This is a genomic window from Rhizobium etli CFN 42, assembly GCF_000092045.1.
GTDB classification, from domain to species: domain Bacteria; phylum Pseudomonadota; class Alphaproteobacteria; order Rhizobiales; family Rhizobiaceae; genus Rhizobium; species Rhizobium etli.
This window is the reverse complement of the sequence record NC_007761.1, coordinates 2,720,824-2,776,867: the sequence shown is the minus strand read 5'-3', so window position 1 is coordinate 2,776,867 and position 56,044 is coordinate 2,720,824. Positions and strand designations below refer to the sequence as shown.

Here is a 56,044-nt window from a genome sequence, read left to right as displayed (position 1 = left end):
ATCGTTCTTGATGAGGTCGGTGCGTTCTATCGGCTGCTCCGCATGCGCCGCCGCCGCGCCGCCGAGGAGAAGGGCGAGCGCCATAGCCTGGATCATTTTCATCGTGTCATTCTTCCTGAATTGATCGTTTCCGGCTCGTTGGCCGTGTCGCCATTTCAGTCGATGATTGAACCAGGCATGTGTCGGGAAACCTGCCATTTTGTAAGCTTGTGTATCTGCAGACCGCCTAAGATTTCCTGCAAGCGAGGATTTTCTTACGCAAACCGCATCGCGGATCTCGCGCGCGCCTTCGCCGCTACTTCCTCGCGATCGCGCGGCGGTTGGGATGTCTCCAGTGAAACGAGCAATTCGCGGGCGCAAGCAGCAATCGAACTGACCGCGCGTTCGAACACGGCCTCATTGCGCTTTGACGGCTTGGTCGTTCCGCTGAGCTTGCGCACGAACTGGAGCGCGGCATCATGAATCTCCTCGTCCGTCGCCGGCGGATCGAAATTGAACAGAGGTTTTATGTTACGGCACATGGCTTGCTCCGGTCATTTCTTGTTGTCACCGACGGAAATTTACTCCCAGCAAAAAAAGTAATCGCGTAAACGGGAATTGCAACCGGGCCACGCGGAAGCGGTACGCCGATTAAAACTCGTTCGGGATAGCTCGGGGCGGCCAGCGTCTCGCGAAGAGGGCGGCTTATATAGGATTCGACGGCTACATGGCAGCACCTGTCAGGCAGGACAACTCGTCGCTCTTTTCTTAAGCCGCCGAACCTCTGACGCCCAGCCTCGCAATATCCGTCACGCCGCCGGATGATTCGAAGTCGAAGATCTTCTGCGTCACCAGCGCCGCCGCTCCCCGCGCCCAGGAGTTGTCTTCCCAGTCGGGGAGGAGGGGCGGGGCGGCGCGGAAGGTGCGGGCGGAGAGGGCTTCGCGGAGGGGGTTAAGGAACGGATCGCCAAGCGAGACGGCTTCGCCGCCGGCGACGACGACTTCGGGGTCGGTGATGTTGACGAGGTTGGCGAGGGCGGTGCCGATGCCGCGGCCTGATTCGGCGACGAGGGTGGTGGCGGTCGCGTCGCCTGATGAAAGCGCTTCGCGGAGTTCGGGGAGGCCGAGTTCGTCGCGGCCGGTCGTTTCGCGCCAGCGGCGCAGCATCGAGAGCTCGGAGTGATAAGCCATCAGGCAGCCGCGCTTGCCGCATTCGCAGAGGCGGCCGTTCTCCTCGAACAGCGTGTGGCCGAACTTGCCGGCCGCGCCATTGGCGCCGCGATATAGCTTGCCGTCGATGACCAGGGCGCAGCTAATGCCGACGCCGACAGCGAGAACCGCCATGTTGCGGTGCTGGCGCCCGAGGCCGAAGAGCTGCTGGGCGATGGCATAGGCGTTGGTATCGTCCTCCAGCCAAACCGGCACGTGGACGCGGCTTGCCACCAGCGAGGCCAGCGGAACATTATCCCATTTAAAGCGGTGACTGCGCACGCAGGCGGTCTGCTCGTGGTTGATGACGCCGGGCATGGAGATGCCAATGCCGGCGAGCTTGGCCTTCGGGCGGCCGGCGAGCTTGACCAGTTCGGGCACGGTGCCCGCCAGGAGATCGGCGACATAATCGGGATCATGGCCCTCCAGGCCGACGCGCATGGCGGCGACGGGGTTGGTGGCGAGGTCGGTCGCGACACACTCCACCGAATCCACCATCAGCTTGAAACCGACGGCGAGCGAGTGCTCGTAATTGATCTCGACCGGGATCGGGCGGCGGCCTGCAGGCCCCGGCACTGCCTTGCCTTCGGTGACGATGCCTTCCTCCAGCAGATCGGCGACGACGAAGGTGACGGCGGCTGGGCTCAAGCCAATCACCGTCGCGATATCGGCGCGGCTCCTCGGCCCCTCGCGGCGGAGAAGGTTGAGGATGAGGCGTCGGTTCATGGCTCTCGCCGTGGTCTGGTCGCCTTTCAGCTTCACGATGAATTCCTTAATTTTGTAAATTAATTATTGCGGGCTTGCACAATCTATGCATAAGTTCGGCCGCCGATCAACAGAGCCAGCGGGATTGTACGTTGGAGGTCAGGGCACCGGATCGGCGCGTTGAATGCCTGACCGAGCGCGCTCCAAGGAGGAGGCGGCTCGGGCCAGGCGGTGTTGATCGATCAACCGGGAGGAATTCAATGGTATTCTTAAAGCATTTTCCCTCAACCACCCGCAGAAGCTTCCTGAAAGGGGCGGGCGTGGTTTCGGCGGCAGTGGTCACGGGCAGCTTTCCGATGCCTGCGATCGCGCAGGCGCAGGAAGTCACCGTCATCTCGTCTGAGAATAACGGCGCGGCGCTCGATGCACTGAAGTCGATCGCGGCGGGCTTCGGCAAGGAAGCCGGTGTCAACGTCGTCATCAACAATATGGACCACGAGGCGCACAAGACGGCGATCCGCAACTATCTCGTTGCCGGCGCGCCCGACATCTGCTTCTGGTTTTCGGGCAACCGCATGCGCGCCTTCGTCAAGCGCGGCCTTTTCGACGATATTTCCGACCTCTTCGCGAAGGAGAAGTACAAGGACGTGCTGGGTGCCACGGCCGGCGCCGTCACCGATGACGGCAAGCAGTACGGCCTGCCCACCGGCGGCACGCTCTGGGGCATGTTCTATCGCAAGGACGTGTTCGATCAATACGGCCTGACCGTGCCGAAGACGGCCGACGAGTTCCTGGCCTATGGCGACAAGTGCAAGGCGGCCGGCATCACCCCGGTTGCGATCGGCACCAAGGAATTGTGGCCGGCGGCCGGCTGGTTCGATCAGATGAATCTGCGCATCAACGGGCTCGACAGGCACATGGCGCTGATGAACGGCGAGATGAGCTATCTCGATCCGGCGCTGACGCCGGTCTTCGACCACTGGGAGGCGATGATTTCGAAGGGCTTCTTCACCCCGAACCATACCTCTTTCGGCTGGCAGGAGGCCGCAGCACTTCTGGCCCAGAAGAAGGCCGGCATCATGAACCTCGGCGCCTTCCTGCGTTCGGCCTTCACCGAAGCGGACCTGCCGCAGCTCGCCTACGCAACCTTCCCGGTGCTCGATCCGAAGATCGGCCGTTTCGAGGAGTTCTCGGTCAATTCGGTTCATATCCCCGCCAAGGCGAAGAACAAGCAGGGCGCGCGCGATTTCCTCGCCTATTTCTACAAGCCGGAGAACCTGGCGGCCTATCTAGAACCGGGCGGCAACGTGCCGCCGCGCCACGACCTGCCGCCGAGTAAGGATCCGCTCGTCAATATCGCTGTCGAGACGATGAAGACGGTGCAGGGCACCTCGCAATATTACGACCGCGACAGCGACCCGGACATGGCCCAGGCCGGCCTCGTCGGCTTCCAGGAGTTCATGGCCAAGCCCGACCGGCGTAAGGCCATCCTGACGCGGCTCGAGGGGACGCGGAAGCGGATTTATAAGATTTGAAGGGTGGCGGATCGCTCCCGGCTTGTTGACGGCCGTACTCTTCACTCGACGTCATCCTCGGCCTTGTGCCGAGGATCTGCTGCCCTATCGAAGGGGGTAGATGCTCGGGACAAGCCCGAGCATGACGGAGGAGGGGTTGGCGGGCTTTGCCAGCGAACCGAGGGCGTCGCCCCGCGACGCCCGCCTCTCCCTCGACGTCATCCTCGGCCTTGTGCCGAGGATCTGCTGCCCTATCGGAGGGGGGCAGATGCTCGGGACAAGCCCGAGCATGACGAAGGAGGGAGTGGCCCGATCTTGTTAGCGGTGTTGGTGGGCATCAGCCCGCTCCCAAGGTAATTTGAGGCTCCAGAGATGCAGACATTATGGCGCCGCCAGCGTTGGTGGCTTACCCCGACTTTGCTCATCGCGCCTGCGATCGCGCTGTTTTTCACTGTCATCCTGTTGTCGGCGGTGCGCAGCGTCTGGATCAGCATTCACGAGTGGGATGGGTTCGGGCCGATGGTGTGGATCGGGCTCGGCAATTACATCGAGCTCTATAACGATCCGCAATTCTACGTGTCGTTGAAGAACAATCTGATCTGGCTCGTCATGTTCATGGCGGCACCGCCGATCGGGCTCGCCATCGCGCTCTTGGTCAACCAGAAAATCGCAGGCATGCGCTTCCTGAAATCACTGTTCTTCATTCCGCTGGTGCTGGCCTCGGTGACGGTGGGCGTCGTCTTCACCTGGGTCTATACGCCGGACTTCGGGCTGCTGGCGCTGATCTTCCGGGCCTTCGGGGCAGTGGCGCCGGCAGTGCTCTCCGATGAGCATTTCGTCACCTTCGCGATCGTCATCGCGGCGCTGTGGCCGCAGATCACCTTCTGTATGGTGCTCTATCTCGCCGGCCTCAACAATTTGAGCGAAGAGCTGATCGGGGCAGGGCGCGTCGATGGGGCGAGGGGCTGGAACATGCTGCGCCACATCGTGCTGCCGCAGCTGACGCAAGTCACCTTCATCGCCATTGCGGTGACTGTCGTCGGCGCGCTGCGCTCCTTCGACATGATCTCGGTGATGACCGCGGGCGGGCCGTTCGGCTCGTCTTCGGTGCTCGCCTACCAGATGTACGAGCAGTCGATCTTCTCCTACCGCTTCGGCTATGGCGCGGCGATTGCCTCGGTGCTCTTCGTGATCATGGCCGTCTTTATCGCCTGGTATCTCACCCACATCATCCGCAGCGAAGAGAGGGGAGGCTGATGTATCCTCGTCCCATTCCCGAAAGCGCGATCTGGCAGCGCCGGCTCTATGTCTCGGCCGTCGTCCTCGTGCTCATCCTCTGGCTCTGCCCGCTCTTTGCGATCATCCTCACTTCCTTCCGCTCGACGGCGGATGTTATGGGCGGCAATCTCTGGGGCTGGCCGACCGAGATCGGCCTCATCGACAATTACCGGGCCGTCTTCACCGACACGCCGATGGCGCGCTATTTCCTGAACAGCCTGATTATCACCATTCCCTCGGTCATCGGCGTGCTGACGCTCTCGACGCTCGCGGGCTTCGTCCTGTCGCGCTACCGCTTTCCCGGCAACATGCTGATCTTCGCGCTCTTCGTCGGCGGCAATTTCCTGCCGCACCAGATCATGATGATCCCGGTGCGCGACCTGATGGTGCGCCTCGACCTGATCGATACCACGGTGGCGCTGATCATCTTCCACGTCGCCTTCCAGACCGGGTTCGCGACGCTCTTCATGCGCAATTTCATCGCGGCATTGCCAGACGAGCTGTTCCAGGCGGCGCGGGCGGAAGGGGCTTCGCCCTTCCAGACGCTCATCCATGTGGTGATCCCGCTGGTGCGGCCGGCACTTGCCGCGCTCGCCATCCTGATCTTCACCTTCGTCTGGAATGACTATTTCTGGGCCGTGGTGCTGACCGTCAGCGACAGCGTCAAGCCGGTGACGGCGGGTCTTGCCAATCTTCGCGGCGAGTGGGTCTCAGCCTGGAACCTGGTTTCGGCAGGCACGATCGTCGTCGCCGTGCCGCCCGTCGTGATGTTCTTTCTGATGCAGCGGCATTTCATCGCCGGCCTCACCATGGGCGCGGTGAAGGGATGAGCGCGCGTCTTCCGTTTCAACAAGAGAGGGCCAGGACATGACCAGTCTCGAACTTCGAGAGATCAACAAGAATTACGGCGCCTATCATGCGCTGCGCGGCATCGATCTTTCGGTTGCGCAAGGCGAGTTCATCGTCATGGTCGGGCCATCCGGCTGCGGCAAGTCCACGCTCTTGAAGAGCATCGCCGGCCTGGAGGCGATCTCCTCAGGCCAGATCCTGATCAACGGCCGCGATGTGAGCCGGCAGGAACCGGGCGATCGTGGTATTGCCATGGTCTTCCAGTCCTATGCGCTCTATCCGCATATGACGGTGGCGGAGAATATGGGCTTTGGCCTGCGTATGGCCAAGCGCCCCAAAGCCGAAATCGAGGCGGCGGTCGCTCGCGCCGCCAAGATCCTGCGCATCGACGACCAGTTGGACAAGCGGCCGAAGCAGCTTTCCGGCGGCCAGCGGCAGCGCGTGGCGATCGGCCGGGCGATCACCCGTTCGCCCGAGGTTTTCCTATTTGACGAGCCGCTGTCGAACCTCGATGCGGCGCTGCGCACCCAGATGCGCGTCGAACTGAGCAGCCTGCATGCCGAGCTCGGCGCTACCATGGTCTATGTCACCCACGACCAGGTGGAGGCGATGACCATGGCAAGCCGCATCGTCGTGTTGAACAAGGGGATCATCGAGCAGCTCGGTTCGCCGCTGGAGCTTTACCGCAACCCCGACAATCTCTTCGTCGCCGGCTTCCTCGGCGCGCCCAGAATGAATTTCCTCGCCGTCACCCTCGACGACACATCCGGCCGCAGCGTGACGGTCTCCGCGCCCGGCCTTGCGGCCCTGACGGTGGAGCTTGCCCAGCCGACGGCGCTGGCGAAGGGAACCAGCCTGACGCTCGGCGTGCGGCCGGAGGCGATCTCGGTGGTCGCCGAAGGCAGCGAGGGCGGAGCCATCCATGGCGAAGTCCGCCTCGTCGAGCATCTCGGCCGCGAGACCATTCTCTATGTCGATGCCGGCAATCTCCGCACCATCGCGTCGGAAAGCGGCACCGGCAACATCACCGCGCAACTTTCCTACGTCGCGCCCTTCGCCGCTGGGCAGAAGGTGGCGTTGAAGCTCGATGCGAACGAGCTCTATCTCTTCTCTCCCGACGGCGGCCGCACGATCAGCGCCCGCAAGACCATCCTCGACAAATAAGGAAAGACCGCCCGTGCCCGACAAGACCCTCTCCGTATGGAACCCCGTCAAGACCGACCGCTTCCTCGTCGGCGCGCCGCATTATCCCGAGCATGTCGACGAGAGCTATTGGGAGCGCGACGCCGAGCGCATGGCGAAAGCCGGCTTCAATGTCGTGCGCATGGCCGAATTCGCCTGGCACATTCTGGAACCCAAGCTCGGCACCTATGATTTCGACCTGTTCGACCGCGCCATAGCAATCCTCGGGCGCCACGGCATCGACACCATCATGTGCACGCCGACCGCCACGCCGCCGCGCTGGCTGACCGCGGCCCATCCTGAGATTTTAAGGGTGGACGGCAAGGGCCGGCCGATGAGCCATGGCTCGCGCCAGCACTGCGACACGGCAAGCCCCGTCTTCCGCGAATACAGCAAGCGCATCACCCGCGCGATGGCCGAGCATTATCGCGGCAACCCCTTCGTCGTCGGCTGGCAGACTGATAACGAGCTCAACACCAGCATGCCGGAGAGCTTTTCCAAGGCGACGCTCACCGAATTCCAGACCTTTCTCGCTGATAAATATCGCGAGATTGCGAAGCTCAACGCCGCCTGGGGCGGCGATTTCTGGGCGACGGCCTATGACAGCTTCGACCAGGTGGTGCTGCCGATCGAATTCGGCCCGACCTTTCCGAGCCCCGGCCATCTGCAGGATTACCACCGCTTCCTCGCCTTCTCCACCGCGCGCTTCCAGCACGACCAGGTCGAGATCCTGCGCGCAGTCAAACCCTCCTGGTTCGTCTTCCACAACCTCGGCGGCTTGCGGGACATCGATTTCCGCGGCCAGTTCAGCAAGGATCTCGATTTCGTCGGCTATGACATCTACCCGATGCTCTATGACGAGTTCCAACGGCTCGGCAACCACGCCAAGGTGCAGGCGCTGCACCTCGATATCTGCCGCGGCTTCTCCGGCAATTACATCGTGCCCGAGCAGCAATCGGGCTTCGGCAGCCAGCCGGGCTTCTGCACGCTGACACCGGAGCCGGGCGAGCTGCGCCGCATGGCGCTCTCCTCGGTCGCCCACGGTGCCGACGGTCTGATGTTCTTCCGCTGGCGGCCCGCCCATTTCGGCGCCGAAATCTATTGGATGGGTATCATCGACCATGACGATATCGGCCGCCATCGCTATGAGGAGGCCAAGCGCTTTGCGAACGAAATGACGGCGCTGCAGCCCAAGATCCTCGGCACCTTTGTCCGCATGGATGTCGGCATCGCCGGCTCCGATTTCGACAATCAGGAAGCCCACAAGACCTATCCGATCGGCCTGCCGAGCCCGCAGGACGACGCGATCCTGCTGCATCAGCACTGCTACGATCGCGGCATCGCCTGCGGCTTCATCCACCCCGAGGACGATCTTTCCAGGCTGAAGCTCTTCTACGTCCCCCATTGGGTGATGTGGAAGGACGAATGGACAGACAAGCTCGAAGCCTTCGCTGTGTCAGGCGGCACCGTCATCATCGGCGCGCGCACCGGCACGCGCAACGAGGATAATCACGTCATCCGCGAAACCGCTCCCGGCACCGCGCTTTCGAAGCTGACGGGCGTGCGCGTCGAAGATTTCGGCCGTCTCGCCGCCCCCGGCGCCAACGGCCTCTTCGACGTGATGGAACGCTCCGGCGGCCTTGTCATCCCGCCGAACAAGCCCGCCGAAAGCAACCGCCGCCAACGCCGCTTCAAGATTGGCAACCGCGAAATGACCGCCGGCCATTTCTACGAAAACCTCACCATTGACCCCGACGTCGAGGTGATCGCCATCTGGTCCAACCGCTACGCCGAAGGCCAACCGATGGCGACCTCCCGCAAGATCGGCAAGGGGCAGGTGGTCTATCTCGGCACTTATCTCACGCCTGAGCTGACCGAGGCGCTGACCGAACGGCTGTTTGCACCGGCAGGCGTGGAGCCGCTGGTCGGCGGGTTGCCCGAGGGCGTGGAGGTGACGATGCGGATGAACGACGAGCGGCGGCTGCTGTTTGTGCAGAATTATATGGATCAGGCGGTGACGGTGGGCGGGGTGCCTGCCGGGCGGGATCTGCTGGATGGGGAGAAGAAGGTGACGGGCAGGCTGGAGCTTCAGGGGTATGGGTGTGCGATTGTGGAGTTGGAGGGGTGAGGCGATAGGGAAAGGCCTAGTGTGGCCCCTTGCATGTTCAATTCGCGCTGATTGTTGGATGATCGGTCCGCACTCCGGCGGATGGCCATCCGCCGGAGTGCGGACGGCCGGGACCGCAGGCCCCTTGGCTTGAACCGGGATGAGATTGGTCCGGCCGTCCTCGCGTTTGTCCCGAACAGATGATGGGGAGCAAGTCCCGCATGCAAGGCAAGGTTTCGTTCCAAGGAGACGCGATGCCGGTAGTTTCTGCCGGTGTGGACGTGAGTAAAGAGTGGCTGGATGTTCATCTGCATCCGCTGGGCGAAGGCCGGCGGATTAGCAATGACAAGGCCGGCATCGGCCAGCTGAAACGGCTGCTGGCCAGGCATCGTCCCAAAAGCATCGTGATGGAGGCAAGTTCCATCGACCTGCCCATCGCGCTTTGGCTCGATGGCTTTGCCGTCGCCGTGGTCGATCCGTTGCGCGCGCATGTCTGCCCGCGCCTGCGAGCAGGCTTCCTGGGACGATAGAGGGAACACAATGTCCCCCTAGTTGCCCCAGCCAATTTGAAATCGATCAAATCGAAGCTCGTTCAACGGCCTGTTGGAGTGGCCTAACCTCACCGAACGAAGAACGAGATGAAGCTCGGGGGAATAGTATTGTTCGAAAATAATCGGAGGCAATTCCGTCAGTTCCAGACGGCTGTTGATGGCCCAAACTTTGTAGGAACAAGATGCAATCGTTTCCTCTCCCAAGCCGTCGAACCTAATAAAAGTCGTGCCGGAAACGGATTTTTTGCCGTTGATGAAAAGCGTCGTGCCGGATTGCCAGTTCTTCTTCTCTGGTAAATTGTCTAACGCAATCGCATTCGCGTATTTCAGCTCATGCGTCCCGCTGGCACTAACTCTCTTTTCGACGAGCAAGGGGTGCAGATATACAGCCGACACCGGCTGCAGTGAACCATCGCGCTCCATCAGCCGTTGTTCGGTGAGGCCCGGGCCGTCCGGCTTGTAGAATACGGAATAGAAAGGCGCTTCTCTGGTCAGCAGCACGCCCCGTTTGGTTTCTTTAGCGGTTAAGCAATCGCCAAAGGCTGGTACCGAGAATGTTATTCCGGCCAGTAGCGACACGCTTTTTAGCAAGATCGACATCCCAGATTCCCCTCATCCAAGTCCGCTACCGTGCAGCTTGGGTGAAATTGCTCCCTCTTGGTCAAGCCGTCCCATCCACTCCGCAGTCTTCATCCAGATCATGAACCGGCCGATACGCATTCTTCTGCAATAATCCGCCAACTGCTACCGCCCACAACCGACACAATGTTTGACAATTCCCACCAGACCCAAAGCAAAAGATATCGTCAAAAAGGAAGCTTAACACCTGCGTGCCCAAGGCCGTGGGCGCGCTGGTTCCCTGTGAGGAGCACAGGGATGGGGAGTTGGGGCAACGTCCTCGCCCAGAAGTGGCATTCTCCAACATTCCTCATGCGGGGATGTGTGCAGCCCGAGAGGGCGGAGCCTGGAAGCATGCGCCGCAGCGCTGCTCCTTGCAAGCTGGCGGCATGCGAGGTGCGGTGCGAAATCTGGCCGCGGACGCAACGACGCCGGGCGTGGCGCATGGTTGCGGGCTTTCGTCGGCGCGTTGCGCCTTGCGGTCGACCGCTGGGCGGAAGAGCAGGGACGCAAGTCCCTCGCTGACTATGTGAGTGAGACCTTTGCCTATCTGAGAGCTGAGCTGGCGAATGCGTAATGGCCGATAAGGACGTGGCTGGAAATTGGCAAAAAAAGAGCATTTCCGGACGCAGAGAGAAACGGAAATGCTCTCGTAGTTCGGTGCGAAGCAATGTCGGCTGCGCACCTCTCACATCTCGCCAGGTGGCTATTCGTCTGACGTCGCCGACACGGCGTTCTCCAGCGAGGTGCGGATCTGATCAATCTTGCCGTCGGCATCGCCAACCCCGAGAATGGTCTTGGCTTCATCCAGGACCGCCGGGCTGACCTGACCGTTTTTCGTTGCGGAAGCCAACGCGTCCTCCAGCGCCTGATCGCCGAGCAGGGGATCGTCGGCCGCAGGCTCGATACCGTTGTCGATTTCATACTGGGCATAGGCCACGGCATAGGCCGATATGGCAGCCATGCGCGGGTCCGATGTGTGCATCAGCGCCCTGTAGTTGCGTTTCAAGGAATTCAGGCCCGCAAGCTGCGCCGACAGGTTCTTCTCTTTCGTGCTGATGGCTGCGGTGTCTGACTTGCCCGATTTGGACTTGCCCGGTGCCTCGGACGATTTGCCTCTCACGGCTGACGAGTTGGAGTTGCCATGGTTTGAACCGCTGTTGTCGCCGCCACCGTTTCCGTGGCCGCCGCCGTTGCCACTACCATTGCCGCCGCCGTTTCCGCCGTCCTTCGCCAGCGCGCTCAAGTCGAGCCCCGCAATCGTTGCCGGGCTTGCTGCAAGCGTCAGCGAAAGTACGGCCAGGGACGCTAAGGTTGCTATCCGCATTGTATTCCTCCGAATCAGAGCATCAGGTGCCGTGCAGCTGCACGACTAACCAGATGTGAAGAATAGATTGCGGTCGAGCGTTGCACATCGGACTGAGGTCCGGCGATAGGCCCCGGCTATGGTCCTAAGGAAACATCCGAGACGCGGCGTGCGGGCGGCGGCCTTGGTCGAAGCTCGCGAAGTCGCGAAACGGTTCAGGGAAGACTATCGCGAGCTTTCCAGGTGGCTCTCGCCACGCAGAAGGTTCAGCCAGGCCTGCGACACTTTCTCGGCGCCTGAGCCCCCGATATGGCAATCGTCGTAGCGGTCATCTCCGTCGAGTAACGCGTCAGAATTGACGCCCTCTCGGATACCGTGACCGCTTTTTGACAGGGCCAGTTGCGCCCGTACGATCGCATTGTCCGGAATATGCTCCTTGAAGCCGCCATTGCTCGGTTCCAGGCATTTCGATGCGATCGAAATGTAAACGGGTGCTTCGACGCCGTGCTGACGCAATGTGTCAACCATTGACATGAAATGTTTCTGGTAGGCCTCGGAAGTGGTGCCCATGACGAGGTCCGCCTCTCCCTGCACCCAGAGGACGCTCGTTATCCGATAACCGGAATCCTGAAGCTGTTTCATTGTGTCGACCAGCACAGGATTGAGGTCACCGCCTGCCGCCCATCGTGCGACCTCTGAACCGCCATATGCGAGAGGTGCGAGGATGACGCTGTCATTTTGTCCCGATCCGATCAATTTGTTCGCAAGAAGCGTCCAATACTCTCCCTTGGTATTAGTCGATCCAAGAAGTGGCGACGCCGCGATGAAGCACCGTTTGTCAAAGGCGTTTACAATGCGAGCGCCATAATCTGACCGGTGCCGTTGTCCACCGTAGTTGGCCGCGTTCGATTGGCCAAGAATGAGTAGGACAGCAGTTCGATCAGTTTGGGTCGGGCAGGTCACCGCGGTTTTTGATTCATCTGCGATGAGTCGTTCCTTGTCGTCGAAGGTATAACGGCTTGAAGCCGCCGCCTTCTCTGGGCTAATCATTTTCTTCAGCGCGGAAAGTTGTGGCCAGGGAAAGATCTCATGTCTCGCGCTCATGCCGCCGAGAACATAGAAGGCGATCAAGGCGGCCAGGCCGGCGGCCATTGTTTTGCGCATGTCGTTACCCTTTAAACATCATCCGACGACATGAAGCCCACGGACCGACCAAGGCTGCTCCAGCCATGACGGTTCCTCTATACCAGCCACATCTGCTTGCTCGGGCATGCTCTTCAAAAAGAGCTCGCCGCGAAGATCGAGCCCCAATCGACGACTATTTTCGATGGAGTTGCCGAAAACCTGCCCTAATCTATAGTCCGGACCGGTGATTGCAATCATCCGGATGGGTGAAAGATCGTGCTATGCGGCATGAATTCCATGGAGCAAATTCCCTATGCTCGTCCATGGAAAGGCGATCACAGATCGGCGCGGCGAGAACGTGGGAGCGGAGCACCGGTCGCCATCCGAGATGCGGCATGCGGGCCTGCCAAGTTTGGCGAGACGCCGACCCAATCTCCGGGGTCCTCGGGCTTGGCCCGAGGACCCATGCCGCGGCTCGGCTCAAGCCCGATTACGCCAGCCGCAATTCGAGCAGCGGGTGCAGCTTCTTCAGATTAGGGAGGGACTTTGCCTGCCACGGATGTTGATGGGTGCCTTTGACGATGAGCAGGAGGTCGCCCATCTTTCTAGCCTCGATCGTCAGCTTTGCCAGGAGGTTGATGCCCGAGGAATTCAGGAATTCGAGGCCCGTCAGGTCGAACGTCACCTGTTTGTGCCCTTCATGGAGAAGGCCTGTTATCAATGAATAGATCGGCGCATAGGCGTCCGGGCCAGCCAGGCGGAAGACGCCATCGAAATACACCTCGTTTTTTTCCGCCCATACGCGGAAGTTTTCGTCGCTGATTTCCATTCTTCGCTCACCGATTGGAGGAGGGGGGCATCGCCACAGCTGCAGTCGTCGTCAGTGCGATATGCTCGTCATTATTCTCGAATGTCCATGCCATTCTCGCATCGTAATCGCTCAAAAGGGTGAGCAGGCCCAAACCGGAACCGCTTTCTGGCGAAATGGCGTTGATTTCGATTTGCTCAAGAAGAAGTACACCGGGCTCCTTCGATTGAAGGCGGTGCAGGAGCTGCTGGAAGCGAGACGCTGTCGCGCTGTCGACGGCATTCTTGACCCTTAGCAGAAAGCTTCCATCGATGATGCCGGCTTCGATGAGGATTTCGCCAGGCTGTCGGAATTTGACGGCATTTTCGATCAGCTCGTTGCTGAGGTATCCAATATCATGATGCGCCTGCAGGTAATCTTTCCTCGACCGGGAATAAGGCAGCGCCATGATCTCCGCTATGAAGTCCGACGTCATTCCTGAATGCTTCCATCCAAGCTGAAGCGGCCCATCCCTCAATGTCAGGCGAGCGCCAGAATCCAGGCTGATCTCCGCCAAAGATTCGATGCCGAATATTTTGGGCGCCATGTCTCACCTATGCCGTACTGCGAGAAGCGTGATGTCGTCATAGATCTTCTGCGATCCGATGAAGTGCATTAGTGTCGCGACAATTCCGGAAACGACCTTCTCGGCGCTCTGACCCTTCAAGCGAAGCGCTTCGCTGCAGAGACGTTCGATGCCAAACATCTCCCCCGAGTCGTTTGCTGCTTCTGTTACCCCGTCGGTGTGCAGGAGGATGAGGTCGCCTTTCTCGAACGTAATTTCTCGAGTTTTGATGAATGCAGAAATATCGGCGTCCAAGCCGATTGGTATGCCGAGATCCATGGTGTCGACGCGTTGGATCTCACCGTTCGCCCGCACGATGACAACTTCCTCGTGCTGCCCCGACAAGATCATCTCCCGGCCGTCATAGTCAAGGAAGGCCAAGGTCAGGTGTTTGTCTATTTTCGTCCTCACTATGTTCTTGAACAGGGCGCTGTTTAGATCCGCCAGAAATTTGACGGCGTCGGTGTTTCCCGCCTCCTGAAGGGCGCGGGCGACAGACTGGACCATCAGCATCAATACGCCGCTTTCGAGCCCGTGGCCGGTGACGTCGCCGATGCCGATCTTCAGCCGTCTTCCGTTCTTCAATACGTCGTAATAATCGCCGCCGACTTCTTCCGCCGGTCTCATATAGGCTGCGATCTCGATGTCCTGAAATTCCTCCAGCTCCTGTTGCAACGGAAGAACCATGAGCTGGATTCTTTCAGCGACGGCCACCTCTGTTCCGAGACGGCGATTTTCTCGCTGGAGCTGTGCATTCAACGCCGAGATCTCTTCCTTCTGATCTGCGATCTGGGCCGTTCGTTCTTCGACGAGTTGCTCGAGATTTTCGGTGTGATAGCTGATCTGTTCGGCCATCCGATTGAATGCTTCACCGGCAGCACCTACCTCATCCTTGCTTGTTATCGCCACTCTGACGGAATAGTCCTGCGCCTGAATCCGCTTGGCGGCCCCAGCAAGTGCACTGATCCCGCTCGTTATGCGTTTCGAAGCCGCAAACACAGCGATCGTCACAATCAGCAGCGACATCAAGATCGCCAGGATCTGATAGATCACAATCCGGTTGGTGGCCTCGGAAATTTTCGCCTGGGCGGCATAGAGCGAGGCATCGATTTCCCGTTCCGGCACAACCACTCCCAGCAACATCGCCTCCTGCCGAACCGGGCCGCTGGACCAGAGATTCGTCGCAGGCAGTTTCTTGACGATGACGATATAGGGGACCTCGTTGCCGTCCCGCTGCAGCAGCAGGTGTTGAATGCCCTGTTCCCGGTCGAGAGCCAGTTTCGCTATCGCAGGCTGGGCGCTTCCTTTCAAGGAACGCTCCAGCCCGGTCACGCCGGTTCCGCTCGCACCGCTCGCAGAACGCAGGCCGAGCGTCTGTTCGCCTGTGCCGTTGATCGCAACCACGTTTCCGTCGGACATAGCCAGGAAGCCGAAGCCGGACTGGGCCACTTTCACATTTTCGACCGTCTGGGCGAGCTGGTCGAGTGTGATATCGGCGCCGGCCGTCCCGGCGACGTCCTTCCGGTCGGCGGTCCAGAGCGGATGAAAGAAACTGACGATCAGCTTGCCGGTAATGGCATCCGTATATGGGGCCGTCTGCGTGATATCGTCCGCGACGGGTCGCGTTTTCATGTCCCTGGCCCATCCCTGCCAGGACTCATACAGGCCGGGAAAAAAGAAGTTCCAGAAATCAGCTTCGTTATGCCCGGGATAAAGGCGGTCGAAGGTCTGAGCCTGGTCGGTGTAGGGGGCCGTCCTGAAGATCGGTCGTTCCCTCGGTCCGATGTAATACATCTGCAGCTTTGAAGCGCCGTGCTGCAGCAGGCTCGGCGCAACGAGATCGAGAACCGCGCTTGTCTCTATATCGCGCCTTATTTCGGGTTTCGGCTGATGGTCCTCACCGAGCAAGTAACCCCAGACGCTGACGACCGAAGCGGAGCCGGGGGCGTTTTGCGACCATTTCCCCTTCTCATCGTAAGACAGACTAACACTGTCTGGCGATGTGCGGGCGATTGCCGCGCCGACGTCGGAATTGCGCACGGGATTGTCGATCTGCGCCTGCAGCACGCCTGCCAAAGTGTCGACGTCGTTGTGAACCTGCCGCAGGAGCAGGTTCACCTGGGCTGCGGTCGAATCGGCATAGGTGCGGATATATTCCTGGCTTGCGGCTTCGAGGCCCTGGCCGACTTCCAGCGTTGCGTCACGCGACAGTCTCTGAACATTCCAAAGCGCCAGGCCGCCGCTGACCAACAAGTCGAAGAGAACGGCTCCACCGACGACCAGGATGAATTTCGCCCGAAACGAGCTCAGTCCGACCGGTCTTTTCGATGACCATCCATCCATCACAGCGGCTTTCGACCAGAGGCTGCCCAGATCGGCCAGCCTGCATAACCCTTGGGGTGAAGAGCGGCAAAGACGTGATCCTTGAATCCTTGCCGGAATCTGCGAATGAAATCCGGCGGATCGCCGCGGCGCACCGCCATCTCACCCGCATAGACGTTTTCCCACGCTTCGATAATATCTGCAAAATCCTGGGGGTCGCCGTCAAGGTTGGTCACCATGAAGCAGTCGACCTTGATGTCCTCGAAGCCGGCGTTGAGGAGGAGATGGCGGCTTTTCGGGCCCATCTCCACATCCATGTCGAAGTGCCTGAACAATTTCGCCACTTCCTCGTAGGTCCATCTTATCGAGTCGGCATGCGGCTCGCCCAAACAATGCGAATTCTTTTCATTTGTGATGTAGACACGGCCGCCGGGCTTGCAGATACGATAAAGCTCCCGGAGCAGCATCTCGGGGCGGTCGAAAATCTGTAGCGAGTGCCGGCAGGTCACGAAGTCGAATTGATTATCTCGAAGCAGCATCTGAGAAGCATCGCCATAGGTGTACTCGATGCCTTCCATTCCGAACTCGGCGGCGACCTTGCGGGCATAGTCGAGACTGCGCACGGAGTGGTCCAGTGCGACAAGGCGGGTCGGGCTGAATTCCCGTTGAACCAGAGCCGCGAAATCACCAATGCCGCAACAGATATCGGCCATTACCTGACCGTTGCGCAGACCGTGGCGTGGTAACAGTTCGCGTTCGTGCCTCCATGTCATTTTCGTCTGCGTGCGCAGAATGGGAATGAAGCTCTCGTCCTCGACAAAGCTTTGCCCGGGATAAAAGGCCGAATCATAGACTTCAACCGATAGGTTTGGTTGCGATGCCGTCAACGTCTCGAACAGCGAGGCAGACCACGCCATCACGCTCGACGTAATGATCTTAATCTGCCGTTCCGGCCTGGTTCGGCAGCCTGCCGCCACGACATCGGAGAGGGCGGCGAAGGCCGTCATATTGATGTGCGTCAGGCGTTTCACATTGAGGTAAACGATGCCGCTATATCTTTCCAAACTTTGCCGCATCAGTTCGAGGGCATCGGCAATCTCCGCGGTGCTTTCGGGCCGCATCTTGCCGGACAGCACGAGCTCTTGGTTTGTCGGATCAAACCGCACGGTGTAGGGCAGGGGAAGAAGGCTCATTGGAAATCCTCGGCGGAGGGGAAATCGGCAATGATTTCGATCCCGTCCTCGCCGTCTCTCTCGATGCGGATAGCGGCGCCTAATATCGTCGCCAGATTACTGAGCAAGGCATCGTCGGGCTTGGTAACCAGGTGACCGGAGCCGTTATCGAGGCCATGCCCTATTTCGCTTGATCCTACCTTGATATGTTTGCGGCGGAATTCCTCATCGCAAGGAAAGGCAATTCTCAGCCGGTTGAACGTCGCGTTGCGTGAGAGGCTGAAACGTATCTTTCCCCGTTCGTTTGTCGCGCGGAAGGCGAGCTCTACGAGCTCGTTTGCCGCGACCGAAAGAAAGTTGGAGTAGCGAGCCGGATCGCTGTGACCCTGACCGAGGAGGTCGGAGAGATATTCGGTAATCTCGTCGCAAAACTGCCATTGAGATTTGAACATCGCAACGTTCATTTCCAGCGATACCATCGGCACAAATGCGTGGTCGTCGAAGCGGGATGCTTCCTCTTCCAATATGCCCTCCGTTCGTGTGTCAGGAGCGTTGGATCTGCATGCAATGTAGAAGCACGGCGAAAGTTCGAGCACTATTGTCGGGCGTGGCTTTTGGATGCTTCCGCCCCTTTGATGAATTCGTCAATGGCCTCCACGGGAAGCGGCCTGCTCAGCAGATAGCCCTGAAGCCTGTCGCAGCCCACACTGTGCAGCCATTCCGCCTGCCCCGGCGTTTCAACTCCCTCGGCTGTCACCTGCATGTCGAGGTCATGTGCAAGGTTCACGATGCAGCGGACGATTGCTTGGCTTTTTAGATCGGTTTCAAGATCGGTGATAAAGTATTTGTCGATCTTAATCGTGTCGAAAGGGAATGTCTTCAGATAGCTCAGGGACGAATATTCGGTGCCGAAGTCATCAAGCGAAATTCGTAAGCCCAATAAGTTGAGCGTGTTGAGCGTATCAATGTTGTTGACGGTGCGCTCGAGCAGCACGCTCTCGGTTATTTCGAGCTCCAGACGCTCGGGCGGCAGTCCGACCAGGTCCAGCGTGTGGGAAATCCGGTCGGTCAGGCCGCTCGTCAAGAATTCAGCCGCTGACAGATTGACGGCGACGAGGTAGTTCTCCGGCCATTTCATCGCCTCACGACATGCCTGCTCCAAAACCCACGCGCCAATGTCTGGCATCATTCCGTCCGCCTCGGCCATCGGAATGAATGCCGCCGGTGGAATTATTCCAAGCAGGGGGTGGTGCCATCTTAGCAACGCCTCGAAGCCGACAATGCAGCCGCCCTCGGCAATCGGCTGGTATTCGACATAGAATTGCTGTTGCTCGAGCGCCATACGCAGACTGCGGCGCAGCAGTTCCCGCTGCTCCAGCAATTCTAGCATTGCTGGGTCATAGGCTTTTGCCCGACCACGCCCCTCTTTCTTGGCGTCGTAGAGTGCGAGGTCGGAAGCTTTCATCAGTTGTTCCGGACTCGTGCCATCCGGCGGAGCGGTGGACATGCCGATGCTTGTGCCGACAAAGAGCGCGATGCCGTCTATCGTGAAGGGTTTTTTGAAGGCGGCAACCAGGTCTTCCGCCAAGCGGTGCGCTTTGGCCGGATGTCCTCCGCCCACGGAGATCACCGTGAATTCGTCGCCGGCCAATCGATAGGCCCGGTCATCGCTGGAGAGGCAGGCTTGGATACGCCTTGCAGCCGATTGAAGAAGCTTGTCGCCCGCAGCATGCCCGAGCGTGTCGTTGACAGGTTTGAAGTCGTCAAGGTCGAGTTGCATTAATGAAAGGGTCTCGCTCGAGCCTGCAGTTTCCTGCAACAGCGCGCTCAGGTCCTCGCTGAATTGGCGCCGGTTTGGCAGTCCAGTCAGCGGATCATGGGTGGCGAGATGTAAAAGGGTTGCGCGCTCGTCGTCAACGTGTTCCTCGGACCGAACCACGGCAAACAGATCACCGATCCGATAGATCGTCAAATCATGTGATCCGCCGAGTGCGCCTGTTATTCGCAAAGGCTGGGTGCTGTCACCCAGTGATCGGAAAGCGAGCATGACGGCCGATTTGTCCAGCTCCGGAAAAAGCTCCCAGAAGGAGGCGGCTGCTTTGACGGAAGCGGGCAGCGCATTGCCAAGCAAATGTTCAACCGGATTGAAATCGCGATCAAAGAATAAAAGCCGGTCTATCAAGCCCCAAGTTATTGCCTCCGTTTTTTCGAGGGCCAAGCGGGTAGCAGGAATTTTCCGCATGTCGGAGGCTCTCCCTGATTGAATGTCCTACCAGATACTATAGCAACTCAACTCCCGCACAACTTGTGCACGTTAAGAAATACATTAGGCATTTCTGATTAACAATCCCTAACGTCTGCCCAATGTGCTTGCGGCTGTGGATGCGCGCGCACTGGTCCGACGAAGTGGTTGCCGCCATCGAAAGGCGGCTGCAGGGGCTGACGAGAGAACGGATTGACGCGCGATTGTTCATGCGCTGCGGCTCAGGCAATGGCAGCCCACAGTTCGCGCTGCGCAGCGCCAGCGCCTCGGCCCATCGGTCCGTCGAGTCGTCCCGGTGATCGCATAGGGTTTGGGGCCTAATTCACAGGTAAAGACCAGCTCGGCGTCATCGGCTGCGCGTGATCGCCAATGGCGAAAGCCGTAATCCCACCACTGCAGGAAGAGATCGACCCAGGGGCGGTGGTGCGCAAAGGAGATTTCGATCTGCACCTGCTCTCGTGAGGCGACGCGGCCGTGAAATGCATGAGCATTCCGCAGGATGCGCCGGATGAATGCGTGACTTTCCTCATTGACCGGAAAGGCGAATTCCCGGCCGACCAGGAAATGCGACAAATCGGCCAGCAACGGCAAATCGGGACGCCGATCGAGCAGATCGAGCGTAAAGAACAGGTCCGTCGTCATCCTGTCGCGATGGGTTTCGATGAATACCGGAATACCCGCATCTTCGGCGAGCCGCATCCAGCCGTCGAGAATCGGCAGGCAATCCTCGATCCGGCGGGGGCGGATATCAGGCTGCAGGTTGATGTGGCTGACCGGAAAGGCCGCAGCAAGTTCCAGCGGCAGACGCAAATCCTCGACGCAGCGGGGGAAGCAGACCGCCTCGATCTTCAAGCCGGTGCCCCGAATGGCCTCGTCGAGGCGGATGACATCGCCGCGGTTTGTATAGTGCGCACTGATGCCGTCGAAGCCCGCTCCGCAGATCGCAGCGATATTGTCGTCGAGGCTCGGCTCAAACCCGTCCGTGTGCCGGCGTTCCTTGGCCCAGAGCGACTGGAAGATCAAGAGCTTCTGCATCACGCGGCCCGCGCGCTTTTCAGAAGGGTCTTGAGGTTCACGCCCGGATCGGCCAATGCCGCAGGCTCGGGACTGATACAAGCGGCAATCAGCATTTCGGCAAGCTTGATATGCTTGGCGAGGCCGTTGCCGATGCCAAGACCCGCGGCGGCCACCAATCGCCCGTCATCGAGGTAGAATTCGAGCTCTCCCTCCGCCGCCGATCGCCGGACGCTCTGATGCGCGGGCAGCGGCTGACCTGCCACCTGGAGGCCGAGATCGTATTGGTCGGACCAGAACCAGGGAATGGCGGCAAAAGTCTCGGCGGCGCCGGCCATGTTCCGTGCTGCGGTCTCGGCCTGCGTTCTGGCACTGCGCCAGCTTTCATAGCGAACATGTCCTCCGCCAGGCTCAGCCACCGCCGCGCAATCGCCCGCCGCAAAGATGTTCGGCGCGCTGGTGCGAAGATAGGCGTCCGTCAGAATGCCATTGCCGGTGGCCAGTCCCGCCGCTTCCGCCAGGGCGATGTCAGGCAGGACCCCGATGGCGCTGACGATGAGATCGGCGGGCACCAAGCTGCCATCGGTCAAGGTGACGCCGTCGTCGCCGATTGCCGCAACAGCCCGATCGAGATGAAAACGCACCCCTTCGGCGGCATGCCGGGTGTGCAACTTCTCGGCAAAGCGGGCAGGGACAGCGCGGCCCAAAGGTTTCGGCGCGGCTTCGATCACGCTGACCCCAACATTTCTGCCGCGAAGCACCGCCGCGAGCTCCATTCCTATCAAACCCGCGCCGATGATCACGACGCTCCGGCCGAGGGCGATTTTGGAGAAGATCACTTTGGCGTCGCCGTGGGTGCGGAAGTCGAGCGCGCGCTCGGCGCCGGGACAGGCAAGCCGTCTTGGCCGTGCGCCGGTGGTCAGAAGCAGCTTTTCGTACGGCAATATCCGACCGTCGCTTACCGTCACGGTCGCGGCATCGGCATCCAGCCGTGTGGCTGACAATCCCGCGAGATAGGTGATGCCTGCTGCATCAAGCGCATCTGCCGCGCAGATCAGCTTCATCTGCACCGCACCGTCGACGGCTTTCGACAGAGGCGGCCTTTCGTAGGGCAAATGGGGTTCGGCTCCGACCAGCGTAACGGGCCTGGAGTAACCGGCCTCGCGCAGGGCGAAGGCCGCCCGGGTGCCGGACTCGCCTGCACCGATGATGACGATACCGTTCATTGTGTTCTCCAGAGAAGAGCGGCCGGCGCTCGTGAGGAGGAGACGCCGGCCGGGGAGGATCAGTTCTTTTTCGCGTATTCGACCATGTTCTTGGGTGTGACCAGTTCGAACGGCACCCAGACTTCCTTGTCGACGGCATTGCCGTGCGCCAGCGCGACGGCTGCATCCACCGCACTTGCGGCCTGCTGTTTGGCGTTCTGGAAGACCGTCACGTCAAGATCACCCGCCGCCATCGCCGCCAGCGCGTCCTGCGTGGCATCGATGCCGATGACGATGACGTCATCCATCGACACGCCGGATGCCTTGAGCGCCTGAATGGCGCCCAGCGCCATCTCATCATTGTTGGCGAAGATCACGTCGATCGGACGACCTGCCGTGAGCCAGTTCGTGGTCAGATCCATTGCGTTGGTGCTGGTCCAGGCGGCGGTTTGTTCATCGGCGATGGTCACGCCCTTGCAATCGCCTGCCGAAAGCGTCGCCTTGACGGACGAGGTCCGGTCGCGCGAGGCCTGATGCGCGAGATCGCCCATCAGAATGTAAGCCTGGGCGTCGTTGGCCTTGCCCTCTTTCTTCAGCAGATCGCAGGCGGCTTCGGCGCCGAGCCTTCCGGAATCCGTTTCTTTCGAACCGACATAGGCCTGCTTTTCGGGCAGTTTGTCGATATTCTCCGGTTCGAGATTGAGGTAGACGAGCGGAATGCCTGCCTTTCGGGCGGCCTCGCTGATACCGGTGGCGGCCGATGTATCGGCCAGCGTCATGATGATCGCGTCCACTCCCGATGCGATGAAGTTATCGACCTGGCTGCGCTGTTTGGAGACGTCGGTCTGCGCATCCTCGATCTGAAGGCTGACGCCGTTCAGCTTGGAGGCTCGTGCCTGCAGCCCTTCGCGCAGCAGCGTCTGGAAATTGTTATCGAAACTCTGCATCGAAACGCCGATCGTCTCGGCCGAGGCAGCAGTCGTCGTCAGGGCGGCCAGGACGGCCGCCACACAGATTGATTTCATGTTTTCCTCCCAAAGGGCGCCGGGCCGCCCGATCTATTCCGGAGGCTGTTCAGGCCTGCCTGTGTTGCGGGCTCAGATCAGAGCCACGCGAACCTCTCCGTCGATCACCTCCGCCAGATAGGTTTTCAGATTCTCGCAGGCGGGCAGCCTCAAGGCTTCGCCGGTGCGATAGTCGAAGGCGCCGGAATGCTTCGGACATTCCACCTCGAAATCCATCACCAGCCCGTCGGCGAGATGGATCGCCTCGTGGGTGCAGAGGCCGGCGGTGCAATAGACGCTGTCATCAGGGCCGCGATAGATGGCGTAGGTGCGCCCGCCATGGTCGAAGCGGATGGCGCCTTCCTGTTCGATGTCCTCGAGTTTGACGGCTGTGATCCAGGTCATTCGGCGGCTTCTCCGACTTCCAGGCGGGCCTTGCGGGCCGCGAGTTTTTCCTTGCGCCTGCGGTAGCGCTCCTGCATCTGCGCCTCGCCTTCGGCAGACCCGTCGTGCCAGGTGCCGAACCACTTATCGAGCGGGATCAGGGCGTCGCCGTAGTTCACCTCGAAATATTTGTGGTGGAGGTAATGCGCATAGGCGTGGCTATCGATGAGCTTGCCGCGGCCGATTTCCACCTTGTCGAAGCCGACATGGCCGGGAATGGCGCCGAAGCCGGCATAATGCAGCTGGTAGAGCATGAGTATCGGATTGGACGGCAGGATCAGGTGGTAGAACGCCGTGCCGAGATAGAGCAGGTGCTCGACCGGATGCATCGACAGCGACGACCAGGGCGAGGGATTGACCGAGTTGTGGTGGACCGAGTGCACCCACTTATAGAGGAAGGGCGTATGGATGAGCCTGTGGATGCAGAAGAAGTGGAACTCGTGAATGATTGGCACGACGAGCGCAACGAGAGCAAGTGTCCAGGGGTGCTCCGCGAAGCTCAGCCAGGGGGCGTAACCGTTGGCGAAGGCCCAGAGCATCGCAGCTTCGATTGCCGTCCAGATCGTCACCCCCGACAGGAAGGTGCGCAGCATGTTGTCGACGTTCTGGCGCTCGAACCAGAAGGCCTTGTTCTTTTGCTCGGACGGAAATTTTCCGTTGTATTTGAAACGATTTTCCTGCCGCTTCAGCACATAGAGATGCACTTCGAAGGCGCCGTAGAAGAGCAAAACGCAGATCGCGTTCACGGCATAGAGCCAGGCGATCCAGCCGATGTCGAGCGTTTGCATTGTTTCCACCGGCGGAATGACCCAGGCCCAGTAAGCGACGGCGGAGGCGGCAAAAATCGTGTTCCAGGGAAAGAAGTAATGCGGCAGCCATTTCAGGATCGCCATCAGCCGCAGCGGGAACGCAAACAGCGGGGCGGTTTCGGCCGGCTGGTTCGGCGCCCAGTCGCCGCGCTTGTTGCGCGTGCCGAATTTCAGATCGTCCATTGCTCTCTCCTTCGGGCGGACGGAGCCGTCGGCCCGCATATGCAACTTGATCGGAGGAGAGCGCATTCGCGCCGAGCTGTCGCACCTGTCGGCGCATCGGCTCTCCTCTCCGTCTTGAAAGTAGCAGGAGACCGCCGCCGTGCCGAAGCCATTCTTGATCAAATTAGATCAAAGCGCTTCCTTGGTAATTGTGATGAAGCGGATGGGCGCCCGATCCGGCTCGAGATCGGTCAAGCCGATCCGGCGCAGGATCAGATCGAGCGATCGCCTGGCCTGCGCCTCGGGGGCCTGGTCGAGGACCACATCCATGATGCCGTCCTGCAAGGCGCTGCGCGTATAGTCAGTGAGCTCGTGCCCGACGAAGAAGATGCCGCGTTCGCCGCTTGCCGCCGCAGCACATCGATCAGCGCGGAATTGCCGCCGCCTGCATTGTAGAGGCCGGCAAGGTCGGGATACATCCGTAATGCTGAGGACAGGAGTTCAGCGCCGAGATGCTCTTCGTCGAGACCGAATCCCAGATACTGGAAGCTGGTGGCGCCGGGGTGCTCGTGAAAATAGTCCGAAAAACCGCGGATGCGATCGCGGTGCACCTGATAGATCGGATGACAGATCGCAAAGACAGGACCGGTCCGGTGTGCCATTCGGCTGGTGAAGAGCGCTGCCGTCCGGCCGGCGGCATAATTGTCGATGCCGACGAATTCGCCTGTATGTTCCGAGGCGCGAGTGACGACGTGGACTACCGGCAAGCCTTGGGCGCTGACCTTCTCGACGGCCGCGCCGATCACCGGATTGCTGGGCACCGCCAGGATCAGGCCTGCGCGCCGCAGGCCGGCCGACAAGACGCGGCGCGCGATTTCTTCCGGCTTCATCTCCTCGGTAAAGCTGCGATGCACGATGACCAGCGGGTCGAGGGTTGCCGCGATCCTCTCGAACGCAGCGGAGAGCCGCTGATAGAAGGTCGTTTCAGGACGTACCATCAACACCTCTATGCGCAGCAGGCCGCGATGGGTGTCTGGAAGCTTGCGGGGATAATCCAGAGCGCGCGCGGCAATGATCACCTTTTCGACCAGCTCCGGGCGTACGCCGCCGCGCCCGTTCAGGACCCGTTCGACCGTGGCAGTCCCGACGCCGGCCTGGCGGGCGATATCCCGGTAATTCGGCTTGCTCACTTTTCAATCCCTGGAATAACCAACGCGATGTCATCGATCCTATGGGCAATCCGTCCTTCTTCATACAGCCGAGCCCCAAAACGCACAGAGCTGGTCAGTGCGGGTTAAGCGGCACCTGCTGCCGGCGCAAGGGAAGCTTGTATCGCGGGTGCAGTCGATCTATGATTTCTCCCAATTCAGCATGAGATTGCAGGCAGTATTCACCGTTAAACCGGGCGCGGGAGACCTTGTCCTCCGGCCGGCCGAAGGAGCTGGGCGATGAAAATTCTCATGGTTCTCACATCGCATGATCAGCTGGGAAATACCGGCAGGAAAACGGGCTTCTGGCTCGAGGAGCTCGCCGCCCCCTATTTCGTCTTCCGTGACGCCGGCGTCGAGATCGTGCTCGCTTCGCCGAAAGGAGGTCAGCCTCCGCTCGATCCGAAGAGCAACGAGCCGGCGTTTCAGACGGAAGACACGCGCCGATTCGAACGCGACTCGGCGGCCACAGCTGCGCTCGCCAACACCTTGAGGCTGTCTGACGTCGACCAGGCCGATTACGACACCGTGTTCTTTCCCGGCGGACATGGTCCGCTCTGGGACCTGACGAACGACCACAACGCCCACACGTTGATCGAGGAGACGCTTGCTGCGGGAAAACCGCTGGCGCTCGTCTGCCACGCGCCGGGGATTCTGACCAAGGTCAAGGCGCCGGACGGCGGGCCGATCGCAAAGGGTCGGACGGTGACCGGATTCACCAACTCCGAAGAGGCCGCCGTGCAGCTCGTCGAGGTCGTGCCCTATCTGCTCGAAGATGTGCTGAGAGAGCAGGGGGCGAAGTTTTCGGCGACGGAAGACTGGGCCGTACACGTCGTCCAGGACGATCAGCTGATCACGGGGCAGAACCCGGCCTCGTCGAAGCAGGCCGCCCGCCTGCTGCTCAACGCGTTGGGCGAGCAGACCGCAGCCTGAGTCCGATGGCAACGCCTGCCGACATTCTTACACCAGATGAAAGGCGCCAGGCATGAGCAGGAAATATACCGGGAAATGCGCCTGCGGTGCGGTGCAGTTCGCCTTCGATACCGATCCGACCTTTGTCGCCGGCTGCCATTGTCTGGATTGCAAGAAGGCCTCGGGCGGCGAGGCCGCCACCTTCTTCGCCGTGCCGCAGGATGATTTCACGCTGACGGCCGGCACGCCGAAAGCGTTTCATTACATTGCCGATTCCGGCAAGGGGCTTGACCGCAACTTCTGCCCCGATTGCGGCGCAAGGCTGTTCAGCAGCAACCTCGAAAGTTTCCGTGGCCTTGTCTTTGTTACACTCGGCAGCCTCGACCGGCCCGAGTTGATACAGCCAGGCGTCGAGATGTTCACCAAACGGCGGTTGGCCTGGGCAACGCCGCTCCATCTTCCGCAGTTCGAGGGCATGCCGAGCTGACACACGCATACCCCAGGTGATTTTCTTGAAGAAAAGATCGATCCCGTGTCGGATCGGTGAGGATTTGTCCGTCCTTAGCTCGTTCATTCCGTCCATTAAAGGATCACGGCCATGCCAAGCACCATACGACTGCACCGCGTTTTCGCCACCAGCCCGGAGAAGGTCTATCGCGCCTTCATCGAGGCCGATGCGCTCGCCAAATGGCTTCCGCCGAACGGCTTCCTCTGCACCGTACATCACCTGGAGCCGGCCGTCGGCGGCACCTTCAGAATGTCCTTCCGCAACTTCACTACGGGCAATAGCCACGCCTTTGGCGGCGAATTTCGTGAACTCGTCCCGGGCGAACGCGTTCGTTACACGGACAAGTTCGACGACCCGAACCTGCCGGGCGAAATGGAAGTCACGGTGACGCTGAAGAAGGTCTCGGTCGGCACTGAGGTGGATATCTCCCAGGCCGGCGTGCCCGATCTCATCCCGCCCGAAGCCTGCTATCTCGGCTGGCAGGAGTCGCTGCGCAATCTGGCTCGGGTCGTCGAGCCTGACATTAACGAATGATGCAATTGCGCGAGACTTGACGAGCGCCGCCGCACAGCCGCTCGTCACCTCTCCGCCCGTCATTCCACAAATATTCGATGGAACGGGGGGCGGAGAGGCGGAGGTTGCAGGGGCTGGGGCGTGGTCGGCCGCAATCGGCCCAATTCTAAGCGTAGTCCCCGCTTTGTCTGATCGAGCCGATCGTCCCGCGTGCCGGAAGCAGCGAAGACAGCCACAGGGAATAGGTCAGGGATATGCCGGTCGACAACAGGACCATCGGCAGTGTCATCACCTCGGAGATCAGTTTGGCGAGTTCCGGCGGATCGAGCTCCCAGGAGAACAACACGGCCGCCGGCTCCGGCTGGCGAGTCTCCAGGTTTGCTTTCTGCATGTCTTCGAGCACGGACGCAGTGGCGGCTTGTTCGGCTGCTGACGGGTTCTGAACTGGAAGGATGGCAGTTTTAACACTATTTTCGGCTTCGCCGGACATTTGGAGCTCCTTGTTTGGCTTCGTTGTAGAAAGCCGATCCGGGACAAGAAGTTTCATGACATGTCGATGAAATGATCGGCATGGATTCAGCCCGTGCTGACCTGATCGAGGAAAAGTGGAAACGCTCTGAAGTTTGAGCCTGCGCTTCGCTAACGCGCTCGCGCCATCGCACCCCATTGCCCGTCAGGATGAGGTCTACGACTTCAGCCTCGGCGATCGCCGTCGCGCGTGCCGCGCTGACAGGAGGCCTCTCTCGCAGTGAATTCGGGGAGAAATTAACCGTCGGAAGAAAATCGCCTTTCATTTAACAGTATATATGTTAACACTTTATTAGGAGTGGGGAGTATTCCGGTTCTTGTTTAAGAAAAATGGTGTTTGCCTCGGCAATACCGGGGTGACTGCGCGTTCATGCATGGCGTGTTTTCCTGAATAGTCTTGAATCATTTCCCGGTTACTTGTTTTGTGTTATGGGGGTATATTAATGGCTACGCAAAGCACCGGTGGCAGCACGACTTCTTTCACCAATACGCCACAGGCGAAGGATGATTCTTACATCTGGACGGAAGATCAGCTGCTCAGTCTCCAGCTCTATAATGCGGCCACCAAAACCATAACCCTTGACGTGATGTCGAATGATCTTGGTGGGAATGCCAAATCCCTCTTCTCGGTCGAAGACGGAGACGGCAATCCAATTACCACTGACTATGAGCTTCTTGCGAAAGACGTCGGAGCGAATGGGGCATCTGCCTGGGAGACGACCCTGCTCGGCAATTGGGTCAGAATCAACAATGGAAAGATTGAATACCGTATTAGCGATGGAAGCGGCATCGCGGGCTCGGGCGCGGATATCAACACGGTGTCTGCCGGTGAGATCCTCAAAGACAGTTTCGTCTACGCGATACGGCTCGGCAATGGCACGTTGAGCGAGGCAAATGTCTCAATCTCGCTCACCGGCGCCAACGATGCGGCTTCGATCGTCGTCGATGCGACGGTCACCGACGACCGGGCGACGGTCGAGGCGGGGGCGGCCGGCAGCGGCGATCCGAGTGCCTCCGGCAAGCTGACGGTCAGCGATGTCGACGGCGGCGAGGCGGTGTTTGCCGCCCCGGCCTCACTCAACGGCATCTATGGCAGCTTCACCTTCGATGCCGCCAGCGGCAGCTGGAGCTATACGCTCGACAATAACCGGGCGGCGACGCAGGCGCTCAACCAGGGTGACGCGGTCAGCGACACGCTGAGCGTCAGCTCGCTCGACGGCACCGCCAGCCACAATATCGTCGTCGCCATCACCGGCGCCAACGATGCGGCTTCGATCGTCGTCGATGCGACGGTCACCGACGACCGGGCGACGGTCGAGGCGGGGGCGGCCGGCAGCGGCGATCCGAGTGCCTCCGGCAAGCTGGCGGTCAGCGATGTTGACGACGGCGAGGCGGTGTTTGCCGCCCCGGCCTCACTCAACGGCATCTATGGCAGCTTCACCTTCGATGCCGCCAGCGGCAGCTGGAGCTATATGCTCGACAATAACCGGGCGGCGACGCAGGCGCTCAACCAGGGCGACGCGGTCAGCGACACGCTGAGCGTCAGCTCGCTCGACGGCACCGCCAGCCACAATATCGTCGTCGCCATCACCGGCGCCAACGATGCGGCTTCGATCGTCGTCGATGCGACGGTCACCGACGACCGGGCGACGGTCGAGGCGGGGGCGGCCGGCAGCGGCGATCCGAGTGCCTCCGGCAAGCGGGCGGTCAGCGATGTCGACGACGGCGAGGCGGTGTTTGCCGCCCCGGCCTCACTCAACGGCATCTATGGCAGCTTCACCTTCGATGCCGCCAGCGGCAGCTGGAGCTATATGCTCGACAATAACCGGGCGGCGACGCAGGCGCTCAACCAGGGCGACGCGGTCAGCGACACGCTGAGCGTCAGCTCGCTCGACGGCACCGCCAGCCACAATATCGTCGTCGCCATCACCGGCGCCAACGATGCGGCTTCGATCGTCGTCGATGCGACGGTCACCGACGACCGGGCGACGGTCGAGGCGGGGGGCGGCCGGCAGCGGCGATCCGAGTGCCTCCGGCAAGCTGGCGGTCAGCGATGTTGACGACGGCGAGGCGGTGTTTGCCGCCCCGGCCTCACTCAACGGCATCTATGGCAGCTTCACCTTCGATGCCGCCAGCGGCAGCTGGAGCTATATGCTCGACAATAACCGGGCGGCGACGCAGGCGCTCAACCAGGGCGACGCGGTCAGCGACACGCTGAGCGTCAGCTCGCTCGACGGCACCGCCAGCCACAATATCGTCGTCGCCATCACCGGCGCCAACGATGCGGCTTCGATCGTCGTCGATGCGACGGTCACCGACGACCGGGCGACGGTCGAGGCGGGGGCGGCCGGCAGCGGCGATCCGAGTGCCTCCGGCAAGCTGGCGGTCAGCGATGTTGACGACGGCGAGGCGGTGTTTGCCGCCCCGGCCTCACTCAACGGCATCTATGGCAGCTTCACCTTCAACGCCGCCAGCGGCAGCTGGAGCTATATGCTCGACAATAACCGGGCGGCGACGCAGGCGCTCAACCAGGGCGACGCGGTCAGCGACACGCTGAGCGTCAGCTCGCTCGACGGCACCGCCAGCCACAATATCGTCGTCGCCATCACCGGCGCCAACGATGCGGCTTCGATCGTCGTCGATGCGACGGTCACCGACGACCGGGCGACGGTCGAGGCGGGGGCGGCCGGCAGCGGCGATCCGAGTGCCTCCGGCAAGCTGGCGGTCAGCGATGTTGACGACGGCGAGGCGGTGTTTGCCGCCCCGGCCTCACTCAACGGCATCTATGGCAGCTTCACCTTCAACGCCGCCAGCGGCAGCTGGAGCTATATGCTCGACAATAACCGGGCGGCGACGCAGGCGCTCAACCAGGGCGACGCGGTCAGCGACACGCTGAGCGTCAGCTCGCTCGACGGCACCGCCAGCCACAATATCGTCGTCGCCATCACCGGCGCCAACGATGCGGCTTCGATCGTCGTCGATGCGACGGTCACCGACGACCGGGCGACGGTCGAGGCGGGGGCGGCCGGCAGCGGCGATCCGAGTGCCTCCGGCAAGCTGACGGTCAGCGATGTCGACGACGGCGAGGCGGTGTTTGCCGCCCCGGCCTCACTCAACGGCATCTATGGCAGCTTCACCTTCAACGCCGCCAGCGGCAGCTGGAGCTATACGCTCGACAATAACCGGGCGGCGACGCAGGCGCTCAACCAGGGCGACGCGGTCAGCGATACGCTGAGCGTCAGCTCGCTCGACGGCACCGCCAGCCACAATATCGTCGTCGCCATCACCGGCGCCAACGATGCGGCTTCGATCGTCGTCGATGCGACGGTCACCGACGACCGGGCGACGGTCGAGGCGGGGGCGGCCGGCAGCGGCGATCCGAGTGCCTCCGGCAAGCTGACGGTCAGCGATGTCGACGGCGGCGAGGCGGTGTTTGCCGCCCCGGCCTCACTCAACGGCATCTATGGCAGCTTCACCTTCGATGCCGCCAGCGGCAGCTGGAGCTATACGCTCGACAATAACCGGGCGGCGACGCAGGCGCTCAACCAGGGTGACGCGGTCAGCGACACGCTGAGCGTCAGCTCGCTCGACGGCACCGCCAGCCATAATATCGTCGTCGCCATCACCGGCGCCAACGATGCGGCTTCGATCGTCGTCGATGCGACGGTCACCGACGACCGGGCGACGGTCGAGGCGGGGGCGGCCGGCAGCGGCGATCCGAGTGCCTCCGGCAAGCTGGCGGTCAGCGATGTTGACGACGGCGAGGCGGTGTTTGCCGCCCCGGCCTCACTCAACGGCATCTATGGCAGCTTCACCTTCGATGCCGCCAGCGGCAGCTGGAGCTATATGCTCGACAATAACCGGGCGGCGACGCAGGCGCTCAACCAGGGCGACGCGGTCAGCGACACGCTGAGCGTCAGCTCGCTCGACGGCACCGCCAGCCACAATATCGTCGTCGCCATCACCGGCGCCAACGATGCGGCTTCGATCGTCGTCGATGCGACGGTCACCGACGACCGGGCGACGGTCGAGGCGGGGGCGGCCGGCAGCGGCGATCCGAGTGCCTCCGGCAAGCTGGCGGTCAGCGATGTCGACGGCGGCGAGGCGGTGTTTGCCGCCCCGGCCTCACTCAACGGCATCTATGGCAGCTTCACCTTCGATGCCGCCAGCGGCAGCTGGAGCTATATGCTCGACAATAACCGGGCGGCGACGCAGGCGCTCAACCAGGGCGACGCGGTCAGCGACACGCTGAGCGTCAGCTCGCTCGACGGCACCGCCAGCCACAATATCGTCGTCGCCATCACCGGCGCCAACGATGCGGCTTCGATCGTCGTCGATGCGACGGTCACCGACGACCGGGCGACGGTCGAGGCGGGGGCGGCCGGCAGCGGCGATCCGAGTGCCTCCGGCAAGCTGGCGGTCAGCGATGTTGACGACGGCGAGGCGGTGTTTGCCGCCCCGGCCTCACTCAACGGCATCTATGGCAGCTTCACCTTCAACGCCGCCAGCGGCAGCTGGAGCTATACGCTCGACAATAACCGGGCGGCGACGCAGGCGCTCAACCAGGGCGACGCGGTCAGCGATACGCTGAGCGTCAGCTCGCTCGACGGCACCGCCAGCCACAATATCGTCGTCGCCATCACCGGCGCCAACGATGCGGCTTCGATCGTCGTCGATGCGACGGTCACCGACGACCGGGCGACGGTCGAGGCGGGGGCGGCCGGCAGCGGCGATCCGAGTGCCTCCGGCAAGCTGGCGGTCAGCGATGTCGACGACGGCGAGGCGGTGTTTGCCGCCCCGGCCTCACTCAACGGCATCTATGGCAGCTTCACCTTCGATGCCGCCAGCGGCAGCTGGAGCTATATGCTCGACAATAACCGGGCGGCGACGCAGGCGCTCAACCAGGGCGACGCGGTCAGCGATACGCTGAGCGTCAGCTCGCTCGACGGCACCGCCAGCTACAATATCGTCGTCGCCATCACCGGCGCAGATGATGGACCAGCTCGGCAGGCACCAACCGACATTAAGCTGACGCCGGTCGTTCCGGCAGACAATGTCAACTTCAATAGTTTCGAGTTCAGTGGTCTGCTGTCGGCGACTGATCCCGACACGGGCGGATTCAGCTTTAACATTGCTTCGCAGTCGAATCCGGGCTTGTTCTCGATAACCGGCAATACGCTCAGTTCGAATGCGCTATCGACGAACGGTACATTTTCAGTGACGGTAACGGCAACGCAGACCGGCGATCCTATAGGGCCGGCCTTCGAAAAGACCGAGACATTCACGATTATCACCGGTGGCAATGGCAATTCGGTGGACAATCCGACCGGTGGAACGGGCGACGATGTGCTCTACGGCGGTGGCGGTAACGATATGATGTTCGGGCTGGGAGGTGACGACACTCTTTTCGGCCAAGACGGCAACGACACCCTAAACGGTGGTGTTGGCAACAACACCCTGACCGGGGGCGTGGGAGATGATACCTTCTTTTTCCAAAAGTTTACCACCACCACAAACCATATGACCGACTTCAATGCTGGGACGAATAGCACAGCCGTGGATAAGTTCCAGTTGGACGTCGGAGGCGGCACGTTCGAGTTCGCCGTCGGCAACAACAATACAAGCGTGGACAATGTGAAGGTAGGAAACAACGGCACGATCAATGTTGCCGGAACGGAGATTGGCATCAAAACGGACGTGAGCGTCACGAACGCGACCGTCCAGAGCACCATCAATGGTTACAGCAACATAACCACAGGGGCATTGTTCGTGTTCCACAATACGGATCTCGGCCATGTGGCGGTCTACTACGATCAGAACCCAAGTTCAGCCGGCGGCGCGGTGCTGGTCGCTGAATTCGACAACATCACGACCCTCGGCGGGCTTGCCAATTTCAACTCGGGCGACTTCTTGTTTGGCTGAGGCGGTCCGTGCTCACGACCAGCATTCTCTACCCGCCCTTCATTCCGCAAATTTTCGGTGGAACGGGGGGCGGAGAGGCGGAGGTTGCAGGGGCTGGGGCGTGGTCGGCCGCGGTCGCCGAAATTACTAAGCGTAATCCGCGCTTTGCTTGATCGAGCCGATCGTCTCGCGTGCGGGAAGCAGCGAAGACAGCCAGAGGGAATAGGTCAGGGATATGCCCGTCGACCACAGGACCATCGGCAGTGTAATCACCTCGGAGATCAGTTTGGCGAGTTCCGGCGGATCGAGCTCCCAGGAGAACAACTCGGCCGCCGGCTCCGGCTGACCGGCCTCCGGGCTTGCTTTCTGCATGTCTTCGAGCACGGACGCAGTGGCGGCTTGTTCAGCTGCTGGCGGGTTCTGAACTGGAAGGATGGCGGTTTTAGCATTATTTTCGGCTTCGCCCGACATTTGGAGCTCCTTGTTTGACTTCAATGTAGAAAGCCGATCCGGGACGAGAAGTTTCATGACATATCGATGAAATGATCGGCTCTAAAGCCTGATCCCGCGCTTGGCCAGCGCTTGGCGCGCCGCCGTCGCTCCCCAGTCCTCGTCAGGCCCTCGATCTCATCTTCGGCGACCGGTGTCGCGCGGATCAGCGGCACGGAGCCGAAGGGCAAGCCGTCGATGCGGCTGGGATCGCAGCTCAGGATGATGCGAGTCAGCGGCGCGTAATCCTCCGTCAGCCGGCAGAACAGGATGGCGCCATGCTTTTCGACGTCGCGGGCAACGCGGTGGCCGTCGGCGACGAGATCGCCGAGATTGATCAGGAGATTTGCCCAGTTTGCCGTTCCGGTCGAATCCAGCGTCGCAGGATCGAATTCCATGAAGAGCTCGCATTCGACGCCATTTTCAGGCTCGGATATGCCCGCCCAGGGAATCGAGAGGCCGTCGGTAGAGAGGATGAGCTTTTCCGGCGCATCCACGGCAAGGACGCGGCGGTGCGGGCCGAACCATTTCGTCTGGTTATAGACGTTCGCCGTTTCGCGCTCGGCAGCGAAGCCCTCCGGCACGCCGCCGCGGGTCTGCCAGAGGGCGCGCCGCGCGGCCGCGGCCGCCTCATAGACCGGGTCGTCGGGCCCGCGCGGAACGATCGATCGATCATAGGTGGTGTCGATGGTGATCTCGCATCCTTCGAACCTGCGCCCTTCGGGCTGGGCGTCTCTTCATGGTCGTTGCGATACGCTTTTGCTCTTGGCGAAGGTTAAACAGAGACCGAGAAAGGGGCGTGCCGCGGAGGTGTCCCACAGCGCGCCTTTTCGCAATACCCCATCACCGCCAACGCGGTAGGAAAGGCGCCCCGCTTCAATTGCTCCCGTCGTTCGGCCTTGCCTTGGCGCTGTCGTTGGTGGTGTCCGACGCTGTTTTTCCGTCTGGTTGCTGGCCGAAATAGGTGCCGCCGAGATGGCCGCCGGCGCTGGTGTTCCTGACCTGCTGTTCGGCGCGTTTTTGAAGTTCACGAACGTTGGTCTTGCTCATGTTCGGCTCCTTTTTCGAGGTTCACGACCTTTCACCAACCCATGGGGGCCGACACGGTTCCATATTTTCTGCCGGAACACTTTCCGGCTTTTGCGGTTTTTCCTACTCAACCAAGGAGAAACGACGATGGGCATGACCACCCCCAAGGACGGTGCACCCGGCACGACCGACCAGTCCCCCCGCTGGGAAGGACCGAAGGGCAATAGGCCGCGCGGCTATCTCAAAGCCAAGGACGATCCGGACAAAAATCGCGACGCCAATGGCGAAAACAATCGCGATCCCGAAATGAGCGACATTTCCGACGCTATGAAGCAGAAAGGCGAATGACATGGCCGATCCCGAAAAAGACGCAGCCGGGCAGTTCGCCAAATCCCGGGCCGACCGCAAAGCCAGCGGTGTGGCGAGCGCAAAGCCGACCGTAATCACCGGCTCCGAGGACGCCACGGTGAACAAGCACCCGCCCGGCAAGAAGAAGCCCGAAAAGGACTGGGACATCAACTACGATCCCGCCGATATGAACGAGGGGCGGATGCGCTGAGATGGTGGTGCGCGCCCGCCTCATCCTTCGGGCCCCCTGCGGGACACCGAGTCTCTCTTGGGTGGCGCGCTCCAATGCTCAACTGACGTGGCATCCCCCAGCGCCTCCTACCGGTGCGGCATTCTCCAAAGCTCCTTATCCTGAGGTGCGTAGGCCGGAGGCCGGAGCCTCGAAGGACGCTCCAACATCGCTTCTTGCATCCATCAACCGCTAGCGCACCGCCCGGCCTTCGGGGCTTGCGTTGCCGAGATATCTCCCCCTCAGGTTGAAGCCTACTCTCCGAGATAGGCCGGGTGGTCAATATCCGCAAGCAGGCCGGCCTCCGTCGGCTGCCAGCCGAGAAGGGCGCGGGTGTGAACGCTGGAGGTCGGCACGTCGAAGCCGGCAAACATGGCGAACCATCCGAAATGCTCCGCCGCCTCTTCCTGCGACAGCGAGACGGCCGGCACGTTGAGCCGCCGGCCGATGAGTTCGGCAATCTCCCGGAACGGGACGCCCTCTTCTGCGACCGCCAGAAAGGGACCGCCCACGGCGCCGCGCTCCAGCGCCAGGCGGTAGACGCGGGCGGCATCGCGTCGGTGCACGGCTGGCCAGCGGTTGCCCCCGTCGCCGATATAGGCGGAGAGGCCCTTCTGCCGCGCCGTCTCGATGAGAATCGGCACGAAACCGTGATCGCCATGGCCGTGCACCGACGGCGGCAGCCGGACGGTGGAGGCGCGCACGCCGCGGGCCACGAGCGCCACCGCAGTGATTTCGGAGGCGCGGGGATAGGTCTGCGTCGTCGGCATCGGCGGGTCCTTCTCGGTGCCGATGCGGCCAGGCGCATGGCCGAGTCCCGCAGTGACGAGCAACGGTCGGTTGGAGCCGCGGAGGGCTTCACCGAGCGCCTCGATGGCGCGCCGGTCGGCAGCGCAATTCTCGGCGAAATTCGAGAAGTCATGATTGAACGCCGTGTGGATGACGCCGTCAGCCTCGGCTGCACCGCGCTTCAAACCCTCCAGGTCGTTGAGCGTGCCGCGCTGAACCTCGGCGCCGGCGGCCGCCAGTTCCGCCGCTCCCTTGTCCGAGCGGGCGAGGCCGAGAACCTGATGGCCGGCGGCGATCAACTCCTTGACGACGGCCGAGCCGACCCAGCCGGTGGCTCCTGTGACGAATACGCGCATGTCGATATCTCCTGATTTGACAGGAGACAGATATCGACCAGGCTGGTATCCTGGTAAAGTAGTGATCTTATCATGGTATAATCGCTAACAGGATGAGCGAATTCGTCACCTCCGAGAACCGGCTGGGCGCCTACCTCAAGGACCGCCGCGGCAAGCTCGATCCCGCTGCCCTCGGCTTTGCCGGCGAGCGCCGCCGCACGCCGGGGCTTCGCCGCGAGGAGGTGGCGAGCCGCGCCAATATTAGCCCGACCTGGTACACCTGGCTGGAGCAGGGTCGCGGCGGCGCGCCGTCCGCCGACGTGCTCGACCGGATCTCGCGGGCGCTGATGCTGACCGACATCGAACGCGAACACCTCTTCCTCATCGGTCTCGGCCGCCTGCCGGAGGTGCGCTATCGCAAAGAGGAAGGCGTTACGCCGCGCCTGCAGGGCGTGCTCGACGCGCTCGATCCGTGCCCAGCGCTGATCCGCACCGCGATCTGGGACGTCGTCGCCTGGAACCGGGCGGCGACCGTGCTGCTCACCGATTACGGCGCGCTGCCGCCGAAAGAGCGCAACGTGCTGCGCTTCATTTTCCTCGATCCGCGCGTGCGCGCCGCCCAATATGACTGGGAAAGCGTAGCCCGCTTCGTCGTCGCCGCCTTCCGGGTGGATGCGGCGCGCGCCGGTGCCGCCGCCGAGGTGGAGCCGCTGCTCGACGAACTCTGCCGCAAAAGCCCGGAATTCCTGGCCATGTGGCGCGACAACGACGTGCGCACCCACGGCGAGGGCGCCAAGCACATCAAGCACCCGGTGCTCGGGCTGCTGTCTTTTGAATATTCGGCCTTTCTGGTAGACGGCCGGCCGGATCTCAGCATGGTGGTGTACAATCCGGCGACGGCGGAGGATGCGGGGAAGATCAGGAGTTTGCTGGGGTGACGGGTTTATCCGCGTTATTTGCTAGCCAGCTAAACTGGTTCACCGCTGTCGGGAATTTTTCACCTATTAGCCGCCTTGGGCATGCTCTTCGATTGGCCTTCACGGGCCGAGTACCGACGTTGCCCCGCCCATTCTCCACTGGCGGGGCAACGTTTATCCGCCAGCCCCGCCATGAGCGAGCCGTGGTAACAGCGACCGCATTACTGCAGCGTGCGCGTCTGAATCGGTTCGGCGGGCGCGTGAGAAGGGGACGCGGATAGAGCGTTTCCTTCCAGCCCGGTTGCCACCACCGAGACGCGGAATTTGCCGTCGAGGCTGCGGTCGAAAATCGCCCCGACGACGATATCGGCGTCGTCCTGCACTTCGTCGCGAATCCGGCTTGCCGCCTCGTCCACTTCGAACAGGGTCATATCCGAGCCGCCGGAGATCGAGATCAGCACGCCCTTGGCGCCCTTCATCGAAATATCGTCCAGAAGCGGGTTGGCGATTGCCGCTTCCGCCGCCTTCATCGCCCGGCTTTCGCCGGCGGCTTCGCCGGTGCCCATCATGGCGCGGCCCATGCCCTGCATGACCGACTTCACGTCGGCGAAATCAAGATTGATCAGCCCTTCCTTGACGATGAGATCGGTGATGCAGCCGACGCCCGCAAAGAGCACGCGGTCGGCCGTCATGAAGGCATCGGCGAAGGTGGTTTTCGCATCGGCGATGCGGAAGAGATTCTGATTGGGAATGACGATAACGGTATCGGCGGCCTGACGAAGCGCCTCGATGCCAGCTTCCGCCGTCCGCATGCGGCGATTTCCTTCGAACGTAAACGGCTTGGTGACGACGCCAACGGTCAGGATGCCGGCCGACCGTGCGGCGCGTGCGATAACAGGGGCTGCGCCCGTGCCCGTTCCTCCGCCCATGCCGGCGGTGACGAAACACATGTGCGATCCTGCCAGGTGATCCATGATCTCGTCGAGCGATTCTTCTGCCGCCGCATGTCCGATTTCCGGCAGGGAACCGGCGCCGAGGCCCTCCGTCACATTCGCGCCGAGCTGGATGCGGCGCGATGCCTTGGAGGTGGCGAGAACCTGGGCATCGGTGTTTGCGGCGACGAATTCGACGCCTGCCAGCTTTTCCGCGATCATATTGTTGATCGCATTGCCACCGCCGCCGCCGACGCCAACGACAGTGATTTGCGGCCGCAGCCCGGTAATGCCGCTCTTGGCGTCCGTCATTGTCTTCTCCTTTGATATCTCGTTTCCGCACGCCCTCGTCGCGGACAGCGAATCGGCGCTGAGCATAGTCGCCCAACAAGGCAGAGGCGAGGCGAAAGAAGCGTTGGCGCCCTGCCTGACGCGAAGTTCCCGTCAGTTCTGCGCCGGCAAATCCGAACGGCGGGCAAGCGCATGGCGCTTCGTCTCGCAGCACGGCGTGTTCGCAGGTAAACGTCGTAGCCGCGCTGCTGATTTCGATCACAAGCGCCAAAGGGGCGTGAACTAAAGCCGCGCCGCGGTGTTTAAGGCATGCGTCTTCTCTGAAAGGAACATCCCCATGCAAAGACTTTTGCTATCCGGTCTTGCCCTTGCAGCATCGGCCGCCACCGCCTTCGCCCAACAGCCGCCCGCCCCGCCACCCGCTGGCGAGCCGCCCGCAGCGAACGAGCCTGCATCACCATCCCCGCCTGCGCCTGATGACGAGAGGGTGATGCGTCACGGGCCGGATGAGCAGTTCCGAGACCGCCCCGACTACCGGTGGCACGGTTCGAGAGACGACATGGGCTTCCGTGGTTACCGCGGTCATCGCCTGCCGCCGCTGTCCAAGGCGGCCCGTTTTCAGATCGAGGATGGAAATACACGGATCGACCTGAAATGCGCTGAGGACGAACCGACGAAGGTTTGCGCCGATCTGTTGCTCCAGGTGATGGATCGCCTGCAGGGCCAGGACTGATTTCACGCATCCGCGCTTGGCAAACGCGTTATGACCCATCACTGCCCGCGTTCTTTTGAGAGGCGCGGGCTTCGCCAAAGCGCCGGCGCTCTCCACGATCATTGCGACGCCAGTCCGATTTCGCTCAAGATTTCGACGGGCGGAAATCTCACGCAGTCTGCGGCATCGAGAGTCACCCGGAATCGCATCCGGTTCCGATTTGCCCAGTTGATCGCCGCCTGCGTTTTTGCCTTCGGGATTTTGGTGGCGATCGTGCAATGCGGCACCCAATTGTCGGGCCGATAGTGCTCGTGACAGTGGACGGGATCGATTTCCCGGTGAAGCGCCGCATGCAGCTGGAAGAGGCGCTCGTCTTGGTTCGGCCGCGCCCATAAGACCAGGAATTCGTTCTCAAAGCAACCGATCCCTGAAAAGCTTGACGTTACGGCAGGGGAGATGCGGAAAACACGCTCGGCTGCCTCTGCCAACCGGTCGACCGCAATCTCCTGATAAACGGCGAGGGTGATATGAGGCGGGTAGTTCAAAGCCCGCATCGAAGCCGTCTCTTCGAATGTTGCGGCTTCATCCCAGAGCTTGAAAACCGGCGAGGCGGTGTCGTTCAGACATTTGAGGCTGATCGCGTAAGGCATTTGCGCATATCCGGTCCCTTCCTGCAGACCATAAACCGACGTCACATTCGATGTCGAGCGGCAGCAAGGACTGATTGCGGCCGGTTCGCATTGCCATCGGGAGATGCGCGTGAGAGGCTCGAAGGGAGAGCATCAATCTTGACAGGAACGGAATGGGAGAGATGAGATGATCGATCACATCACCATCGCTGTGAGTGACCTCGAGAAGAGCAAGGCATTCTACGAAAGCGCTCTTGAACCCCTTGGCTATCGCCGCGCCTTCGGCAAGGAGGGCGTGTTCTGGGCCTTCGACGTCGGCGGCAGCCTGTTCGAGATCCAGCGCACCGACGACCAGCCGCCGCTCACGCGTCTGCACGTCGCCTTCCGGGTGCGAGACAGGGCTGAGGTCGCAGCCTTTTATCAGGCGGCACTTCAGGCCGGAGCACGGGATAACGGCGCGCCCGGCCCGAGGCCGGAATATGCCGGGAACTATTACGCCTGCTTCGTCCTCGATCCCAATGGATACAATATCGAGGCAATGATCAACGAACCACAAGCTTAGGACGTCGGCCTCATCAGATATCGCCGTCGGGGAGGTGGATTATGTCGAGTTCAAAAAGCCGTCGTTTCTTTGACTGGCGGGGAGCGGATTGCGAAGACGCCGTTCGGCGCGAGAGTCGTCATCCATGCCACTGCCGTCGAGACCGGTGGCGCATTCGACCTGTGGGAAACCTTCACGCCGCAGGGAGGTTACGCGCATGACGATCTGCTCGACGGCGTCGTCATCGTCGGCGCCAGTGCCATCATGCGGAGATCAAGCAAGGGGCGGCGACGGTGTCGTTTTGAAGGCCCGGGCGAGCGCGAGAGCAGGCGCCTCTATTCTTGCGCTCGGCAATATACTTGTGAGATTGTACCGCTATACGTGCGATACTGCGTGATCAGGGCGGCGCGGAGGCTTCGATGATGCCCGTGAGGGTCAATGAGCGGCTATCGGTGGCGGGGCAGCCCGATCCAGCCGATTTTGCCGATTTCGCCAAGGAGGGCTTCGCCGCCGTTATCAACGCCAGGCCCGACGGCGAGGAGGCGGGCCAGCCAGGCAATGCTGCAGAAAAGATTTCCGCTGCCGCCGCCGGACTTTCCTACAGTTTCGTGCCGGTGAACGGCAATGAGATTACCGAGGCCGATATCCGCGCCTTTCAGGCGGCCATGGCTGGGGCGAAGGGACCGGTCTTCGCCCATTGCAAGAGCGGCACGCGGGCATTGACCCTCTATGCGCTGGGCGAGGTGCTCGACGGGCGGATGAAGCCGGCGGACGTCCAGACCTTCGGCGAAAGCCTCGGCTTCGAACTTGCCGGCGCGTGCCGGTGGCTGGAAAGGGTGGCAAACCAGACTCCTCGGGTGAACGCTTTCTTCGAGCCCCGTACCTGCAGCATACAATATGTCGTTTCCGATCCGGCGACGAGGCGCTGTGCCGTCATCGATCCGGTGCTCGACTTCGACGAGATGTCGGGCGCAACTGGAACGGGGAACGCCGATGCGATCCTGGCTTACATCGAGAGCGAGCGGATGACGGTCGAGTGGATCCTTGACACGCATCCGCATGCCGATCACTTCTCCGCCGCCCATTATCTCGAGGAAAAGACCGGCGCGCCGACGGCGATCGGCGTCCATGTCACCGATGTGCAGAGGCTTTGGAAAGAGATCTATAATTGGCCGGCGCTCGCAACCGACGGCTCGCAATGGGACCGGCTGTTTGCCGATGGCGATACGTTCAATATCGGCGGCCTTACGGGCCGTGTGATGTTTTCGCCCGGCCATACGCTGGCATCGGTGACCTATGTGATTGGTGATGCCGCCTTCGTGCACGATACGATGTTCACGCCGGATTCGGGGACTGCGCGCACGGATTTTCCGGGCGGCAGTGCGGCCGCCCTCTGGCGCTCCATCCATGCGATCCTGTCGCTACCCGAGGAGACCCGCCTCTTTTCCGGCCATGATTATCAGCCGGGCGGTCGTCACCCGCGCTGGGAAAGCACGGTCGCAGCCCAAAAGCGCGCCAATCCGCATATTGCAGGCATGGACGAGGCCCGCTTCGTGGCGCTGCGGCAGACGCGCGACCGCACGCTGCCCAAGCCGAAGCTGATGCTGCATGCGCTGCAGGTCAATATCCGCGGCGGCCGGCTGCCGGAACCAGAGGAGAACGGCCGCCGATATCTGAAGATCCCGTTGGACGCCTTGTAACGGCGGCGGCGAGGAGGCGACGGCCAGCATGAGCTCGCCGGCCTTTTTCCCTAACTGGCCTATGATTTCCTCCCGCATCGTGATTTCGGAAGATCGGAATCGATGTTCGGAAAGCAGTTTCGAAGTGTTACAGTGTGCTTTGCGCGTCCGATAGGACGCGCTGCGCTGTAGGGCGGGGTGCGCCCGGTGGAACGGAGTTTCAAAATGCTCGAACGAAATCAGCTTCCTTTGCGCCCGGCAACTCCCGGTTTCGCCGCCGCCTGGGTCACGGTCATTGCTGGCGCCAGCGTCGCTCTCACCTTGCTTTTTGCCTGCGTCACGCCTTTCGTTGCCCTGGCGGCAGTCTCGGCGGTCGTTCTTCCCCGGAAAATGGCGATCATGGCGGTGCTGTTCGCCTGGCTTGCCAACCAGACGGTCGGATATCTCATACTCGGCTATCCCCAGACCTTCGACAGCTTTGCCTGGGGGCTGACGATCGGTATCGCCGCATTCGTATCGCTCGCGGCGTCACTCGCCGTGCTCTGCCTTGAGGCCGGCCTTGCCGCTACCATGGCCGGCGCCTTTATCGCCGGGTTCGTCGCGTATGAAGCTGTGCTCTTTGCAGCGACGGTAGTGCTTCCGTCTGGCGATGGTGCTTTTTCGGCAGCCGTCGTCACCGAGGTCCTTTTGATCAATTCTCTCGCCGTGATCGGACTGATCTGTCTGCATACCGGTGCAGCGGCCGGCCGCGCGCTTGTTGCAGCACAACCGGGACCGGCGCTGCCCTAGGCCCTTGCCTTCACACATATCGTTTCAAAGCTGCCCCGTCGCCTTCGGACACTACGCAGAATGCGCGAAGGCGGGTTGAGATAGCGGCCGGCAACGGCTATCTCGTTCAGACCCGCAAGCGGATCCTCCGCCAAACCACAAGGCGCATAGCTTCCATGAGCCCCGATTTCCTCGTTACTCATTCCGGTGGTTTCCACGCAGACGAGCTGCTGTCGAGCGTCATCCTGACCCGGCTTTTCCCGCAGGCCCGTCTGATCCGAAGCCGAGCGCCGGAATGGATAACGCCAGCCCCGGGCCGGATCATCTATGATGTCGGCGGTGCCTACGATCCTGCTGCCGGCATATTCGATCATCATCAGCGCGGCGCGCCGCAGCGCGACGATGGCCAGCCTTACAGCTCGTTCGGCCTGATCTGGAAGCATTACGGCCGCGAATATCTCGCAGCCTCCGGTCTTCCCGATCATCATGTCGAAGCCCTCCACGCCGCTTTCGACACCGGTTTCGTGCTGCCGATCGACCTGACCGACAATGGCGCGCTCAGCCCTTCGGGGCCTTTGGCGGGCCTGATGCTGCCGGCGCTGCTCGAGACCCTGAAACCGGTGTTCGATGAGGCGGAACCCGCGGCTGACGATCGCGCCTTCCACGCGGCGCTGGCCATTGCCCGCAGTTTCGTCGATGCCGGGATCGCTCAGAGGGCCGCAAAACTGCGGGCCGAGGCGATCGTGTATCGGGCGATCGGGGATGCAGGGCAGGGGCGTATTCTGGAATTGCCGCGAGGGATGCCCTTCCGTCCCGCCATCGTCAAGGCCGGCGCCGATCACCTGCTGTTCGTCGTCCACCCGCGCGAAAAGGATTGGTGCGTGACCGGTATTCGCCGCGCCGAAGACGGGTTCGAGCTCCGGGCCGATCTGCCAGCAGCCTGGGCCGGCCTTACCAATGGTGAGCTGGAGGCAGTCTGCGGCATAGAGGGCGCGAGCTTCTGCCATAACGGCCGCTTCGTCGCCGCCGCCAAGACCCGGGACGCGGCGCTTGCCATGGCTGAATTGGCGGTGCAAGAGGCGCTTTCGATCGGAGTATAAGTTGGATGGCGCGGCGTCATTCGCCAGCAGATCACCACGTGCTTGCCGGGTCTCTGACCTGGCATTTGCGTCGGGGCCACAGGGTATCGGATTGCCCCCAAGTGGCAGTAATCATGGAAGCGATTGACTTGCATCCGCGAAGGACTAACTTTAACCCCTAGCAACCACCACCACCGCGCGAATGATGGCCGATGGTGAGAGTGGCTGGCGACCTTGAGGAGGATGAGGTTTGCCGTGGATTACCGTGTTATTCTGCTGACCGCCGCGCCCGTCATTGCCCTTTTCCCTCTCAACGCTGGAGCGCAGGAGGGGGATGCGGCGGCCGGTGCCACCGTTTTCAAGAAATGTGCCACCTGTCATGTCGCCGAGTCCGATACGAACAAGGTGGGTCCGTCACTGAACAAGCTGTTCGGCCGAAAGGCCGGGACGCATCCTGATTTTGCTTATTCTGCGGGGATGAAGGCCGCCGGCGAGGGTGGTCTCGTCTGGGACGAGGCGACGTTGCGTGACTATCTGCATAATCCGAAAGCCAAGGTGAAGGGCACCAAGATGGCCTTCGCAGGAGTGAAGGATGACCAGGAAATCACCAATCTCATCGCCTATCTGAAACAATATTCCCAATGAGGGGCAGTACGCCAAATGACGGGTTGCCGGCAGCGGCGCATGCCTAAATCGCCGTAATTGCCGACATTTTCTATTTGTGCGATAATAAACTCGACGTTTTGTGGAGTGCGGTTTCACGGTCGGTCGGCCCAGGAGGGGCGGAAATGGCTGTTGTGCTGATTCTCGTCTTGGTTGTCGTTGGCTCCGTGCTGTTCCACGTGCTGAGCCCGTGGTGGTGGACGCCGATCGCGTCGAACTGGAGCTATATCGACAACACGCTCGTCATCACCTTCTGGATCACCGGCATCGTCTTCGTAGCGGTGATTTCCTTCATGGCCTATTGCGTCTTCCGCTTCCGACACAGACCGGGCAACCGGGCGCATTATGAGCCTGAAAATCGCAGGCTGGAATTGCTTCTGGCCTCGGGAACGGCAGTTGGCGTCGCGGCAATGCTGGCGCCCGGCCTGATCGTCTGGAACCAGTTCATCACAGTGCCCGCCGATGCCGCATCGGTCGAAGTCGTCAGTCAGCAGTGGCTGTGGAGCTTCCGCCTGCCGGGTGCGGACGGAAAGCTCGGCCGTGCCGAGACGCGTGACGTCACTTCCGACAATCCGCTAGGCGTCGACAAGAACGATCCAACCGGCCTCGATGACATCATCGTCGAAGGCGGCGAGCTTCATCTGCCGATCGGCAAGCCCGTGCACATATTGCTGCGTTCCGTCGATGTTCTCCACGATTTCTACGTGCCGGAGTTCCGCGCCAAGATGGATATGATCCCGGGCATGGTCACTTATTTCTGGCTGACACCGACGCGCACGGGCACGTTCGAGATCCTCTGTGCCGAACTTTGCGGCATCGGTCATCCGCAGATGCGCGGCACCGTCGTGGTCGACGAGGACGCGGACTATCAGACCTGGCTCGGGCAGCAGCAGACATTCACCCAGCTGACGGCGTCATCGGGAGAGCCGCCGCCGGCGAACTGAACTGGCGGGAAGACGGCCGGAGGCCGCAGGCCGGTTTAACCAATCGGCGGGTATAGGAGGAGATATCATGGTCGAGATTCCGTCCGGCAGCGCAGGTGTCATCCCGGCCGCCGAAGTCGAGGATGTCGAGCTTTATCATCCGCACAGCTGGTGGACCAAATATGTGTTCAGCCAGGACGCCAAGATCATTGCCGTCCAATATTCGCTAACCGCCATCTCGATCGGCTTGGTGGCGTTGGTGCTCTCCTGGCTGATGCGGATTCAGCTCGCCTTTCCCGGCTATTTCGCCTTCATCGATGCCGATCACTATTATCAGTTCATCACCATGCATGGCATGATCATGGTGATCTACCTCTTGACCGCGCTCTTCCTCGGCGGCTTCGGCAACTACCTCATCCCGCTGATGGTCGGTGCGCGCGACATGGTGTTCCCTTATGCGAACATGCTGAGCTACTGGATCTACCTGCTTGCCGTTCTGATCCTGGTGGCGGGGTTTTTCGCACCCGGCGGCCCGACGGGCGCAGGCTGGACGCTTTATCCGCCGCAATCGGTCCTGTCGGGCACGCCCGGCGGCAAGGACTGGGGCATCTTCTTGATGCTCACCTCGCTGATCGTCTTCATCATAGGCTTCACCATGGGCGGCCTGAACTATGTGGTGACCGTGCTGCAGGGGCGGGCGCGGGGGATGACGCTGATGCGGATGCCGCTCACCGTCTGGGGCATCTTCACCGCGACCGTCATGGCGCTCTTGGCCTTTCCGGCCCTCTTTGTCGCCTGCGTCATGATGCTGTTCGACCGTCTGCTCGGCACCAGCTTCTTCATGCCGGCCATCGTTGAAATGGGCGAGCAGCTGAAGCATGGCGGCGGCAGCCCGATCCTGTTCCAGCATCTGTTCTGGTTCTTCGGCCATCCCGAGGTCTATATCGTCGCGCTGCCGGCCTTCGGTATCGTATCCGACCTGATCAGCACTCATGCGCGCAAGAACATCTTCGGTTACCGCATGATGGTCTGGGCGATTGTCATCATCGGGGGCTTGAGCTTCGTCGTCTGGGCGCACCACATGTATGTCAGCGGCATGCATCCGGCTTTCGGTTTCTTCTTCGCCACCACGACGCTGATCATCGCCATCCCCACGGCGATCAAAGTCTACAACTGGGTGCTGACGCTCTGGCGCGGCGATATCCACCTGACGCTGCCGATGCTTTTTGCGCTCGCCTTCATAGTCACCTTCGTCAATGGCGGCCTGACCGGTCTCTTCCTCGGCAATGTCGTCGTCGACGTGCCGCTGTCGGATACGATGTTCGTCGTTGCGCATTTCCACATGGTCATGGGGGTCGCGCCGATCCTCGTTATCTTCGGGGCGATCTATCACTGGTATCCGAAGGTGACGGGACGCATGCTGGACAATACGCTCGGCCATATTCACTTCTGGATCACCTTCCTCGGCACCTATGCGCTCTTCTTTCCGATGCATTATCTCGGTCTGCTCGGCGTGCCGCGCCGCTATTTCGAGATGGGAGAAACGGCCTTCGTTCCGCCTTCGGCCCACACGCTGAATATCTTCATCACCGTCATGGCGCTTGTGGTCGGGGCCGGGCAGATGGTCTTTCTGTTCAACCTGGTCTGGAGCCTTTTGCGGGGGAAGGAGGCGGGCGGCAATCCTTGGCGGGCGACGACGCTCGAATGGCAGACGCCGCAGACACCGCCCCCACACGGCAACTGGGGCAGGGATCTGCCTGTCGTCTACCGCTGGGCCTATGATTACAGCGTGCCGGGGGCGGCCGAGGATTTCATTCCGCAGAATGTGCCGGCAAGCGGTGGCGTCACACGGGAGATTCCCACATGAACATCGTGCTGATCTTCCTCGCCGCTATCGCTGCCATCATCATCTGGTGGCTGGCCGGGCAGCGGCTGACATCGAAGCCCTGGCTCGAAACCGGTTCGGTGCAAATGCCGGATCATCTTGGCATTGAGCGGGTGCCGGTGCCGGCGGTGAAAATCGGCCTGTTCGTGTTTCTCGGCGTCGTGGGCGCCGTCTTCAGCCTTGCCGTCAGCGCCTATTTCATGCGTGCGGCATCGGCGGACTGGTGGGGGATGCCGGTTCCGCGGCTGCTCTGGGTGAACACCGCGGCACTTGCGCTCAGCAGTGCCGCGCTGCAATGGGCCAAACGTGAGGCGCAGCACGGCCGCATGGAAAACCTACGGCCGGCACTCGTCACAGGACTTGCGCTTGCCGTCTTCTTCCTCGTCGGACAGATCCAGGCATGGCGGGAACTGACGGCGGCCGGCTACGTACTGGCCGACAATCCCGCCAACAGCTTCTTCTATATGCTCACCGGCCTGCATGGGCTGCATATTTTGGGCGGGCTTGCCGTCCTCGCGCATACGACGGTCAAGGCGTTCGCAGCCGATGTTTCGCCGGAGAGACTGCGCCTCAGCGTCGACCTTTCGGCCATCTATTCGCATTTCATGCTCGCCGTCTGGCTTGTGCTCTTCGCGCTCTTTGCCGGCTGGGCGAATGATTTCGTCGATCTCTGCCGCACGTTGATAAGCTAGGAGACTTGCAGATGGCACAGACTATCGAGACACACGGCGATGCAAACCTTCGGCCGGCCGGCCTGCGTGGTGTTGCTGCCGATTTCGCCTCGGATCAGCGCGCCTTCAAGAGCGCCTCCTGGGGCAAGGCGATGATGTGGATCTTTCTCTTGAGCGACACCTTCGTCTTCGGCTGTTTCCTGATCGCCTATATGACCGCCCGCATGTCGACGCCTGTTGCATGGCCCAATCCGAGCGAGGTCTTCGCGCTGCATATCGGCGGCCAGGACATTCCGCTGATCCTGATTGCGATCATGACCTTCGTGCTGATCTCGAGCAGCGGCACCATGGCGATGGCGGTCAATTTCGGCTATCGCCGCGAACGCCACAGGACCGCGGCTCTGATGCTGCTGACGGCGTTGCTGGGGGCGACCTTCGTCAGCATGCAGGCTTTCGAATGGACGAAACTGATCACCGAAGGCGTGCGCCCTTGGGAGAACCCCTGGGGGGCAGCCCAGTTCGGATCGACCTTCTTCATGATCACCGGCTTCCACGGCACCCATGTGACGATCGGCGTCATCTTCCTCCTTATCGTCGCCCGCAAGGTCTGGCGGGGCGATTTCGACGTGGAACGGCGCGGCTTCTTCACCAGCCGGAAAGGCCGCTACGAGGTCGTCGAGATCATGGGCCTCTACTGGCACTTCGTTGATCTGGTCTGGGTCTTCATCTTTGCGTTCTTTTATCTTTGGTAAGCTTCTATCTGTGGTGAGGTCGTCATGAGCGAGACAACGGCGCATGCCCAAACCCATACGGCGCAGGCACAAGCACACACGGGACAGCAGCATCCGATCCGGCTCTATCTCTTCGTCTGGGGCCTGCTCTTCGTGCTCAGCGCCTTTTCCTACCTTGTCGATTATTTCGGCATTCAGGGTTATCTCAGATGGACGCTGATCCTTCTGTTCATGATGCTGAAGGCCGGGCTGATCGTCGCGGTCTTCATGCATATGGCCTGGGAGCGGCTGGCACTCGTCTACGCCATCCTGATGCCGCCGGTGCTGGTGCTGGTCTTCGTGGCGCTGATGGTATCGGAATCGCAATATACGATCCTTACGCGGCTCGCCTTTTTCGGGACAGCCCCTTAAATATTGTCATCGGGGGCCGAGTGCGACGTCGGAGATGACTGCCGCAGGCCCGGTCTGAACTCCTCTGAACTTTCTTATCGAGCCGGCCAACACCGCGACGGGAGACGCCTTATGGCTGAGATCTTGCTGTTCCACCACGCACAAGGGTTGACCCCTGGAGTGCATGCCTTCGCAGACGACATCAGGGCGGCGGGCCACATCGTCCACACGCCTGATCTATTCGATGGACGCACGTTCCATAGCATCGAGGAGGGGCTCGCCTATATCGGCGAGATCGGATTCGACGCCGTCAGGGAACACGGCGTCCGGCTCGCCGACGAACTGCCTCCCGAACTGGTCTATGCCGGCTTCTCATTTGGCGTACTCCCAGCGCAGAAGCTGGCGCAAACACGGCCTGGAGCCCGCGGGGCTCTGCTTTTCTATTCCTGCCTGCCGATCAGCGGCGAGTGGGCCGTCGGACCCTGGCCGGAGCGCGTCCCGGTCCAGATCCACGGCATGGACAACGATCCGATCTTCGTCGGCGAGGGTGACATTGATGCCGCCCGCGAGATCGTGGCCAAGGTCGCGGACGCGGAGCTTTTCCTCTATCCCGGCGATCAACACTACTTCGCCGACAGCTCGCTTCCGACATATGACGCAGATGCGACCGCGCTGCTGACTGCCCGCGTACTTGCGTTTCTGGGGCGCGTCTGATCCGGCGTTCATGGCTCGCTCGAACCCCCGCGACCGCCAATTCAAAAATTTCCACATAAAATAGTCCTAAAACATGATGGAGGTCGCGCCGGGCGCCGGACTCGGCAATGATGGCGCCGTTCGTCATTCCGATCTTGGAGTCCCATGATCTTCATTCCGCTTCCCTTCGTCGTTGCTCTCCTGCTGCTCATCCTCTTCGCCACTGTTCTCAGGCGCGATGAGGAGGTGGCGCTGAACCTGCCTTTTCTGGCGTTGATCCTGGTCTCGGCGCTGCAATCCGTGCTTTCCGGCCTGCGTTGGGGCTATGGCGTGCAGGGGGTGGGGCTGGCTGCGCCAGTGATTGCAGCAGTGGTGCCGCCGCTTGCCTATGCCGGGGTTTTCACGTTGGTGAAGACGAGCCGGCGGTCGCTTGCTGCGCGGATCGGGCTGCATGCCGTGCCTGCTATCCTCATCCTGCTGCTGGCGACCTTCTGGCGGGATGCGATCGACGTGGCGCTGGTGCTCGTCTTCGTCGGCTACGCCGTGGCGATCCTGCTTTTGATGCGCCCGGGGGCGGACGCGTTGCGGCTCGCGCCCTTTGAAGGCGCCGTGCCGGCCTACCGGGCGATCATCTTCGCGGCAGCCGCGCTTTGTCTCTCGGCCGCCATCGATATTTTTGTCTTTCTCGATTTCATCTCAGCGCATAGCGAGCGGGCGCTGGCACTGATCAGCGTCGGAAATCTCGCCGCCCTGGTTATCCTCGGCATTGCTGCGGCAGCCGCCAGCCGCAGCCGGGTGCCGCCGGAGACAGCAGAGGGAGCGCCGAGGTCTGATACCAGCGAGGACAAGGAGACCATCGCGATGGTCGACGCGCTGATGGAGGCAAAAAAGCTCTATCGTGACGCCAATCTCAACCTCGACCGGCTGGCCCGCAAGGCCGGAATCCCCGCCCGCCAGATCTCGACGGCCATCAACCGGGCGATGGACAAGAACGTCTCGCAATATGTTAATGACTACAGGATCGGCGAGGCCTGCCACCTTTTGTCCGCCACTGAAAAATCGGTAACCGAGGTGATGTTCGAGGTCGGCTTCCAGACGAAGTCGAACTTCAATCGGGAGTTCAGGCGTGTGACCGGTATGACGCCGGTGGCTTGGAGGCAGCGAAGGGGGTGACGGCGATGCCATCCGCCCTCGTGCTTCCGGGGGCCATGGCCTGCGCGCTTCAGGTTGAGGCTGATCGTCGTGCCACGTGCAGGGGACGGCGACGCTCTCCGCCCTCTGGAGGTGCCCCGTAGGGCCAAGGCGCCTAACTTTCCTGTCACTACGTACACAATCGCGATCGAGGACCGGCTGAAACACGTTCGAGGTCGCGGTTTTGTCGCCGGCGGCCATTCTGTCGGCATGAATACGACATCGGAACATGAACGACACCTTGCCGCCAGGCTCAGATCGCTTTCGATCGAGCCCGCTGCCTTCGAGATTGAGCCGCCGGAGCGGAGAGCCCGGCGGTGGGTAATGGCTGGAATGCTGGCCCTTGCGGGGGCGGTGTCGCTGGCAGCGACTCTTCTCTATCGGCCGTATGGGCTGGAGCGCATAGAGGCCGAGTTTGCCAGGATTGTCTATGGTGGTGCGATATCAGCCGGTGAAGCGGCGAAGGCCGGAGGGGCTTTGCCTGGCGAGGGGGCGGCAGCGCGAACTCAGGGCGCGGCTGCGCCGGGCAGGGGTACGACCATGTCGATCCGGGAGATCACTGGCTCCGGTTATGTCGTGGCGCCCGACATCGCCACCGTCTTTTCCAAATATGAGGGGCGGATCGTCGCCGTCGAGGTCGAGGTGGGCGATCGGGTTGCGGCCGGCCAGGTGCTCCTGCGGCTCGATGATGCGGGCGCACGCTTCGCGCTCCGGGGCGCTTATATAGCCGGGCGGGCGGCGGAACTGGTGCTGGAGGCGAGGAACATTGCGCTCGTCCAGGCGCGGACTTCGCTAGATCGTGCAGAGCGGTTGGCTGGGCGCGACGCCATGTCGGCCGACGCGCTGGAGGTAACGCGCACTGCCTTCGATACGGCCGGCAATGCCGCGGCACAGGCAAGGCAGGATCTCGAAAAGGCCAAGCTCGATATCGACAGGGCGCGCGAGCAGATGGAGGCGCTGACCGTGCGGGCGCCGGTTTCCGGCACCGTGACGCGGCTTGATGCGCGTGTCGGCGACACCGTGCTGTCGCGCGAGGATAGCGTGCGGGAGAACGAAAGCCTGCTCGCCATCACCGATACGGCAAGCCTGGTCATCGATGCCGATGTGGCCGAGGCAAATATGGCGCTGCTGCGTCCTGGTCTCAAAGGAGAGGCGGTGCTCGACGGTTTTCCCGATAAACCGTTCGCGGTCGAAGTGGCGAAAATTGCGCCGGTCATTTCCAAGGAGAAGGGCACCGTGACGTTGCGCCTGTCACCCTCTTCGCCACCACCGGGCACGCGGCCTGCAATGGCGGCGCGCATCCAGCTGGTGGTGGGCGAGGAGGCTCATCACCCGGCCTCGTCCTTCCAGGCTCCGGCGCGGGCCTGCGCATCTCAGGATGAGGGCTGACCGGTGTGCCGCGAGCTGATCGGGTTCGCGTGCCGCGAACCTTCGAGCCCATAATCAGTAAATCACAAAGGAGCAGAACCATGACCGACACCGCAGAACCCTATATCGTCCTCGCCGGCGTCACGAAGTCATTCAGGATCGGAACGAAGACGATTCCGATCTTTTCCGGGCTCGATCTCGCCATTCCGCGCGGCGATTTCATTGCTGTCATGGGACCCTCGGGTTCCGGGAAATCGACACTGCTCAACATGCTCGGTGGTATCGACAGCCCGGATGCCGGCGAAATCAGAGTCGGCCGCAGCCATCTCGTGCAGATGGGCGAGGGGGCAAGGGCGGCTTGGCGGGCACATGCCATCGGCATCGTCTTCCAGTTTTACAATCTGCTGCCGATGCTGAATGCGACGGAGAATATCGAGCTGCCGCTGCTGTTGACGCTTGGCCGCAGGGAGCGGCGGGCTCGCGTCGATACGGTCATGGATCTCGTCGGGCTTACGGGTCGCCAGCGGCAGTTTCCGTCGAGCATGTCGGGCGGGCAGCAGCAGCGCGTCGGCATTGCCCGCGCCATCGTCACCGATCCCGATCTCATTCTCTGCGACGAGCCGACCGGCGATCTCGATCGCAAATCGGCCGATGATATCCTGGAGATGCTGAGTTTTCTCAATCGCGAGCTTCAGAAGACCATCATCATGGTCACGCATGATCCCGAGGCCGCTTCTTTTGCCCGACGCACGCTGCGTCTCAACAAGGGCGAATTCGTCAGCGAGGAAGGGGCGGGCCGATGACCTTCCTCCAGCTCATGCACCGCAATGTCTGGCGCAAGCGGCTGCGCGCCATTTTGCTGATGTTTTCAGTCGGCGTCGCCTTCCTGATCTACGGGCTTATGGCGAGCTTCGTCAGCGGCAGCCAAGGAGCGGCCGGCGCCAGCGACAATCTGCTCGGCGTCTTCAACAAATCGAGCCGCGGGCTGCCGCTGCCGCTTGCTTACCTCAACCGGATCGCGGCTGACGGCGATGTCGCCGCGGTCGCCTATACCGCACGCATGCGGGGCTTCGTCGAGGTCGAAAAGAATGTGGTTGCCGTCAGCGCCGTCGATCCACAAGCGATCGCCGCGGCCAACGGCGATGAGCTCAAACTGACGCCGGAGCTGATTGCGGCAATGGAAGAGGCCGGTGATCGGGTGCTGGTCGGCAGGGCACTGGCGGAAGCCGAGGGCTGGTCGATCGGCCAGCGCATCGGCTTTACCGGGCAGCTTACCAGGGCTGACGGCAGCCACAATTGGAGCTTCACGATCGCGGGCATTTTTGAGGGCGCGGATGCCAGCACCGATACCTATTTCATGCTCGCCCGCTACGACGCCCTCAATGCCGCTCGTGCGCGCGACAAGGATACTGTCGACGCTTTCGTGGTACGTCCGCGTCCAGGCGTGTCATCAAGTGTGCTGGCAGCGCGGATCGATGCTCTATTCGCCAATTCAGCGGCGCAGACGAGGACCCAGTCGGAAAAGCAGTTTCTTGAAGCGTTTCTCCGGCAATTCGCTGACATCGGCCTGATCGTGAGCCTCGTCGTCGGGGCCGCCTTCGTCACCATCCTGATGATCACGGTCAACACTATGCTGTTTGCGGTGAGGGAGCGGCGTTTCGAGATCGGTGTCTTGAGGGTGCTCGGCTTTTCCAGTCCGCGGGTTCTCGCGCTCATTCTTGGAGAGACATCGTTTATCTTTCTTGTTGGTGGCGCGGGGGGACTTGTTCTCGCTAAGCTTGCGACGCTTTCCATCGGACCAGAGTTCGGCCTCGTCTTCGGAACGAGCGTGCTTGCGAAATCTCTCGCCATTATAGCGGGGCTCGGCCTGCTGACCGGGCTGCTGCCTGCGGTGACCGCCGCGCGCCGGCCCATCGTCAACGCCTTCAGTGTGAGATAATCCAATGTCATCAACGCTCAAGCAGACCTTTCTTATGATCAGAGTCAACCTTGGCAGTCTGCCGCGACGGCTGTGGATCTCGTTGTCGATGGTGCTGTCGGTCGCTCTCGTCGTGGCGGTGCTCTCAGGTTTCCTGGCGATGGCGCGCGGCTTCGAGGCCGCGCTCGCCGGCGCCGGCTCGCCTGATATCGCCGTAATTCTCGGCGGCGGCACCAATCAGGAGACTGGTTCGGAGCTATCGGCCGAGGCAACCCGCAGCCTTCTTGCGGCCATGAGCGGCGATACCGGAATCGCCCGTGACGAAGCGAGCGGGCCGGTATTATCGCGCGAGACCGTCGTTCCCGTCGATGTCAGACAAGACAAAGGCGTCGAGCAAACGCTCTCGCTCAGGGGCATGGATCCGGCAGGCCCCGGCTTGCGTGAACGCGCGCGGCTTTCGCGGGGGCGGCTGTTTTCGCAAGGCGCGCGCGAGATCGTCGTCGGTGCCCGCATCGCCGACACTTTTCCCGGCTTCGCGGTCGGCGAGACGATCCGGCTCGGCGCACTCGACTGGAGGATCGTCGGGCATTTCACTTCAGGCGGCAGCGCCTTTGAATCCGAGATCTGGGCGGATCTGGAGACGGTGCAATCGGCTTTCGACCGACAGGGGCAGGTGCAGAGCCTACGTGTGCGGCTCGACGGCGGAGGCGATCGCGCAAGAGCACTGGCGGCGTTGCGTGATCGCCTGTCGGCCTTGCCAGGCACGCCGTTCGTGGCCGTTTCCGAGGCTGATCTCTACGCCGGCCAGGCGGAGCGCACCGAAAGCCTGATCCGCCTGTTCGGCTGGCCGATCGCGCTGCTGATGGCGATTGGTGCGGCGGCGGGCGCCTTGAATACGATGATGAGCTCGGTTTCCGACCGTAGCGTCGAAATCGCGACGATGCGCCTCCTCGGCTTTGCCCGCCTGCCGGCCTTCGCCGCTACCTGGGTGGAGGCGGTGCTCCTGTCGGTGGCCGGCGCCGGGCTCGGTGTCTCCGCCTCCAG

The 56,044-nt window shown here is 61.5% G+C and carries 54 protein-coding genes and 3 pseudogenes (2 of these 57 running past the window's edge); 32 read left to right on the top strand and 25 right to left on the bottom strand.

Annotated elements, in window-relative coordinates; genetic code table 11:
* From RHE_RS13630 to RHE_RS13620, 3 genes are all read right to left on the bottom strand, one after another.
* Nucleotides 1–102: the 5' portion of a cupin domain-containing protein gene (locus RHE_RS13630; RefSeq protein WP_042119270.1), read on the bottom strand. The gene continues 285 nt to the left of window position 1, outside the view; 102 of the gene's 387 nt are visible here — the first part of the coding sequence; it begins with the start codon at nucleotides 100–102; its stop codon lies beyond the left edge, outside the window.
* A 152-nt stretch (nucleotides 103–254) separates the two neighbouring features.
* Nucleotides 255–521 (bottom strand): DUF2277 domain-containing protein, encoded by a 267-nt coding sequence (locus RHE_RS13625; RefSeq protein ID WP_011425911.1) that lies wholly within the window; start codon nucleotides 519–521, stop codon nucleotides 255–257.
* A gap of 226 nt (nucleotides 522–747) precedes the next feature.
* Complete coding sequence (locus tag RHE_RS13620) at nucleotides 748–1,950, bottom strand: ROK family protein (RefSeq protein ID WP_042118698.1); 1,203 nt, start codon at nucleotides 1,948–1,950, stop codon at nucleotides 748–750.
* A gap of 203 nt (nucleotides 1,951–2,153) precedes the next feature.
* Between RHE_RS13620 and RHE_RS13615 the strand changes: the two genes are divergently transcribed.
* From RHE_RS13615 to RHE_RS13585, 6 genes are all read left to right on the top strand, one after another.
* The gene (locus RHE_RS13615) at nucleotides 2,154–3,428 is read left to right on the top strand and encodes an ABC transporter substrate-binding protein (protein WP_011425909.1); all 1,275 of its coding nucleotides are present in this window, start codon (nucleotides 2,154–2,156) and stop codon (nucleotides 3,426–3,428) included.
* Nucleotides 3,429–3,779: 351 nt separating this feature from the next.
* Nucleotides 3,780–4,664 (top strand): carbohydrate ABC transporter permease, encoded by an 885-nt coding sequence (locus RHE_RS13605; protein ID WP_011425908.1) that lies wholly within the window; start codon nucleotides 3,780–3,782, stop codon nucleotides 4,662–4,664.
* Complete coding sequence (locus RHE_RS13600; protein ID WP_011425907.1) at nucleotides 4,664–5,515, top strand: carbohydrate ABC transporter permease; 852 nt, start codon at nucleotides 4,664–4,666, stop codon at nucleotides 5,513–5,515. The genes RHE_RS13605 and RHE_RS13600 overlap by 1 nt, the downstream gene beginning before the upstream one ends.
* A 37-nt stretch (nucleotides 5,516–5,552) precedes the next feature.
* The gene (locus RHE_RS13595) at nucleotides 5,553–6,698 is read left to right on the top strand and encodes an ABC transporter ATP-binding protein (protein ID WP_042118693.1); all 1,146 of its coding nucleotides are present in this window, start codon (nucleotides 5,553–5,555) and stop codon (nucleotides 6,696–6,698) included.
* 13 nt (nucleotides 6,699–6,711) lie between these two features.
* A complete protein-coding gene (locus tag RHE_RS13590) occupies nucleotides 6,712–8,844 on the top strand; it encodes a beta-galactosidase (protein ID WP_042118690.1) in 2,133 nt (710 codons plus the stop codon).
* A gap of 200 nt (nucleotides 8,845–9,044) precedes the next feature.
* A complete protein-coding gene (locus tag RHE_RS13585) occupies nucleotides 9,045–9,353 on the top strand; it encodes an IS110 family transposase (protein WP_041678687.1) in 309 nt (102 codons plus the stop codon).
* Between the two features lie 18 nt (nucleotides 9,354–9,371).
* On the opposite strand, the gene RHE_RS13580 is transcribed toward RHE_RS13585, so the two are convergent.
* From RHE_RS13580 to RHE_RS13510, 15 genes and pseudogenes are all read right to left on the bottom strand, one after another.
* Nucleotides 9,372–9,974: a hypothetical protein gene (locus tag RHE_RS13580; RefSeq protein ID WP_011425903.1), complete on the bottom strand. Its 603-nt coding sequence runs from the start codon at nucleotides 9,972–9,974 to the stop codon at nucleotides 9,372–9,374.
* A 724-nt stretch (nucleotides 9,975–10,698) separates the two neighbouring features.
* Nucleotides 10,699–11,319 (bottom strand): hypothetical protein, encoded by a 621-nt coding sequence (locus RHE_RS13575; RefSeq protein ID WP_011425901.1) that lies wholly within the window; start codon nucleotides 11,317–11,319, stop codon nucleotides 10,699–10,701.
* 204 nt (nucleotides 11,320–11,523) lie between these two features.
* Entirely contained in the window at nucleotides 11,524–12,462 is a 939-nt protein-coding gene (locus RHE_RS13570; RefSeq protein ID WP_011425900.1) for a sialate O-acetylesterase, read from the bottom strand.
* Between the two features lie 451 nt (nucleotides 12,463–12,913).
* Entirely contained in the window at nucleotides 12,914–13,252 is a 339-nt protein-coding gene (locus RHE_RS13565) for a slr1659 superfamily regulator (RefSeq protein WP_011425899.1), read from the bottom strand.
* Nucleotides 13,253–13,259: 7 nt separating this feature from the next.
* Entirely contained in the window at nucleotides 13,260–13,817 is a 558-nt protein-coding gene (locus RHE_RS13560; protein WP_042118687.1) for a slr1658 superfamily regulator, read from the bottom strand.
* Between the two features lie 3 nt (nucleotides 13,818–13,820).
* Nucleotides 13,821–16,181 (bottom strand): SpoIIE family protein phosphatase, encoded by a 2,361-nt coding sequence (locus tag RHE_RS13555; protein WP_042118683.1) that lies wholly within the window; start codon nucleotides 16,179–16,181, stop codon nucleotides 13,821–13,823.
* The gene (locus RHE_RS13550; RefSeq protein WP_020921657.1) at nucleotides 16,178–17,350 is read right to left on the bottom strand and encodes a class I SAM-dependent methyltransferase; all 1,173 of its coding nucleotides are present in this window, start codon (nucleotides 17,348–17,350) and stop codon (nucleotides 16,178–16,180) included. The genes RHE_RS13555 and RHE_RS13550 overlap by 4 nt, the downstream gene beginning before the upstream one ends.
* The gene (locus RHE_RS13545; protein WP_041678685.1) at nucleotides 17,347–17,853 is read right to left on the bottom strand and encodes a hypothetical protein; all 507 of its coding nucleotides are present in this window, start codon (nucleotides 17,851–17,853) and stop codon (nucleotides 17,347–17,349) included. Before RHE_RS13545 ends, RHE_RS13550 begins: the two co-directional genes overlap by 4 nt.
* A gap of 71 nt (nucleotides 17,854–17,924) precedes the next feature.
* On the bottom strand, nucleotides 17,925–19,571 hold the full coding sequence (locus RHE_RS13540; RefSeq protein WP_011425894.1) for a putative bifunctional diguanylate cyclase/phosphodiesterase: 1,647 nt from the start codon (nucleotides 19,569–19,571) through the stop codon (nucleotides 17,925–17,927).
* A gap of 242 nt (nucleotides 19,572–19,813) precedes the next feature.
* Nucleotides 19,814–20,627, bottom strand: a pseudogene (locus tag RHE_RS13535) (sugar phosphate isomerase/epimerase family protein).
* Nucleotides 20,627–21,832: an NAD(P)/FAD-dependent oxidoreductase gene (locus tag RHE_RS13530; protein WP_011425892.1), complete on the bottom strand. Its 1,206-nt coding sequence runs from the start codon at nucleotides 21,830–21,832 to the stop codon at nucleotides 20,627–20,629. Before RHE_RS13530 ends, RHE_RS13535 begins: the two are co-directional and overlap by 1 nt.
* A gap of 59 nt (nucleotides 21,833–21,891) precedes the next feature.
* Complete coding sequence (locus RHE_RS13525) at nucleotides 21,892–22,836, bottom strand: substrate-binding domain-containing protein (protein ID WP_011425891.1); 945 nt, start codon at nucleotides 22,834–22,836, stop codon at nucleotides 21,892–21,894.
* A gap of 72 nt (nucleotides 22,837–22,908) precedes the next feature.
* Nucleotides 22,909–23,220 carry a MocE family 2Fe-2S type ferredoxin gene (locus RHE_RS13520; RefSeq protein WP_011425890.1) on the bottom strand — a complete coding sequence of 104 codons (312 nt, stop codon included), beginning with the start codon at nucleotides 23,218–23,220 and terminating at the stop codon, nucleotides 22,909–22,911.
* A complete protein-coding gene (locus tag RHE_RS13515) occupies nucleotides 23,217–24,251 on the bottom strand; it encodes a sterol desaturase family protein (protein ID WP_011425889.1) in 1,035 nt (344 codons plus the stop codon). The genes RHE_RS13520 and RHE_RS13515 overlap by 4 nt, the downstream gene beginning before the upstream one ends.
* 168 nt (nucleotides 24,252–24,419) lie before the next feature.
* A pseudogene (locus RHE_RS13510) lies at nucleotides 24,420–25,420 on the bottom strand (LacI family DNA-binding transcriptional regulator).
* Nucleotides 25,421–25,678: 258 nt separating this feature from the next.
* Here RHE_RS13510 and RHE_RS13505 point away from each other — a divergent pair.
* The 3 genes from RHE_RS13505 (at nucleotide 25,679) to RHE_RS13495 (ending at nucleotide 27,392) form a co-directional block, all read left to right on the top strand.
* Nucleotides 25,679–26,371, top strand: a complete 693-nt coding sequence (locus RHE_RS13505; RefSeq protein ID WP_011425888.1) for a type 1 glutamine amidotransferase domain-containing protein — start codon at nucleotides 25,679–25,681, stop codon at nucleotides 26,369–26,371.
* Between the two features lie 52 nt (nucleotides 26,372–26,423).
* Nucleotides 26,424–26,837: a GFA family protein gene (locus RHE_RS13500; RefSeq protein ID WP_011425887.1), complete on the top strand. Its 414-nt coding sequence runs from the start codon at nucleotides 26,424–26,426 to the stop codon at nucleotides 26,835–26,837.
* Nucleotides 26,838–26,948: 111 nt separating this feature from the next.
* On the top strand, nucleotides 26,949–27,392 hold the full coding sequence (locus RHE_RS13495; RefSeq protein ID WP_011425886.1) for an SRPBCC family protein: 444 nt from the start codon (nucleotides 26,949–26,951) through the stop codon (nucleotides 27,390–27,392).
* 145 nt (nucleotides 27,393–27,537) lie between these two features.
* On the opposite strand, the gene RHE_RS31710 is transcribed toward RHE_RS13495, so the two are convergent.
* The gene (locus RHE_RS31710) at nucleotides 27,538–27,861 is read right to left on the bottom strand and encodes an HAD family hydrolase (protein WP_042118678.1); all 324 of its coding nucleotides are present in this window, start codon (nucleotides 27,859–27,861) and stop codon (nucleotides 27,538–27,540) included.
* Nucleotides 27,862–28,342: 481 nt separating this feature from the next.
* On the opposite strand from RHE_RS31710, the gene RHE_RS31705 reads away from it, so the two are divergent.
* Together RHE_RS31705 and RHE_RS34070 are read left to right on the top strand one after the other, a co-directional pair.
* Nucleotides 28,343–29,959 carry a VCBS domain-containing protein gene (locus RHE_RS31705; RefSeq protein ID WP_011425884.1) on the top strand — a complete coding sequence of 539 codons (1,617 nt, stop codon included), beginning with the start codon at nucleotides 28,343–28,345 and terminating at the stop codon, nucleotides 29,957–29,959.
* Nucleotides 29,862–33,821, top strand: coding sequence for a beta strand repeat-containing protein (locus tag RHE_RS34070; RefSeq protein WP_244425742.1), 3,960 nt, complete (start codon nucleotides 29,862–29,864; stop codon nucleotides 33,819–33,821). Before RHE_RS31705 ends, RHE_RS34070 begins: the two co-directional genes overlap by 98 nt.
* 126 nt (nucleotides 33,822–33,947) lie before the next feature.
* Here the strand turns inward: RHE_RS34070 and RHE_RS13475 are convergent, their stop codons facing one another.
* The 3 genes and pseudogenes from RHE_RS13475 to RHE_RS33245 all read right to left on the bottom strand — a co-directional run bounded on the left by RHE_RS13475 (nucleotide 33,948) and on the right by RHE_RS33245 (nucleotide 35,339).
* Nucleotides 33,948–34,271: a hypothetical protein gene (locus tag RHE_RS13475; protein ID WP_011425882.1), complete on the bottom strand. Its 324-nt coding sequence runs from the start codon at nucleotides 34,269–34,271 to the stop codon at nucleotides 33,948–33,950.
* An 81-nt stretch (nucleotides 34,272–34,352) separates the two neighbouring features.
* Nucleotides 34,353–34,987 (bottom strand): annotated as a pseudogene (locus RHE_RS13470) (hypothetical protein); the annotation flags it as partial.
* 178 nt (nucleotides 34,988–35,165) lie between these two features.
* A complete protein-coding gene (locus RHE_RS33245) occupies nucleotides 35,166–35,339 on the bottom strand; it encodes a hypothetical protein (RefSeq protein WP_020921649.1) in 174 nt (57 codons plus the stop codon).
* Nucleotides 35,340–35,465: 126 nt separating this feature from the next.
* Between RHE_RS33245 and RHE_RS13465 the strand changes: the two genes are divergently transcribed.
* Nucleotides 35,466–35,666, top strand: coding sequence for a hypothetical protein (locus tag RHE_RS13465; protein ID WP_020921648.1), 201 nt, complete (start codon nucleotides 35,466–35,468; stop codon nucleotides 35,664–35,666).
* Between the two features lies 1 nt (nucleotide 35,667).
* Nucleotides 35,668–35,877: a hypothetical protein gene (locus RHE_RS13460; RefSeq protein ID WP_011425879.1), complete on the top strand. Its 210-nt coding sequence runs from the start codon at nucleotides 35,668–35,670 to the stop codon at nucleotides 35,875–35,877.
* A gap of 272 nt (nucleotides 35,878–36,149) precedes the next feature.
* Here RHE_RS13460 and RHE_RS13455 read toward each other — a convergent pair whose 3' ends face one another.
* The gene (locus RHE_RS13455; protein ID WP_011425878.1) at nucleotides 36,150–37,040 is read right to left on the bottom strand and encodes an SDR family oxidoreductase; all 891 of its coding nucleotides are present in this window, start codon (nucleotides 37,038–37,040) and stop codon (nucleotides 36,150–36,152) included.
* Between the two features lie 92 nt (nucleotides 37,041–37,132).
* Here RHE_RS13455 and RHE_RS13450 point away from each other — a divergent pair, with 92 nt between their 5' ends.
* The gene (locus RHE_RS13450; RefSeq protein WP_011425877.1) at nucleotides 37,133–37,957 is read left to right on the top strand and encodes a helix-turn-helix transcriptional regulator; all 825 of its coding nucleotides are present in this window, start codon (nucleotides 37,133–37,135) and stop codon (nucleotides 37,955–37,957) included.
* Nucleotides 37,958–38,157: 200 nt separating this feature from the next.
* Here RHE_RS13450 and ftsZ read toward each other — a convergent pair whose 3' ends face one another.
* Nucleotides 38,158–39,180, bottom strand: coding sequence for a cell division protein FtsZ (gene ftsZ / locus RHE_RS13445; protein WP_011425876.1), 1,023 nt, complete (start codon nucleotides 39,178–39,180; stop codon nucleotides 38,158–38,160).
* On the opposite strand from ftsZ, the gene RHE_RS33620 reads away from it, so the two are divergent.
* Both RHE_RS33620 and RHE_RS13440 read left to right on the top strand, forming a co-directional pair.
* On the top strand, nucleotides 39,167–39,445 hold the full coding sequence (locus tag RHE_RS33620) for a hypothetical protein (protein ID WP_166486911.1): 279 nt from the start codon (nucleotides 39,167–39,169) through the stop codon (nucleotides 39,443–39,445). The two genes, ftsZ and RHE_RS33620, sit on opposite strands and share 14 nt — an antisense overlap.
* 51 nt (nucleotides 39,446–39,496) lie before the next feature.
* Nucleotides 39,497–39,892 carry a hypothetical protein gene (locus RHE_RS13440; RefSeq protein ID WP_011425875.1) on the top strand — a complete coding sequence of 132 codons (396 nt, stop codon included), beginning with the start codon at nucleotides 39,497–39,499 and terminating at the stop codon, nucleotides 39,890–39,892.
* 98 nt (nucleotides 39,893–39,990) lie between these two features.
* Here the strand turns inward: RHE_RS13440 and RHE_RS13435 are convergent, their stop codons facing one another.
* Nucleotides 39,991–40,521: a 2'-5' RNA ligase family protein gene (locus RHE_RS13435; RefSeq protein ID WP_042118675.1), complete on the bottom strand. Its 531-nt coding sequence runs from the start codon at nucleotides 40,519–40,521 to the stop codon at nucleotides 39,991–39,993.
* A gap of 166 nt (nucleotides 40,522–40,687) precedes the next feature.
* Here RHE_RS13435 and RHE_RS13430 point away from each other — a divergent pair, with 166 nt between their 5' ends.
* The 16 genes from RHE_RS13430 to RHE_RS13350 form a co-directional block, all read left to right on the top strand.
* Entirely contained in the window at nucleotides 40,688–41,062 is a 375-nt protein-coding gene (locus RHE_RS13430; RefSeq protein ID WP_011425873.1) for a VOC family protein, read from the top strand.
* Nucleotides 41,063–41,460: 398 nt separating this feature from the next.
* Nucleotides 41,461–42,741 carry a bifunctional sulfur transferase/dioxygenase Blh gene (gene blh / locus RHE_RS13420; protein WP_011425871.1) on the top strand — a complete coding sequence of 427 codons (1,281 nt, stop codon included), beginning with the start codon at nucleotides 41,461–41,463 and terminating at the stop codon, nucleotides 42,739–42,741.
* 204 nt (nucleotides 42,742–42,945) lie between these two features.
* Nucleotides 42,946–43,509: a hypothetical protein gene (locus tag RHE_RS13415; RefSeq protein WP_011425870.1), complete on the top strand. Its 564-nt coding sequence runs from the start codon at nucleotides 42,946–42,948 to the stop codon at nucleotides 43,507–43,509.
* 155 nt (nucleotides 43,510–43,664) lie between these two features.
* Entirely contained in the window at nucleotides 43,665–44,588 is a 924-nt protein-coding gene (locus tag RHE_RS13410; protein ID WP_011425869.1) for an MYG1 family protein, read from the top strand.
* Nucleotides 44,589–44,822: 234 nt separating this feature from the next.
* A complete protein-coding gene (locus RHE_RS13405; protein WP_406867021.1) occupies nucleotides 44,823–45,212 on the top strand; it encodes a c-type cytochrome in 390 nt (129 codons plus the stop codon).
* A gap of 143 nt (nucleotides 45,213–45,355) precedes the next feature.
* Nucleotides 45,356–46,174 carry a cytochrome c oxidase subunit II gene (locus tag RHE_RS13400; protein WP_011425867.1) on the top strand — a complete coding sequence of 273 codons (819 nt, stop codon included), beginning with the start codon at nucleotides 45,356–45,358 and terminating at the stop codon, nucleotides 46,172–46,174.
* Between the two features lie 67 nt (nucleotides 46,175–46,241).
* Nucleotides 46,242–48,020, top strand: a complete 1,779-nt coding sequence (gene ctaD, locus RHE_RS13395) for a cytochrome c oxidase subunit I (protein WP_011425866.1) — start codon at nucleotides 46,242–46,244, stop codon at nucleotides 48,018–48,020.
* The gene (locus RHE_RS13390; RefSeq protein WP_011425865.1) at nucleotides 48,017–48,730 is read left to right on the top strand and encodes a cytochrome c oxidase subunit 3; all 714 of its coding nucleotides are present in this window, start codon (nucleotides 48,017–48,019) and stop codon (nucleotides 48,728–48,730) included. The genes ctaD and RHE_RS13390 overlap by 4 nt, the downstream gene beginning before the upstream one ends.
* A gap of 11 nt (nucleotides 48,731–48,741) precedes the next feature.
* Nucleotides 48,742–49,461 carry a heme-copper oxidase subunit III family protein gene (locus tag RHE_RS13385; protein ID WP_011425864.1) on the top strand — a complete coding sequence of 240 codons (720 nt, stop codon included), beginning with the start codon at nucleotides 48,742–48,744 and terminating at the stop codon, nucleotides 49,459–49,461.
* A 24-nt stretch (nucleotides 49,462–49,485) separates the two neighbouring features.
* The gene (locus RHE_RS13380; RefSeq protein ID WP_011425863.1) at nucleotides 49,486–49,851 is read left to right on the top strand and encodes a cytochrome C oxidase subunit IV family protein; all 366 of its coding nucleotides are present in this window, start codon (nucleotides 49,486–49,488) and stop codon (nucleotides 49,849–49,851) included.
* Between the two features lie 111 nt (nucleotides 49,852–49,962).
* Complete coding sequence (locus tag RHE_RS13375; RefSeq protein WP_011425862.1) at nucleotides 49,963–50,544, top strand: dienelactone hydrolase family protein; 582 nt, start codon at nucleotides 49,963–49,965, stop codon at nucleotides 50,542–50,544.
* A gap of 144 nt (nucleotides 50,545–50,688) precedes the next feature.
* The gene (locus RHE_RS13370; protein WP_011425861.1) at nucleotides 50,689–51,696 is read left to right on the top strand and encodes a helix-turn-helix domain-containing protein; all 1,008 of its coding nucleotides are present in this window, start codon (nucleotides 50,689–50,691) and stop codon (nucleotides 51,694–51,696) included.
* A 111-nt stretch (nucleotides 51,697–51,807) separates the two neighbouring features.
* Complete coding sequence (locus RHE_RS13365) at nucleotides 51,808–53,103, top strand: efflux RND transporter periplasmic adaptor subunit (RefSeq protein ID WP_042118672.1); 1,296 nt, start codon at nucleotides 51,808–51,810, stop codon at nucleotides 53,101–53,103.
* 80 nt (nucleotides 53,104–53,183) lie between these two features.
* Nucleotides 53,184–53,885: an ABC transporter ATP-binding protein gene (locus RHE_RS13360; protein WP_011425859.1), complete on the top strand. Its 702-nt coding sequence runs from the start codon at nucleotides 53,184–53,186 to the stop codon at nucleotides 53,883–53,885.
* The gene (locus tag RHE_RS13355) at nucleotides 53,882–55,021 is read left to right on the top strand and encodes an ABC transporter permease (RefSeq protein ID WP_011425858.1); all 1,140 of its coding nucleotides are present in this window, start codon (nucleotides 53,882–53,884) and stop codon (nucleotides 55,019–55,021) included. Before RHE_RS13360 ends, RHE_RS13355 begins: the two co-directional genes overlap by 4 nt.
* Nucleotides 55,022–55,025: 4 nt before the next feature.
* Nucleotides 55,026–56,044, top strand: partial view of an ABC transporter permease gene (locus tag RHE_RS13350; protein WP_020921635.1) — the 5' portion only. 211 nt of this gene lie beyond the right edge of the window; 1,019 of the gene's 1,230 nt are visible here — the first part of the coding sequence; the start codon lies at nucleotides 55,026–55,028; the stop codon falls past the right edge of the window.

What these genes read in the sequence shown, in the direction of transcription:
- RHE_RS13390 (WP_011425865.1), top strand. Translation starts at nt 48,017, where the DNA reads ATGAACATCGTGCTGATCTTCCTCGCCGCTATCGCTGCCATCATCATC.
- RHE_RS13430 (WP_011425873.1), top strand. Translation starts at nt 40,688, where the DNA reads ATGATCGATCACATCACCATCGCTGTGAGTGACCTCGAGAAGAGCAAG.
- RHE_RS13625 (WP_011425911.1), bottom strand. Translation starts at nt 521, where the DNA reads ATGTGCCGTAACATAAAACCTCTGTTCAATTTCGATCCGCCGGCGACG.
- RHE_RS13385 (WP_011425864.1), top strand. Translation starts at nt 48,742, where the DNA reads ATGGCACAGACTATCGAGACACACGGCGATGCAAACCTTCGGCCGGCC.
- RHE_RS13400 (WP_011425867.1), top strand. Translation starts at nt 45,356, where the DNA reads ATGGCTGTTGTGCTGATTCTCGTCTTGGTTGTCGTTGGCTCCGTGCTG.
- RHE_RS13525 (WP_011425891.1), bottom strand. Translation starts at nt 22,836, where the DNA reads ATGAAATCAATCTGTGTGGCGGCCGTCCTGGCCGCCCTGACGACGACT.
- RHE_RS13560 (WP_042118687.1), bottom strand. Translation starts at nt 13,817, where the DNA reads ATGGCGCCCAAAATATTCGGCATCGAATCTTTGGCGGAGATCAGCCTG.
- RHE_RS33245 (WP_020921649.1), bottom strand. Translation starts at nt 35,339, where the DNA reads ATGAGCAAGACCAACGTTCGTGAACTTCAAAAACGCGCCGAACAGCAG.
- RHE_RS13450 (WP_011425877.1), top strand. Translation starts at nt 37,133, where the DNA reads ATGAGCGAATTCGTCACCTCCGAGAACCGGCTGGGCGCCTACCTCAAG.
- RHE_RS13575 (WP_011425901.1), bottom strand. Translation starts at nt 11,319, where the DNA reads ATGCGGATAGCAACCTTAGCGTCCCTGGCCGTACTTTCGCTGACGCTT.
- RHE_RS13565 (WP_011425899.1), bottom strand. Translation starts at nt 13,252, where the DNA reads ATGGAAATCAGCGACGAAAACTTCCGCGTATGGGCGGAAAAAAACGAG.
- RHE_RS13500 (WP_011425887.1), top strand. Translation starts at nt 26,424, where the DNA reads ATGAGCAGGAAATATACCGGGAAATGCGCCTGCGGTGCGGTGCAGTTC.
- RHE_RS13585 (WP_041678687.1), top strand. Translation starts at nt 9,045, where the DNA reads ATGCAAGGCAAGGTTTCGTTCCAAGGAGACGCGATGCCGGTAGTTTCT.
- RHE_RS13370 (WP_011425861.1), top strand. Translation starts at nt 50,689, where the DNA reads ATGATCTTCATTCCGCTTCCCTTCGTCGTTGCTCTCCTGCTGCTCATC.
- ctaD (WP_011425866.1), top strand. Translation starts at nt 46,242, where the DNA reads ATGGTCGAGATTCCGTCCGGCAGCGCAGGTGTCATCCCGGCCGCCGAA.
- RHE_RS13360 (WP_011425859.1), top strand. Translation starts at nt 53,184, where the DNA reads ATGACCGACACCGCAGAACCCTATATCGTCCTCGCCGGCGTCACGAAG.
- RHE_RS13605 (WP_011425908.1), top strand. Translation starts at nt 3,780, where the DNA reads ATGCAGACATTATGGCGCCGCCAGCGTTGGTGGCTTACCCCGACTTTG.
- RHE_RS13505 (WP_011425888.1), top strand. Translation starts at nt 25,679, where the DNA reads ATGAAAATTCTCATGGTTCTCACATCGCATGATCAGCTGGGAAATACC.
- RHE_RS13600 (WP_011425907.1), top strand. Translation starts at nt 4,664, where the DNA reads ATGTATCCTCGTCCCATTCCCGAAAGCGCGATCTGGCAGCGCCGGCTC.
- RHE_RS31705 (WP_011425884.1), top strand. Translation starts at nt 28,343, where the DNA reads ATGGCTACGCAAAGCACCGGTGGCAGCACGACTTCTTTCACCAATACG.
- RHE_RS13380 (WP_011425863.1), top strand. Translation starts at nt 49,486, where the DNA reads ATGAGCGAGACAACGGCGCATGCCCAAACCCATACGGCGCAGGCACAA.
- RHE_RS13520 (WP_011425890.1), bottom strand. Translation starts at nt 23,220, where the DNA reads ATGACCTGGATCACAGCCGTCAAACTCGAGGACATCGAACAGGAAGGC.
- RHE_RS13375 (WP_011425862.1), top strand. Translation starts at nt 49,963, where the DNA reads ATGGCTGAGATCTTGCTGTTCCACCACGCACAAGGGTTGACCCCTGGA.
- RHE_RS13515 (WP_011425889.1), bottom strand. Translation starts at nt 24,251, where the DNA reads ATGGACGATCTGAAATTCGGCACGCGCAACAAGCGCGGCGACTGGGCG.
- RHE_RS13415 (WP_011425870.1), top strand. Translation starts at nt 42,946, where the DNA reads ATGCTCGAACGAAATCAGCTTCCTTTGCGCCCGGCAACTCCCGGTTTC.
- RHE_RS13570 (WP_011425900.1), bottom strand. Translation starts at nt 12,462, where the DNA reads ATGCGCAAAACAATGGCCGCCGGCCTGGCCGCCTTGATCGCCTTCTAT.
- RHE_RS13465 (WP_020921648.1), top strand. Translation starts at nt 35,466, where the DNA reads ATGGGCATGACCACCCCCAAGGACGGTGCACCCGGCACGACCGACCAG.
- RHE_RS13580 (WP_011425903.1), bottom strand. Translation starts at nt 9,974, where the DNA reads ATGTCGATCTTGCTAAAAAGCGTGTCGCTACTGGCCGGAATAACATTC.
- RHE_RS13410 (WP_011425869.1), top strand. Translation starts at nt 43,665, where the DNA reads ATGAGCCCCGATTTCCTCGTTACTCATTCCGGTGGTTTCCACGCAGAC.
- RHE_RS13615 (WP_011425909.1), top strand. Translation starts at nt 2,154, where the DNA reads ATGGTATTCTTAAAGCATTTTCCCTCAACCACCCGCAGAAGCTTCCTG.
- RHE_RS13460 (WP_011425879.1), top strand. Translation starts at nt 35,668, where the DNA reads ATGGCCGATCCCGAAAAAGACGCAGCCGGGCAGTTCGCCAAATCCCGG.
- RHE_RS13355 (WP_011425858.1), top strand. Translation starts at nt 53,882, where the DNA reads ATGACCTTCCTCCAGCTCATGCACCGCAATGTCTGGCGCAAGCGGCTG.
- blh (WP_011425871.1), top strand. Translation starts at nt 41,461, where the DNA reads ATGATGCCCGTGAGGGTCAATGAGCGGCTATCGGTGGCGGGGCAGCCC.
- RHE_RS31710 (WP_042118678.1), bottom strand. Translation starts at nt 27,861, where the DNA reads ATGTCCGGCGAAGCCGAAAATAGTGTTAAAACTGCCATCCTTCCAGTT.
- RHE_RS13530 (WP_011425892.1), bottom strand. Translation starts at nt 21,832, where the DNA reads ATGAACGGTATCGTCATCATCGGTGCAGGCGAGTCCGGCACCCGGGCG.
- ftsZ (WP_011425876.1), bottom strand. Translation starts at nt 39,180, where the DNA reads ATGACGGACGCCAAGAGCGGCATTACCGGGCTGCGGCCGCAAATCACT.
- RHE_RS13455 (WP_011425878.1), bottom strand. Translation starts at nt 37,040, where the DNA reads ATGCGCGTATTCGTCACAGGAGCCACCGGCTGGGTCGGCTCGGCCGTC.
- RHE_RS13495 (WP_011425886.1), top strand. Translation starts at nt 26,949, where the DNA reads ATGCCAAGCACCATACGACTGCACCGCGTTTTCGCCACCAGCCCGGAG.
- RHE_RS13550 (WP_020921657.1), bottom strand. Translation starts at nt 17,350, where the DNA reads ATGAGCCTTCTTCCCCTGCCCTACACCGTGCGGTTTGATCCGACAAAC.
- RHE_RS13475 (WP_011425882.1), bottom strand. Translation starts at nt 34,271, where the DNA reads ATGTCGGGCGAAGCCGAAAATAATGCTAAAACCGCCATCCTTCCAGTT.
- RHE_RS34070 (WP_244425742.1), top strand. Translation starts at nt 29,862, where the DNA reads ATGCGACGGTCACCGACGACCGGGCGACGGTCGAGGCGGGGGGCGGCC.
- RHE_RS13435 (WP_042118675.1), bottom strand. Translation starts at nt 40,521, where the DNA reads ATGCCTTACGCGATCAGCCTCAAATGTCTGAACGACACCGCCTCGCCG.
- RHE_RS13540 (WP_011425894.1), bottom strand. Translation starts at nt 19,571, where the DNA reads ATGCGGAAAATTCCTGCTACCCGCTTGGCCCTCGAAAAAACGGAGGCA.
- RHE_RS13595 (WP_042118693.1), top strand. Translation starts at nt 5,553, where the DNA reads ATGACCAGTCTCGAACTTCGAGAGATCAACAAGAATTACGGCGCCTAT.
- RHE_RS13440 (WP_011425875.1), top strand. Translation starts at nt 39,497, where the DNA reads ATGCAAAGACTTTTGCTATCCGGTCTTGCCCTTGCAGCATCGGCCGCC.